This window comes from Parvimonas sp. D9, assembly GCF_035282565.1.
In the GTDB taxonomy this organism is placed as follows: domain Bacteria; phylum Bacillota; class Clostridia; order Tissierellales; family Peptoniphilaceae; genus Parvimonas; species Parvimonas micra.
Genome location: NZ_JAYKBM010000003.1, coordinates 173,015 through 230,685, shown reverse-complemented (window position 1 = coordinate 230,685; position 57,671 = coordinate 173,015). Strand labels below are relative to the sequence as shown.

61 protein-coding genes, 3 tRNA genes, 1 pseudogene and 1 riboswitch (2 of these 66 running past the window's edge) are annotated in these 57,671 nt (G+C 28.8%); of the genes and pseudogenes, 44 read left to right on the top strand and 21 right to left on the bottom strand.

Going from position 1 to position 57,671, the window contains the following annotated elements:
- Positions 1–277, bottom strand: partial view of a phosphoribosylamine--glycine ligase gene (gene purD, locus VJI94_RS04830; RefSeq protein WP_324008540.1) — the 5' portion only. The gene continues 950 nt to the left of window position 1, outside the view; the window shows 277 of its 1,227 coding nt (coding positions 1–277); its start codon is at positions 275–277; its stop codon lies off the left edge, out of view.
- A 277-nt stretch (positions 278–554) separates the two neighbouring features.
- On the opposite strand from purD, the gene VJI94_RS04825 reads away from it, so the two are divergent.
- From VJI94_RS04825 to VJI94_RS04810, 4 genes are all read left to right on the top strand, one after another.
- Positions 555–3,953: an ATP-binding cassette domain-containing protein gene (locus tag VJI94_RS04825; protein ID WP_324008539.1), complete on the top strand. Its 3,399-nt coding sequence runs from the start codon at positions 555–557 to the stop codon at positions 3,951–3,953.
- A gap of 220 nt (positions 3,954–4,173) precedes the next feature.
- Complete coding sequence (locus VJI94_RS04820; RefSeq protein ID WP_004832575.1) at positions 4,174–5,121, top strand: NAD-dependent epimerase/dehydratase family protein; 948 nt, start codon at positions 4,174–4,176, stop codon at positions 5,119–5,121.
- Between the two features lie 21 nt (positions 5,122–5,142).
- Positions 5,143–6,327, top strand: a complete 1,185-nt coding sequence (locus VJI94_RS04815) for a glycine C-acetyltransferase (protein WP_004832576.1) — start codon at positions 5,143–5,145, stop codon at positions 6,325–6,327.
- Between the two features lie 293 nt (positions 6,328–6,620).
- Positions 6,621–8,237: a S1C family serine protease gene (locus VJI94_RS04810; RefSeq protein ID WP_004832577.1), complete on the top strand. Its 1,617-nt coding sequence runs from the start codon at positions 6,621–6,623 to the stop codon at positions 8,235–8,237.
- Positions 8,238–8,347: 110 nt separating this feature from the next.
- Here VJI94_RS04810 and VJI94_RS04805 read toward each other — a convergent pair whose 3' ends face one another.
- Positions 8,348–8,740 (bottom strand): hypothetical protein, encoded by a 393-nt coding sequence (locus VJI94_RS04805; protein WP_150263434.1) that lies wholly within the window; start codon positions 8,738–8,740, stop codon positions 8,348–8,350.
- A gap of 446 nt (positions 8,741–9,186) precedes the next feature.
- Here VJI94_RS04805 and VJI94_RS04800 point away from each other — a divergent pair, with 446 nt between their 5' ends.
- Positions 9,187–10,926 carry a DEAD/DEAH box helicase gene (locus VJI94_RS04800; protein WP_324008538.1) on the top strand — a complete coding sequence of 580 codons (1,740 nt, stop codon included), beginning with the start codon at positions 9,187–9,189 and terminating at the stop codon, positions 10,924–10,926.
- Between the two features lie 13 nt (positions 10,927–10,939).
- On the top strand, positions 10,940–11,644 hold the full coding sequence (locus VJI94_RS04795; protein ID WP_324008537.1) for a TrmH family RNA methyltransferase: 705 nt from the start codon (positions 10,940–10,942) through the stop codon (positions 11,642–11,644).
- A 291-nt stretch (positions 11,645–11,935) separates the two neighbouring features.
- On the opposite strand, the gene VJI94_RS04790 is transcribed toward VJI94_RS04795, so the two are convergent.
- A complete protein-coding gene (locus tag VJI94_RS04790) occupies positions 11,936–12,154 on the bottom strand; it encodes a DUF1858 domain-containing protein (protein ID WP_324008536.1) in 219 nt (72 codons plus the stop codon).
- A gap of 200 nt (positions 12,155–12,354) precedes the next feature.
- A tRNA-Pro gene (locus VJI94_RS04785) sits at positions 12,355–12,431 on the bottom strand.
- Between the two features lie 250 nt (positions 12,432–12,681).
- On the opposite strand from VJI94_RS04785, the gene VJI94_RS04780 reads away from it, so the two are divergent.
- Together VJI94_RS04780 and VJI94_RS04775 are read left to right on the top strand one after the other, a co-directional pair.
- Complete coding sequence (locus VJI94_RS04780; RefSeq protein ID WP_324008535.1) at positions 12,682–13,608, top strand: amidase domain-containing protein; 927 nt, start codon at positions 12,682–12,684, stop codon at positions 13,606–13,608.
- A complete protein-coding gene (locus VJI94_RS04775) occupies positions 13,547–13,762 on the top strand; it encodes a hypothetical protein (RefSeq protein WP_324008534.1) in 216 nt (71 codons plus the stop codon). The genes VJI94_RS04780 and VJI94_RS04775 overlap by 62 nt, the downstream gene beginning before the upstream one ends.
- A 144-nt stretch (positions 13,763–13,906) precedes the next feature.
- Here VJI94_RS04775 and VJI94_RS04770 read toward each other — a convergent pair whose 3' ends face one another.
- From VJI94_RS04770 to pip, 4 genes are all read right to left on the bottom strand, one after another.
- Positions 13,907–14,509, bottom strand: coding sequence for a YdcF family protein (locus VJI94_RS04770; protein ID WP_150263425.1), 603 nt, complete (start codon positions 14,507–14,509; stop codon positions 13,907–13,909).
- A gap of 9 nt (positions 14,510–14,518) precedes the next feature.
- Entirely contained in the window at positions 14,519–15,004 is a 486-nt protein-coding gene (locus VJI94_RS04765; protein WP_324008532.1) for a GAF domain-containing protein, read from the bottom strand.
- Between the two features lie 105 nt (positions 15,005–15,109).
- The gene (locus VJI94_RS04760; protein ID WP_269722598.1) at positions 15,110–15,481 is read right to left on the bottom strand and encodes a DUF6483 family protein; all 372 of its coding nucleotides are present in this window, start codon (positions 15,479–15,481) and stop codon (positions 15,110–15,112) included.
- A gap of 273 nt (positions 15,482–15,754) precedes the next feature.
- Positions 15,755–16,696 carry a prolyl aminopeptidase gene (gene pip, locus VJI94_RS04755; RefSeq protein WP_324008531.1) on the bottom strand — a complete coding sequence of 314 codons (942 nt, stop codon included), beginning with the start codon at positions 16,694–16,696 and terminating at the stop codon, positions 15,755–15,757.
- A 118-nt stretch (positions 16,697–16,814) separates the two neighbouring features.
- Between pip and VJI94_RS04750 the strand changes: the two genes are divergently transcribed.
- The 26 genes and pseudogenes from VJI94_RS04750 to VJI94_RS04625 all read left to right on the top strand — a co-directional run bounded on the left by VJI94_RS04750 (position 16,815) and on the right by VJI94_RS04625 (position 34,724).
- Positions 16,815–17,054, top strand: a complete 240-nt coding sequence (locus VJI94_RS04750; RefSeq protein WP_324008529.1) for a SemiSWEET transporter — start codon at positions 16,815–16,817, stop codon at positions 17,052–17,054.
- 71 nt (positions 17,055–17,125) lie between these two features.
- Entirely contained in the window at positions 17,126–17,314 is a 189-nt protein-coding gene (locus tag VJI94_RS04745) for a type II toxin-antitoxin system HicA family toxin (protein ID WP_324008528.1), read from the top strand.
- 31 nt (positions 17,315–17,345) lie between these two features.
- On the top strand, positions 17,346–17,729 hold the full coding sequence (locus VJI94_RS04740; protein WP_324008527.1) for a HicB family protein: 384 nt from the start codon (positions 17,346–17,348) through the stop codon (positions 17,727–17,729).
- A gap of 166 nt (positions 17,730–17,895) precedes the next feature.
- Positions 17,896–18,783 (top strand): fructose bisphosphate aldolase, encoded by an 888-nt coding sequence (locus VJI94_RS04735; protein ID WP_324008526.1) that lies wholly within the window; start codon positions 17,896–17,898, stop codon positions 18,781–18,783.
- A 119-nt stretch (positions 18,784–18,902) separates the two neighbouring features.
- On the top strand, positions 18,903–19,430 hold the full coding sequence (locus tag VJI94_RS04730) for a hypothetical protein (RefSeq protein ID WP_324008525.1): 528 nt from the start codon (positions 18,903–18,905) through the stop codon (positions 19,428–19,430).
- 66 nt (positions 19,431–19,496) lie between these two features.
- Complete coding sequence (locus VJI94_RS04725; RefSeq protein WP_324008524.1) at positions 19,497–19,751, top strand: AbrB/MazE/SpoVT family DNA-binding domain-containing protein; 255 nt, start codon at positions 19,497–19,499, stop codon at positions 19,749–19,751.
- Positions 19,738–20,871: an alpha/beta hydrolase gene (locus VJI94_RS04720; RefSeq protein ID WP_324008523.1), complete on the top strand. Its 1,134-nt coding sequence runs from the start codon at positions 19,738–19,740 to the stop codon at positions 20,869–20,871. The genes VJI94_RS04725 and VJI94_RS04720 overlap by 14 nt, the downstream gene beginning before the upstream one ends.
- A 31-nt stretch (positions 20,872–20,902) precedes the next feature.
- On the top strand, positions 20,903–21,157 hold the full coding sequence (locus VJI94_RS04715; protein WP_324008522.1) for a hypothetical protein: 255 nt from the start codon (positions 20,903–20,905) through the stop codon (positions 21,155–21,157).
- Positions 21,118–21,513 (top strand): EFR1 family ferrodoxin, encoded by a 396-nt coding sequence (locus VJI94_RS04710; protein ID WP_324008521.1) that lies wholly within the window; start codon positions 21,118–21,120, stop codon positions 21,511–21,513. Before VJI94_RS04715 ends, VJI94_RS04710 begins: the two co-directional genes overlap by 40 nt.
- A gap of 107 nt (positions 21,514–21,620) precedes the next feature.
- Positions 21,621–22,064 carry a GNAT family N-acetyltransferase gene (locus tag VJI94_RS04705; protein ID WP_324008520.1) on the top strand — a complete coding sequence of 148 codons (444 nt, stop codon included), beginning with the start codon at positions 21,621–21,623 and terminating at the stop codon, positions 22,062–22,064.
- Between the two features lie 139 nt (positions 22,065–22,203).
- Positions 22,204–22,479, top strand: coding sequence for a hypothetical protein (locus VJI94_RS04700; protein ID WP_324001361.1), 276 nt, complete (start codon positions 22,204–22,206; stop codon positions 22,477–22,479).
- Between the two features lie 114 nt (positions 22,480–22,593).
- A complete protein-coding gene (locus tag VJI94_RS04695; RefSeq protein ID WP_324008519.1) occupies positions 22,594–22,878 on the top strand; it encodes a hypothetical protein in 285 nt (94 codons plus the stop codon).
- A gap of 239 nt (positions 22,879–23,117) precedes the next feature.
- Positions 23,118–23,552, top strand: coding sequence for a MarR family transcriptional regulator (locus VJI94_RS04690; protein ID WP_324000037.1), 435 nt, complete (start codon positions 23,118–23,120; stop codon positions 23,550–23,552).
- Positions 23,542–24,780 carry an acyl-CoA thioesterase/bile acid-CoA:amino acid N-acyltransferase family protein gene (locus tag VJI94_RS04685; protein WP_324008518.1) on the top strand — a complete coding sequence of 413 codons (1,239 nt, stop codon included), beginning with the start codon at positions 23,542–23,544 and terminating at the stop codon, positions 24,778–24,780. Before VJI94_RS04690 ends, VJI94_RS04685 begins: the two co-directional genes overlap by 11 nt.
- A 139-nt stretch (positions 24,781–24,919) precedes the next feature.
- Positions 24,920–25,330 (top strand): annotated as a pseudogene (locus tag VJI94_RS04680) (DUF6608 family protein).
- 26 nt (positions 25,331–25,356) lie between these two features.
- Entirely contained in the window at positions 25,357–25,848 is a 492-nt protein-coding gene (locus VJI94_RS04675) for a hypothetical protein (protein ID WP_324008516.1), read from the top strand.
- Positions 25,849–25,877: 29 nt separating this feature from the next.
- Complete coding sequence (locus tag VJI94_RS04670; RefSeq protein WP_324001358.1) at positions 25,878–26,264, top strand: hypothetical protein; 387 nt, start codon at positions 25,878–25,880, stop codon at positions 26,262–26,264.
- Positions 26,265–26,286: 22 nt separating this feature from the next.
- Positions 26,287–26,925, top strand: coding sequence for a DJ-1/PfpI family protein (locus tag VJI94_RS04665; RefSeq protein ID WP_324008515.1), 639 nt, complete (start codon positions 26,287–26,289; stop codon positions 26,923–26,925).
- A gap of 591 nt (positions 26,926–27,516) precedes the next feature.
- The gene (locus VJI94_RS04660; RefSeq protein ID WP_324008514.1) at positions 27,517–28,293 is read left to right on the top strand and encodes a leucine-rich repeat domain-containing protein; all 777 of its coding nucleotides are present in this window, start codon (positions 27,517–27,519) and stop codon (positions 28,291–28,293) included.
- Between the two features lie 10 nt (positions 28,294–28,303).
- Positions 28,304–28,906, top strand: a complete 603-nt coding sequence (locus VJI94_RS04655) for an alpha/beta hydrolase (protein WP_324008512.1) — start codon at positions 28,304–28,306, stop codon at positions 28,904–28,906.
- 461 nt (positions 28,907–29,367) lie between these two features.
- A complete protein-coding gene (locus tag VJI94_RS04650; RefSeq protein ID WP_004832653.1) occupies positions 29,368–29,961 on the top strand; it encodes a TetR/AcrR family transcriptional regulator in 594 nt (197 codons plus the stop codon).
- A 4-nt stretch (positions 29,962–29,965) separates the two neighbouring features.
- The gene (locus VJI94_RS04645; protein WP_324008510.1) at positions 29,966–31,303 is read left to right on the top strand and encodes an MATE family efflux transporter; all 1,338 of its coding nucleotides are present in this window, start codon (positions 29,966–29,968) and stop codon (positions 31,301–31,303) included.
- A 452-nt stretch (positions 31,304–31,755) separates the two neighbouring features.
- Positions 31,756–32,013, top strand: coding sequence for a SemiSWEET family transporter (locus VJI94_RS04640; protein WP_324008509.1), 258 nt, complete (start codon positions 31,756–31,758; stop codon positions 32,011–32,013).
- A gap of 16 nt (positions 32,014–32,029) precedes the next feature.
- Entirely contained in the window at positions 32,030–32,662 is a 633-nt protein-coding gene (locus VJI94_RS04635) for a DUF421 domain-containing protein (protein ID WP_324008508.1), read from the top strand.
- A 341-nt stretch (positions 32,663–33,003) separates the two neighbouring features.
- Entirely contained in the window at positions 33,004–33,612 is a 609-nt protein-coding gene (locus VJI94_RS04630; protein ID WP_324008507.1) for a DUF262 domain-containing protein, read from the top strand.
- Positions 33,613–33,773: 161 nt separating this feature from the next.
- Positions 33,774–34,724 carry a hypothetical protein gene (locus VJI94_RS04625; protein WP_324008506.1) on the top strand — a complete coding sequence of 317 codons (951 nt, stop codon included), beginning with the start codon at positions 33,774–33,776 and terminating at the stop codon, positions 34,722–34,724.
- Positions 34,725–34,791: 67 nt separating this feature from the next.
- Here the strand turns inward: VJI94_RS04625 and VJI94_RS04620 are convergent, their stop codons facing one another.
- Positions 34,792–35,484 carry a class I SAM-dependent methyltransferase gene (locus tag VJI94_RS04620; protein WP_324008505.1) on the bottom strand — a complete coding sequence of 231 codons (693 nt, stop codon included), beginning with the start codon at positions 35,482–35,484 and terminating at the stop codon, positions 34,792–34,794.
- Between the two features lie 140 nt (positions 35,485–35,624).
- On the opposite strand from VJI94_RS04620, the gene fsa reads away from it, so the two are divergent.
- The 4 genes from fsa to VJI94_RS04600 are packed head-to-tail and all read left to right on the top strand — an operon-like array spanning position 35,625 to position 39,070.
- Positions 35,625–36,266, top strand: coding sequence for a fructose-6-phosphate aldolase (fsa, locus tag VJI94_RS04615; RefSeq protein WP_324008504.1), 642 nt, complete (start codon positions 35,625–35,627; stop codon positions 36,264–36,266).
- Between the two features lie 12 nt (positions 36,267–36,278).
- Positions 36,279–37,259 (top strand): class II fructose-bisphosphatase, encoded by a 981-nt coding sequence (glpX, locus tag VJI94_RS04610; protein ID WP_004832662.1) that lies wholly within the window; start codon positions 36,279–36,281, stop codon positions 37,257–37,259.
- A gap of 1 nt (position 37,260) precedes the next feature.
- Positions 37,261–38,571 carry a transcription termination factor Rho gene (rho, locus tag VJI94_RS04605; RefSeq protein WP_324008503.1) on the top strand — a complete coding sequence of 437 codons (1,311 nt, stop codon included), beginning with the start codon at positions 37,261–37,263 and terminating at the stop codon, positions 38,569–38,571.
- A gap of 37 nt (positions 38,572–38,608) precedes the next feature.
- Positions 38,609–39,070: a flavodoxin gene (locus VJI94_RS04600; protein ID WP_029950655.1), complete on the top strand. Its 462-nt coding sequence runs from the start codon at positions 38,609–38,611 to the stop codon at positions 39,068–39,070.
- 638 nt (positions 39,071–39,708) lie between these two features.
- On the opposite strand, the gene uraA is transcribed toward VJI94_RS04600, so the two are convergent.
- Both uraA and VJI94_RS04590 read right to left on the bottom strand, forming a co-directional pair.
- Positions 39,709–40,974 (bottom strand): uracil permease, encoded by a 1,266-nt coding sequence (gene uraA / locus VJI94_RS04595; protein WP_324008502.1) that lies wholly within the window; start codon positions 40,972–40,974, stop codon positions 39,709–39,711.
- Between the two features lie 61 nt (positions 40,975–41,035).
- A complete protein-coding gene (locus VJI94_RS04590; RefSeq protein WP_324008501.1) occupies positions 41,036–41,161 on the bottom strand; it encodes a hypothetical protein in 126 nt (41 codons plus the stop codon).
- Positions 41,162–41,426: 265 nt separating this feature from the next.
- Between VJI94_RS04590 and VJI94_RS04585 the strand changes: the two genes are divergently transcribed.
- Both VJI94_RS04585 and yjeM read left to right on the top strand, forming a co-directional pair.
- On the top strand, positions 41,427–43,019 hold the full coding sequence (locus VJI94_RS04585) for an ABC transporter ATP-binding protein (protein ID WP_324008500.1): 1,593 nt from the start codon (positions 41,427–41,429) through the stop codon (positions 43,017–43,019).
- 496 nt (positions 43,020–43,515) lie between these two features.
- Positions 43,516–45,009, top strand: coding sequence for a glutamate/gamma-aminobutyrate family transporter YjeM (gene yjeM, locus VJI94_RS04580; protein WP_118059179.1), 1,494 nt, complete (start codon positions 43,516–43,518; stop codon positions 45,007–45,009).
- 538 nt (positions 45,010–45,547) lie between these two features.
- Here the strand turns inward: yjeM and VJI94_RS04575 are convergent.
- On the bottom strand, positions 45,548–46,009 hold the full coding sequence (locus tag VJI94_RS04575) for an HIT family protein (RefSeq protein ID WP_324008499.1): 462 nt from the start codon (positions 46,007–46,009) through the stop codon (positions 45,548–45,550).
- A 92-nt stretch (positions 46,010–46,101) separates the two neighbouring features.
- On the bottom strand, positions 46,102–46,701 hold the full coding sequence (locus VJI94_RS04570; protein WP_324008498.1) for an ECF transporter S component: 600 nt from the start codon (positions 46,699–46,701) through the stop codon (positions 46,102–46,104).
- A gap of 49 nt (positions 46,702–46,750) precedes the next feature.
- Positions 46,751–46,864: riboswitch (FMN riboswitch) on the bottom strand.
- A 215-nt stretch (positions 46,865–47,079) separates the two neighbouring features.
- Here VJI94_RS04570 and VJI94_RS04565 point away from each other — a divergent pair.
- From VJI94_RS04565 to VJI94_RS04550, 4 genes are all read left to right on the top strand, one after another.
- Positions 47,080–50,703, top strand: a complete 3,624-nt coding sequence (locus VJI94_RS04565) for an N-acetylmuramoyl-L-alanine amidase family protein (protein ID WP_324008497.1) — start codon at positions 47,080–47,082, stop codon at positions 50,701–50,703.
- 367 nt (positions 50,704–51,070) lie between these two features.
- Complete coding sequence (locus VJI94_RS04560) at positions 51,071–51,886, top strand: 2-hydroxyacyl-CoA dehydratase family protein (protein ID WP_118059175.1); 816 nt, start codon at positions 51,071–51,073, stop codon at positions 51,884–51,886.
- A 21-nt stretch (positions 51,887–51,907) separates the two neighbouring features.
- A complete protein-coding gene (locus tag VJI94_RS04555; protein WP_324008496.1) occupies positions 51,908–53,182 on the top strand; it encodes a double-cubane-cluster-containing anaerobic reductase in 1,275 nt (424 codons plus the stop codon).
- Positions 53,182–53,436: a DUF3343 domain-containing protein gene (locus VJI94_RS04550; protein ID WP_324008495.1), complete on the top strand. Its 255-nt coding sequence runs from the start codon at positions 53,182–53,184 to the stop codon at positions 53,434–53,436. The genes VJI94_RS04555 and VJI94_RS04550 overlap by 1 nt, the downstream gene beginning before the upstream one ends.
- Positions 53,437–53,557: 121 nt before the next feature.
- Here the strand turns inward: VJI94_RS04550 and VJI94_RS04545 are convergent, their stop codons facing one another.
- The 8 genes from VJI94_RS04545 to VJI94_RS04510 form a co-directional block, all read right to left on the bottom strand.
- Positions 53,558–54,010: a hypothetical protein gene (locus VJI94_RS04545; protein ID WP_324008494.1), complete on the bottom strand. Its 453-nt coding sequence runs from the start codon at positions 54,008–54,010 to the stop codon at positions 53,558–53,560.
- A 20-nt stretch (positions 54,011–54,030) separates the two neighbouring features.
- Positions 54,031–54,465 (bottom strand): hypothetical protein, encoded by a 435-nt coding sequence (locus tag VJI94_RS04540; RefSeq protein ID WP_324008493.1) that lies wholly within the window; start codon positions 54,463–54,465, stop codon positions 54,031–54,033.
- A gap of 30 nt (positions 54,466–54,495) precedes the next feature.
- Positions 54,496–55,566 carry a PIN/TRAM domain-containing protein gene (locus tag VJI94_RS04535; RefSeq protein ID WP_004832678.1) on the bottom strand — a complete coding sequence of 357 codons (1,071 nt, stop codon included), beginning with the start codon at positions 55,564–55,566 and terminating at the stop codon, positions 54,496–54,498.
- A 9-nt stretch (positions 55,567–55,575) separates the two neighbouring features.
- Positions 55,576–56,055 (bottom strand): CarD family transcriptional regulator, encoded by a 480-nt coding sequence (locus tag VJI94_RS04530; RefSeq protein WP_324008492.1) that lies wholly within the window; start codon positions 56,053–56,055, stop codon positions 55,576–55,578.
- 101 nt (positions 56,056–56,156) lie between these two features.
- Complete coding sequence (locus VJI94_RS04525; RefSeq protein WP_324008491.1) at positions 56,157–57,434, bottom strand: ribonuclease H-like domain-containing protein; 1,278 nt, start codon at positions 57,432–57,434, stop codon at positions 56,157–56,159.
- Positions 57,405–57,488 (bottom strand) — tRNA-Leu (locus VJI94_RS04520). Before VJI94_RS04520 ends, VJI94_RS04525 begins: the two co-directional genes overlap by 30 nt.
- 5 nt (positions 57,489–57,493) lie before the next feature.
- Positions 57,494–57,570 (bottom strand) — tRNA-His (locus VJI94_RS04515).
- Between the two features lie 85 nt (positions 57,571–57,655).
- On the bottom strand, positions 57,656–57,671 hold the 3' end of the coding sequence (locus tag VJI94_RS04510; protein WP_004832680.1) for a Fur family transcriptional regulator. It continues 485 nt past the right edge of the window; the window shows 16 of its 501 coding nt (coding positions 486–501); the start codon falls outside the window, past its right edge — the gene reads right to left on this strand; it ends in the stop codon at positions 57,656–57,658.

The following is a 57,671-nucleotide window of genomic DNA, read 5'->3' as shown; positions in this document are numbered from 1 at the left end:
TCGTAGGCCCGAAAAGCCTTAAATCATTTTTATTGAACTCATCTTTTATTCCAAGTGCCAATACATCGGCAGGACCTACTATAGTTAAGTCGATATTTTCTTTTATTGCAAAGTCTTTAATTTTTTCAATATCATACATATCTATATCTACTCTTGTAGCACCATCCATTTTACAATTTCCCGGCAAAACGTAGATTTTGTCAACCAATTTACTTTTTTTACAGGCTTTTAGCATAGCATGTTCACGTCCGCCTTTTCCAATAATTAATATTTTCATAAAATCACCTCTTTTTTATTAACTTTAAAATTATATATAAAAATTTTTTGATATTAAAATAAAATACAAGTATAATTTAACAAAGTTAAATTATACTTATTATATCACTAGAACAAAGTTTTTTCAATTTTATTTTTTTACATTAATAAGAAATGATAAATTTTTGAACAAATTTTGAGTCGACAGTTGCTAATTTTATTATATTTATTTAATTTTTTAGTTAAAGGGGTATATTGAATTTAAGTGAAAAAATCTATTTTAGTAAAGGAGGACGAGAATGTTACAGCTTAAGAATATCAGTAAGAGTTATAAAACCGGAGACTTGTTTCAAAAAGCATTAGATAATGTATCTCTCAATTTCAGGGATAGTGAATTTGTAGCTATTCTTGGTCCGAGTGGTAGTGGAAAATCTACTCTGTTAAATATAATAGGTGGATTGGATAAATATGAACAAGGCGAACTTATAATTGATGGAATATCAACTAAAAAATATAAAAATGAAGATTGGGACAGTTATAGAAATCATACAATAGGTTTTGTTTTTCAAAGTTATAATTTAATTTCTCATCAGACTGTTTTAGCCAATGTGGAATTAGCTTTAACTATTTCCGGAATATCTAAGGCTGAAAGAGAACAAAAGGCTATAGATGTACTGGATAAGGTTGGGCTTAAAAATCAAATGCATAAAAAGCCTAATCAGTTATCAGGCGGTCAAATGCAAAGAGTTGCTATAGCAAGAGCTCTTGTAAACAATCCGAGCATTGTACTTGCAGATGAACCTACAGGTGCGCTGGATTCGGAAACAAGTGTTCAAGTAATGGAGTTGCTTAAAGAAGTTGCAAAAGATAGGCTTGTAATAATGGTTACTCATAATCCTAAGTTGGCAAATGAATATTCAACTAGAATTGTTGAATTAAATGACGGGCAAATTGTCTCTGATACCAACCCTTTTATATTGGAAAACGAAAGCAGGGGAGTTCACAAAAATTTTGGGAAGTCTTCAATGTCCTATCTTACAAGCATAGCTTTAAGTTTTAATAACTTAAAAACTAAATTCAAAAGAACTCTTATGGTTGCAATTGCAGGTTCAATCGGAATAATTGGAATAGCTTTAATTTTAGGTTTATCCAATGGTGTAAATCAGTTTATCAAGGATACCGAAGAGGAAACTATGATTTCTTATCCGATAGAGATTGACAGAAGTAGCTTTTCAATGGGTAAAATGTTTGAAAATTCAAGTGAAGAAAATAATGATGGAGATATAACAGAAGTTAAAGCTATTCAAAAAATGCTATCTGCAATTAATAAAAATGATTTATCTTCCTTGAAAGAATATTTTGAAAATGATGGAAAAGCGATCAATAATTATGCTAAGACAATAGAATATAAATATGATATTACGCCTATGATTTATACTTTAAATAATGAAAAATATGTTAAAGTAAATCCAAATGAGGCAATGAAGTCAATGGGTTTGTCATCTAATAATTTTCTTTTTTCAAAAAATTCTATGAATGTATTTTATAAATTGCCTAAGAATGCCGACTTATACAAGGATAAATATACTTTAAAATACGGTTCTTGGCCGAGTAACGAAAATGAAGCGATAGTAATAACTAACTCAAAGGGCGCTCTATCTGATTTTATTTTTTATTCACTGGGTCTTCGTGATAATGATGAACTTTCAAAAATGGTAAAAAAATTTGCAAATAGAGAAAAAACTGATGTAGAAGAAGATAATATATCTTGGAAATACGAAGATATTGTAGGGAGAGAATTTAAAGTTTTAAGTAGTTCACAGCTTTATTCTTATGACTCTAAAAATAAAGTTTATATAGAAAATGCTACTGATAGTCCATTTGTTGAAAATCTTTTGAAAAATAATTCAAAAAAATTAAAAATAGTTGGAATAGCTTCGCCAAATAGTGACGAAAGTTCACTCATTTTGAAAACCGGTATTTGGTATACTGATGACTTAGAAACAAATTTAAGAAAAATATCGAAAGAAAGTGAAGTTGTAAAGGCACAAAAAGAAAGTCCAGATACCAATATTTTGACAAATACTCCGTTTGGAGAAAAAATTAAACAGAATTTAGACTTTGCAAAGTTATTTTCAATAGATCAGAAAAAACTATTTGAAGCTTTTAAAATAGATACTTCTAAATTAAATTTTAATGCAAATTCAATGAAAAATATTGATTTTTCAAAATATTTGAATAGTAATTCGGATAGGGATTTTTTTAAAAATTTAGATATTAAGTTTGATTCGGATAAAATAATTGGATTAATCAGTGATATTCTAAAAGGATATTTAGATTATTCTTCTAAAGATCCGTCGACTAATTACAGAGAATTGTCAAACTCAATAAGTGATTATATGAAAACTGATGATGCAAAAAATATTCTAAAGGAATTTTTTGGAAAGATGATTTCTAAAAATTCTGGTTCTTTAATTACAAATGAAAAGATAACTGATATAATGAAATCCATTATGTCAGGTTATCCTGAATTTGCAAAAAAGAATAACTACACGGATCCTAATAAATCTAGTCAATATTTACTGGAATATTTGAAAACTTCTGAAGCGAGAGCAAAAGTTTCAGCTGAAACTAAAAAACTATTAAATTCTTTGGGAGAAAATTTAAAACTGGATAATAAAGATATATCGGAATTAGCAAAGGCTCTGTCAAATGGATATTTGAAATATGCCAAAGAAAATAATAAGCCCGATCCATCTAAATTAAAAGATTCTTTTAATTCTTATCTTGCAACTGCTGAAGCAAAAAATATGATTTCTTCAGGAGTAAAGGATTTAATAAATGGTAGTTTGCAAGAAAATCAAAACTCTTCACAAAGTTTTATAGAAAATTTGATGAAAAACATATCATCTGCAATAGCCGATAATATTAAAGATGTTCTAACATCTTCTATGAAAAATTTGCCACAGGCAATATCAATAGATCCAAGTAAATTCGGCAATGCCTTTTCTATGAATTTGAAAGAAGAAGAAATAAAATCATTTATTATGGCTATGGCTAATAGTAATGAAAGTTCGTATGAGAATAATATGAAATTATTTAACTATGTGGAAGATAATGATATTTCTAAAATCAGTATTTATCCTAAAGATTTTGAAGCTAAAAAATCAATAATTTCTTTACTGGACAGTTATAATGAGATGAGGAAAAATAATTCCGAAGAAGATAAAATGATAACCTATACGGATTTGGTTGGAGCGATACTTTCTTCCGTAACGACAATTATAAATGTAATTAGTTATGTATTGATTGCTTTCGTATCCATATCTCTCATTGTTTCTTCCATTATGATTGGAGTTATAACTTATATAAGTGTGCTCGAAAGAAAGAAAGAGATTGGAATATTAAGATCAATCGGAGCTTCAAAGAAAAACATATCTCAAGTTTTTAATGCGGAAACCGGAATAATCGGCTTATTTGCAGGATTACTTGGAGTTGGAATAACATATTTATTACTAATACCGATAAATATTGTAATAAGAAAAGTTACTGAAATGCCGAACATAACGGCTTATTTATCCGTTCCACAGGCTATAACCTTAATCTTAATCAGCATGATTTTAACTTTAATAGGCGGATTTATTCCATCAAAGAGTGCTGCAAAACAAAATCCGGTTGAAGCTTTAAGAACAGAATAGTAAATTTAGTATAAAAACTAAGGATAATCTCCTTAGTTTTTTTGTGCTTTATAGATACAGCTTATTATCTGTTTATGCTTAATTTAGTTAATTTTTTTGCTTATAGTTTATAAAAATATTAATATTTTTTATATAGGGTGTTGTAAAGTGATTAAAATTGATGTATAATACATTTGGATAGTAAAAAATTTATTTAGCTATTTTGAAAGGAGATTGAATAATGAAAAGGATTTTGATGACAGGAGCACTTGGACAAATTGGTACGGAATTAGCTCTTTATTTGGGGGATATTTATGGAAGAGAAAACATCTTGGCTACAGATTGTTCAGATGCAAATAAAGCAGCTGTTGAAGATATTCGTTTTGAAATGTTAGATGTTACTGATCCAAAAAGAATGTTTGAATTGGCAAAAGAATTTAAGGCTGATACAATAGTAAATTTAGCGGCAATACTTTCTGCAAGAGGAGAAAGCATGCCACAATTAACTTGGAAGGTTAATGTTGACGGAGTTGTAAATACTTTAGAAGTTGCAAGAGAATTAAATGCAAAAGTATTTGTACCTTCATCAATAGCAGCATTTGGAGCAGGAACTCCACTTGACAATACACCACAAGTTACTATTCAAAGACCTAACACTATGTATGGAGTAACAAAAGTTTCAGGAGAACTTTTGTGTGATTACTATTTTAATAAATTTGGAGTTGACGTAAGAGGAGTTCGTTATCCGGGAATTATTTCTTATAAAACACTACCTGGTGCAGGAACTACTGACTATGCAGTTCATATTTATTATGAAGCAATTAAAAACAAAGCTTACACTTCTTATATAGGTAAAGGAACTCAAATGGATATGCTTTATATGCCTGATGCACTTAAAGCAGTTGTTGATTTAATGGAAGCTGATCCTTCAAAACTTAAGGACAGAAATGCTTTCAATATTACAGCTATGAGTTTGACACCTGAAATTTTAGAAGAAAGTATTAAAAAATATATGCCTGAATTTAAACTAAGCTACGATGTAGATCCAATCAGACAAGCTATAGCTGAAAGCTGGCCAAATTCATTGGATGACTCTGCAGCAAGAGAACAATGGGGTTGGAAACCAAGTTTTGATTTAGACAAGATGACAGTTGATATGTTAGAAAATTTGAGAAAAAAATTAAAATAGTGATAGATAGGAGATAAAGATATGAGTATTCATGATTTAAAATTTTTACAAGAAAAAGTTAATAAATTAAAAGAAGATGGAGTTTATCGTGTATTACCTGTATTAAACGGAAAGAATTCATCAACAATTGTTCTTGACGGAAAAGAAATGGTAAACTTATCAGCAAACAACTATTTAGGACTTGCAAATGATCCTGATTTAAAGAAAAGAGCTCAAGAAGCTATTGAAAAATACGGTGTAGGAGCAGGTGCTGTAAGAACTATTATCGGAAATATGGATTTACACGAAGAATTGGAAAAGAAATTGGCAATTTTTAAAAAATCTCCAAGAGCATTCATTTTCCAATCAGGCTATGATTGTAATATAGGAACTATCCAAGCAATTACAGAAAAAGGCGATTTAATTATCTCTGATGAATTAAACCACGCTTCAATTATCGATGGTATTAGAATGACTAAAGCTGATAAAGCAGTTTTCAAACACAGTGATATGGAAGATCTTGAAAGAGTTTTAGTTGAAGCTCAAGGAAAATATAAAACAATCTTAATTATTACTGACGGTGTTTTCTCAATGGACGGAGACCTAGCAAAATTACCTGAAATTGTAAAATTAGCTGAAAAATATAATGCTTTAACTTATGTTGATGATGCTCACGGTTCAGGAGTTATGGGAAGTCACGGAAGAGGAACTGTAGATCATTTCGGATTACATGACAAAGTTGACTTTGTTATAGGAACTCTTTCAAAAGCTATCGGAGTTAAAGGTGGATATGTTGCTTGTAACGAAGTTGCTTACGAATGGTTAAACCACAGAGCAAGACCTGTACTATTCAGTACAACTTTATCTCCAGGAGATACTGCAGCTTGTATCGCATCTGTTGAAAAGTTGATTGAATCAGATGAATTACAAAAGAAACTTTGGGACAATGCTAAATACTTCAAAGAACAATTAGGAAAATTAGGATTTAACACTGGTCATTCAGAAACTCCAATTACTCCGGTAATTATCGGTGATGAAGCTAAAACTATGGAATTTTCTAAAAAATTGAGAGAATACGGAGTATTCGGTTCAGCAATAGTATTCCCAACTGTACCAAGAGGAACAGGAAGAATTCGTTGCATGATTTCTGCAGCTCACAGCAAAGAAGAATTGGATAAAGCTGTAAAAGCATTTGAATTAGCCGGAAAAGATATGGGAATTCTTTAAGATAAGGCTTAAAAAATAGAGAAAATAATAAAAAATATTAAAGAGGAGAAAAAAATCTCCTCTTTTTAAGTTCATTTAAGCTCTTAACGATATAATATTAACAGTTGATAGATAATACATGTATTTTACACTAAAATTCAGAGTATTATATTGTTTAATAAGGAAATTTATTTTTTTGATTATATTTTTTAAAAAAATTTTTAAAAAAGTTTTTTCTTTAAGTTTTTTTTAAGGTTTATGGTTTAAAATATATTCAAGATAGTAAATGATATTTAAAAATGAGGTGATTTATTATGGACGATAAAAGAGATAATATCTTTGAAGAAAATGAAAATAATATTAAGAATGAAGAACATATAGAAGAAACTTCAAAAAATACTGAAGATGAAATGAAAGAAACATCTGACAGAGAGTCTATGAAAGAAACACAAAAATTATTTAATAATGAAAATATAGATGAAATGAAAGAAACAGTTGATGAAGATTTTGGTGGAGATTATGGCGAACACATTGAAGAGCCATACGACCATTCTATTGAACAAGAAATTTATAATGAACCATATATGGAAGATTCAAAAGCAAAAGATAAAGAATTTGAATCTTATGTAGATGGTATTGTTCAAAAAGAATTTGAAAAAAGAAGAAAGGGCAATAGACTTAAATCCGTTTCAAAATTTCTATTGGCAATTGTTTTGGCAAGTTCTATAAGTATAGCGGGAACTAGTGCATATCTAAAGAGTAATAGTGGAAAATCACTTTTAAATCAGTCTTCAACTGACAAAGGTGCGACTACTACAACTATAAATACTTCTGATAAACCGAATGTAGAAAAAGCTGTTGCACAAAAATCAATGCAATCAGTTGTAGGTATAACAACTGTTGGGGTTTCTGAGGATATGTTTTCTACTCAAAAGCAAACAAAGGGACTCGGCTCAGGAGTTATCGTAAGTAAAGAGGGTTATATTTTAACTAACAACCATGTTGTTGACCCTTCAAAGACAAAATCCGTAACAGTAATATTGAGTGACGGAACAAAGAGAAAAGCAAAAGTTTTATGGAGTGACAAAACTTTGGATTTAGCAGTTATCAAGATAGATCCTAAAGGACTTGACTTGAAACCTGTTGAATTTGGAGACAGTTCACAAGTTTCCATTGGCGATAAAGCTATAGCAATCGGTAATCCGCTTGGTATAAATTTAAAATCAACTTTAACTTCTGGATATATTTCAGGAAAAGATAGAGTGATTACACTACAAGACGGTTCTACTATGGAAGGATTATTCCAAACAGATGCGGCAATAAATCCTGGAAATAGTGGTGGTGGATTATTTAATGATAAAGGACAACTTATCGGAATAAATACAGCGAAAGCCGGAAATAGTGACGGAATCGGATTTGCAATTCCTTCTAATCTTGCAAAACCTATTTTGGAACAAATAATTAAAAACGGTAAGTTTGAAAGTGTTTCATTGGGTATAAGAGGTATAGATGTTTCAAGATATAATGTATTGGGACAAGAAAAATTACCTATAGACTCAGGTGTATATATTCATGAAATTTTATCAGGTTCACCTGCAGAATCTGCGGGACTAAAACCTAAAGATATTATTACAAAAGTTGGAGATACTAAAGTTACATCAAACTCAACTTTAAAAGCTGCCCTATTGAATTATAAGATAGGTGATAAGGTTAAGATTGAAGTTTATAGAGATGGAAAGACAACTACAATAGAAGTTACATTCTCACAATTCGATCTAAATAAAGCTGAAAATAAAGCAAATCAAAATCAAAATAATTTTAATCCAAATCGTAACCGTAACCGTAATCGTAATAATGACAATTATGATAGAAACGAAGATGATTTTGATGGAAATAATGATGATAACGACAATAACGACAACAATAATTAATTAGCATATTAGTAGAGATTTTTTTATAAATCCTCCGTAAAAATAAATAAATGCAAAAAAAGTTATGAAACAATTTCATAACTTTTTTTGTTTTTTAATCTATCTAATGCCTATTTGTAAATGCTATCTTTTGATAATTTAAATTCATAATTATCGTCTTCATCAAGTATTGTTTCGTCATCAACAAATAAAAGTTTATATTCCAACTTATCTGCTGTTAGATATTTTTTATCTCCTTTTTTTACTATTTTAGGATTATTAAATGTTGTTGCATTTTCTTTTTTCATTTTATCTTTAGCCTTATTAACATCATCAGGATTGGAATTCGGATTTATTTTACTCGGTTCTCCTGAGTATATCACAACTTTTTCGGTAATAATAATATCTCCGCCGTTTTTACCAACAAATTTTCTTCCGTAATAATTTTTAATTTCATTACTTCCCGTACAAGAAGTTAAAAGTAAAATCATAAAACATAGTAATATTTTACTAACTTTTTTCATATCTTACCTCCTACTAAAAACATAACACTAATCATTAAAGTTAAAATATTTGATAAATCCCCGTTTTTGTACCTACTATAGTTAATGTAAAACATAATATCCTCCCAAAAAATTTTACATCATTAAGGTGAACCGATTTCTTACTACTATAATATCACAAAAAAAAATAAAGTCAAGATATATATAAATTATTTTATTAAAATATTGTTAGTTTAAATTTTTATCCTCTACTTATCCACAATTTTTGTGGATAATTCTAATAAATTGTGGATTTTACTTGAAAATAGATATCTTTTTATGGTATAATATACACTTGAGCAATCAAGGAGTAAATATACTCCTAAATTTTTTGCTCGTAATATGTCGTGATGTTTAATGTGTAGTTTGTTTTTGTCTTTTTCTTTCGGAACTAACGTTAAGGTTCACGAAAAAAGAAAGGAAAAAATATGATAGAAAATTTTAATGATTTTAATTTGTCGAAGGAAGTTTTAAAAGCCGTTGTTGAAATGGGCTTTGAAGAACCTTCTCCAATTCAAAAACAAGCAATTCCGACTATGTTAAACAACGAAGATATAATCGGTCAAGCACAAACTGGAACAGGAAAGACAGCATCTTTCGGTATTCCAATAGTAGAAAAAGTAAATAAAGATAGCAAGACAACTCAGGCTATGGTACTTTGTCCAACAAGAGAATTGTCAATTCAAGTTGCGGAAGAAATTTCAAAACTTGCAAAGTATAAGGGAGTAACAGTTGTTCCAATCTATGGAGGTCAACCTATAGAAAGGCAAATCCGTTCTTTAAAAATGGGAGTTCAAGTTGTTGTAGGAACTCCTGGACGTGTTATTGACCATATTAAGAGAAAAACTTTAAAAACTGAAAATATTAAAACTTTTGTATTGGACGAAGCTGATGAAATGTTTGATATGGGCTTTAGAGAAGATATTGAAAAAATTATAGGCTTTTTGCCTTATGAAAGACAAACAACTTTCTTCTCTGCTACAATGGATCATGAAATGATGGACTTTGCTGCAAGATACCAAAGCGAACCAAGACTTATAAAAGTTGTACCAAAGGAATTGACAGTTCCAAAGGTAACTCAATACTATTTTGCACTTAAGCATAATATGAAACTTGAAATTCTATCCCGTATTTTAGATGTTCAAAATCCAAAACTTACAGTAGTTTTTTGTAATACTAAAAAAATGGTTGATGACTTAACTGCAGGACTTCAATCTCGTGGATATTTTGCGGATGGACTTCATGGAGATTTAAAACAAATCCAAAGAGATGGGGTAATGAATAAATTTAGAAATTCCACAATAGATATCTTGGTTGCGACAGATGTAGCGGCTCGTGGTATAGACGTTGATGATGTAGATTTAGTTATAAACTACGATATGCCTCAAGATGTGGAATACTATGTTCACAGAATAGGTAGAACTGCAAGAGCGGGCAGAGAAGGAACTGCAATAAGTTTTGTTTCACCAAGAGAAATGAATACTTTATCTCAAATTCAAAAATACACAAAGACTAAAATAGAAAAAAGAGATATGCCAACTCTTAAAGACTTGATTAAAAGACATGAAGAAAGATTTATGGAAGACATCAAGGAAGAAATTAATAAAAATGAACATACAAAAGAGTTAAATCTAATAAATATTCTAATGAGTGAAGACTATTCACCGATTGATATTGCAGCTTGTCTTTTAAAACATTATAATGAAAATAATAAGCTTAACAATCATGAAGAGCTTATGGATGTAGATATTAAGAAGAACAAGAAAAAGGGAAATGACAAGACTTCCATTTCAAACAAGGGTGGAAAGTCAAATGTTACTGAAAAGAATTCCGGAAGAATTTATATTAACATTGGTTCAAGAAAGGGAGTTTCTCAAAGACATATAGTTTCTGCACTTTGTAATGATGCGAATATAAGCGCAAGAGATATTGGAGATATCGAAATTTTTGAAAAGTTCAGTTTTGTAAATATTCATAAAAACGCACTTAAAGATGCAGTAAATAACCTAAACAATGCTCATATTAAGGGCTTTAAGGTTTTAGTTGAACTTGCGAACCAAAAGGAAGACTCTTCAAAATTTTCTGCAAAATCTAAAGATAAGAAAAATAAAAAGGATAAAAAAGATAAAAAGTGCGAAAAGTCTAAACGTGATAAAAAGAGAAGATAATTTAAGGTAAATTATGGAATTTTGTAAATATAAAAAAGATTTGAATTTTTCATACACAATGGGAGCTTTTCCGACTATTGAGCTTTTGCAGTCAAAGAATTACAAGACTATAGCAGTTTTGGTTCATTCAAAATATGACGACAAAGCAGGGCTTGAAAAAATTTGTGATGAAAAAGGAATTAATTTAATTTATAATGATAAAATTGTAAATAAACTTCAAAGCAAGGAAAATACATTTGTAATAGGAGTTTTTGAAAAAAACTTTGCAAAGATAAAAAAAGACAATCACATACTATTATGTGAGCCGAGAGATAAGGGAAATTTAGGTACAATTTTACGAACAGCATTGGGATTCGGTTTTAAAAATATTGCAATAATCGACGGTTGTGATGTTTTTGATCCTAAAACAGTTAGAGCCTCAATGGGAGCAATCTTTAAGATGAATATAGAAATCTTTAAAAATTTTGAAGACTATAAAAAAACTTTTGAAGAAAATAATATCTACTCTTTCATTTTAAACAAAGATTCAGTTTCTTTAAAAAATGTGGAGATTAAAAAGCCTTTTACATTGATGTTCGGAAATGAATCACATGGACTTGAAAACTTTGACTTAGAGGGAACAACTCCTGTATTCATAGAACAGAGCGAAGACATAGATAGTTTCAATTTACCAATTGCAAGTTCAATAGCAATGTATAAATTTACGGAAAAAGAATAAAAATAAAGGTCTAGTTTGCAAATTAATTGTGGACTAGACCTTTTTTGTAAATTTTAATTTTAAATTTATTTACTATTAACGTTAAGCTATTAAATAACGATTATTCATCAAACGCCATCTCGACTGGAGCAGAGCGAAACGAATCTAGCCCTAACTTTGTTTACTTGTAAACAAAAGTAAATGTATCGCGGATACATCAAATGAAAAATACTATAACCCAAATTATTTTTAATAAGCAAAAAGCAGGGGATTTCCCTGCTTTTTCGTCTTAGTTTGGGGGTATGTGATTGTTTAAGCATTAATAAAGTTTTCTAACTTTTCTTTTAATTCGTCAAATTCAAATCCACCTTTAATAGCAACCATTTCAAGAGTTGCAATGTCTTTCATCATTGCAAATAATTCCGGGTTATCAAGATTTGAATATTCAGGACTTAAAGTTTTTAAGAAGTCTTTAACTTCCGGATATTGTTCGATTAATTCACCAATTTTTGTACTTTTTTCTAATTTCATTGTATTTCTCCTTTTCTCTAATCAATTTAATTTACTTTATGTATTATTTATGTTAATAATATTATAGCCTTATTTGTATTGAAAATCTGTTGCATTTGAAACAAAAGAAAAATTTCTTTAATTTTTTTTGGATTCTTGAAAAAATATGTAAATATAAATTTTTACATAAAAAAATTCCTATGAGTAAAACTCATAGGAATTGGTCGGGGTGAGAAGATTCGAACTCCCGGCCCCATGGTCCCAAACCACGTGCGCTACCAAACTGCGCTACACCCCGATACGATTACCTACATATTATATAACTTTTATTATATTTTGTCAACACTTTTTTTGAAGTTTTTTCAATTGGCTAACTTATTCTTACAATTTATAATTGTTGTATATTGTTGCAAATTATATTTATATTACAAAAAAATATTTTAATTTAGTTTAATATCACTTGACAACGTCAAAAAATATATGGTACAATCAAATCGAGGGGAGATGTTGTTATATGTAATTGTTCATTTAATATTAGGAGGATTATTATGAAATTAAAAAAATTTTTATTAGTAAGTTTTTTTTCATTGTCTGTTTTGTGGACTTTCAATTCGCATGCTTCTGAACTTGACGAGAATGTTCGTAATAGAACAAGTGAAGTAAGCGAGAAAGAAAAGTTGTTTTCAGAAGAACTAGATTTTGCAAAAAAAGCGGTGGTTAAGTTTTATAAAAATAAAGATCTTGGAGAAAATAATGAATTGGATTCATATTTTTCAAAAGATGTGCTTAAGTTAATTAACTATAAAGTTATGTATAATAATTACAAAGATAAGGAGTTGAATATATCCTATTCTAAATATAATGTTGTTGTTAAGCCTGTTGAAATTGAGAAATGGATAAAAAAAGGAAATTCTTTTAGTTTTAATTTACAGGTGATTACTAAATTTTATTATCCACAATCAGATGTGGAAAGTGAGAATTCTGTTGTGCTTGAATTTACTGTTACTAAAGATAGAGATGGTAAATTAATAATAACAAGATGTTATCAAGGTCTCTATTCTGAGGTTGATGAATTAAAATATTATGATTTATTATCTAAAAATGCAGATGTTGATAAATGGCTAAGTAGTAATTTTGAAGAATCAAAGGAATATATAGAAAAATCAAAAAATGATAGAGAAGAAGATTATAGACAATACAAATCAGAAAAAGGTTGTAAAGATGAATCTGTTGAAAGATACTCTTCTTTTGATAGGCAATATATAACTGATTGGGCAAGAAATAATTTTTATAAAAGATATCCCTCAAGTAGTAGTTCGTACGTTCCCTATTGTGATTTTTCAACAATCAGCGATAGTTATGATTGTACGAATTTTGTATCACATGCTCTTTTAGCAGGGGGATTTTCAATGAATGACTATGGGTATTCTGGAATACAAGGTAGTAACCAATGGTATTTTAGAAATATATTATAATGGCTCAGGTTGGGGACATAGTGTAGTTGTTACAAAATTTAAAAATGGAAATGTATTAGTTACTGGAAGAACCGCACCCAACTGGTATAATAATAATGTAGATGCTAGGAGAATGGGAAATTATCAAAGATTATTGCATTTGGAAAATAGATAATACAATAAGAGTTATACCTTTTAACGATGCTTTGTATAGGGTAAAGCTTTGAGAAAATTGTTGTTTCGAAATAGAAAAAATCGGGAAGATATCATAAAATATTCTTCCCAATTTTAGTTTATAAACTTTTTTAAAATAGTAAATTTATTTATTTCTTTGATGTAAATTTTTTATATCTTGTTCTGTTGGTTTATCAAACAGAAAAGTTTTTACAACTGCAAAAGTTTCTCTTGCGTATGATGGAACAACTGCACCTGTTGGAGTTTTTGCAGGAACTGTCTTTGCTAAAATTCCAAATCTGTAAAGAATAAGTTTTGCTCTAAATAAATGATAGCCTGATGAGATTACCATAATTTCAGAAGGCTTTTTATCAAGTTTTTCTAATGCGAATTTTATATTCTCATAGGTATTTTTGCTATTTGTTTCAGCGATAAGTCTTTCTTTTGAAATTCCTTTTTCTATTAAATATCTTTGCATATATTCGGCTTGTGAAAGTTCATTATTATTTTCTTTTCCTCCACATAAAATAGCTTTTGCGTTTTTGTGTTTATTTAAGTATTCAACTGTAGTATCCAGTCTATTAATCAAAGTTTTTGAAAGTTTTCCATTGTTTGCTTTAGCTCCAAGTACTAATACATAATTTTCAAAAGTATCTATATCATTTTTTTTAGAATGATAAATTAATGATTGAATTAAGACAACTACACATAAGCATAAGAATATAATAAATTTAAAAAGTTTTTTCATAGTTACCTCCTATATGTGAGTTTCCAGTTGTTTAACAAATGCCTCCAGATAAGTCTCTTCTTCTTTTGAAAATCTATTAAAAATAGGGGAGTCTATATCTAAAACTCCAAAAATTTTATCATTTCTAAAGATTGGAATAACAATCTCTGAATTGCTCTTGCCGTCACAGGCAATATGCCCTTTGAAATTATGAACATTTTCAATATTCAAAGTCTTTTTAAGACTTGCACTCGTTCCACAAACCCCTTCTCCGTTTTGTATTCTAACACAGGCAGGAAGTCCTTGAAAAGGTCCAAGAACTAGAGTATTTGTCTTTTCATCTAAAAGATAAAAGCCGACCCAATTTATTTTTTCTAAAAAGAAGTTTAAAAGAGCAGCTGCATTTGATAAATTAGCTATTGTATTTTCTTCGTTATTGCATAATTCATATAAATCTTTTATTAAATAGGAGTATTGTTCTCCTAAATTTCCTTCGTATTTTACTGGATTAAACATAATACCTCCTTTATTAATATAATATTAACATAAAATTTTGTTAAATTCCAGTTTTCTGATAAATTTATTTGAACAAAAAAGCCGACTGCAAAAGTCAGCTTCTTGTTAAATTAAATCTGATAAATTATTCATATTAAATTCGTTTAATAAGTCTTTTATTCCCGTTTTTATTTCATCTCTTTCAAAATCATGTTCATTTAAAAATTTTGAGTCTTTTTCATTTAGATATGAATAAAAAAGGAGACTAATTAACAAGCTGTCTTGAGTTTTGTGTTTCAACATTTCAAATAGAGAATCTTCCGCTTCATTTATATTTCCAATGTCGATTTTTGATTTTAAATCTTTTAAAACTTCCTTACTTTCTTCTAATTTTAATAGTTTTTCAGGTGAAGAATTTTTATCAATTTTAAAGACAAACTCTAAAATCATGCTTATCCATTCTTCAATTTTTCTCATTATATAATCATTTTTTAACATATTATCTCCTAATTAATTACTTCAAGATGGTATAACTGGAAGTAAGTATTTACCGGCTTTTCAATTTATGGGAAAAATTTCAATATTCAATATATAGAGAAATTGATATTAAATTTCCAATAATCATTACGTGATATTATATCAGTTAAAGATTAAATGAAATTAAAAAAATTATATTTATAAAATGGTAAGTTTTTCTTTAGTTTCTTTAAAAATAGATTGAAAATCCAAGTAAAAATAAAGTTATAAGTATACTATTTGCTTTTTTAGAATTTAAAAAAGTTTTTTAAATTCCTCTTGTGCTAAAATGAGTTCGTGAGTCATTGCAGGATCGAAAGAAGTATGACCAGAAATAGGGAAAATCAATTTTGAATTATTTAGTTTTTCGTTTAATAGATAAGCCCCAACAGGTCTGCAATCTACATCATATCTGCCATGAATAATTATTGTAGGAATATCTTTTATTTTTTCAACATTATTTAAAATGTAATTTTCTTCAAAGAAACAATGATTTACAAAGTAATGGCATTCCATAATTGCCATTGAAATATCTTCATCAGTGATTTCTTCTGAAATAACTCTCGGTTCAAGAGCAACAACAGAATTTTCAAACGCACTGAAAGATTTTCCGTATTTTTTCTTTGTTTCATAATCATCTGAAGTTAAGTATTTGTAATAACTTTGAACATAATCTTTTCTTTCTTCTTCATTAAAAGGAGATTTAAAGATTTCAAATGCCTCAGGGAAGAACATTCCAGCTCCACCTTGATACAACCACTTAACATCTTCATCTCTTCCCAAGAAAATTCCTCTTAAAATTAAACCTACAACACTTTGTGGATAATTTTCTGCATAGTATAAGGAAAGAGTAGTCCCCCAAGAACCGCCATAAACAAGCCATTTATCAATCTTTAAATGTTCTCTTATCTTTTCCATATCCTTTGCAAGATTTTGTGTATTATTGTCTTTTAATTCCAAAAATGGTTTGCTTTTACCGCAACCTCTTTGGTCAATTGTTACTATTCTATAAAAAGAAGGATCTAAAAATCTTTTAGATTTGTCTCCACAACCGCAACCTGGTCCGCCGTGAACAAATACTACGGGAGCTCCATTTGGATTTCCTGATTGTTCGTAATAAACTTCGTGAACATCATCAACCTTTAGATGTCCAAAGTCAAATGATTCAAATTCGGGAAAAAGTGTTTTAAATTCCATATTAACCTCCAAAAATACTAATTATTTAGTCTATACTATAATAAATAAAATCTTTTGTCAAGTTGTAATTTATGTTCAAAATGTGGTAAAATTTTAAAATGAAATATTAGGAGGTTTTATGATAGGAATAGTAGCTGCTTGCCTTACAACTTTTGCATTTGCACCGCAAGTAATAAAGATAATAAAAGATAAAAATACACAATCTCTTTCACTAATTATGTGCATTATGCAAACAACTGGAATTTTTCTTTGGTTAGTTCATGGTATGATGATAAAAGACTTCGCACTAATTTTTGCCAATAGCATTTCTTTTGTTCTAGTTTTAATTATACTTTTACATAAAATTAAATATAAATAGATTTATAAGTAAAAATTTGACTTACGTAATCATACGTGTTATAATATGTTACGTAAGGAGGTAGAGTGCACATGCCACTTACTGGGAAAGAAATGCTCAAGCTTCTAAAGAGAAATGGTTGGAAAGAATTAAGGCAGGAAGGTTCGCACCATATTTTAGAAAAAGATGGTGTAATGATTGTTGTGCCGGTTCATGGGAACCAAGATTTAGGTAAGGGTTTTGAGCAGAGAATCTTAAAAGATATAGGACTAAAAAAATAGTCCTGTATCTAAAATTTTAAGGAGTGATTTTATGTTTGTTGTATATCCATTTGTATTTAAAAAAGAAAGTCCACAAGGTTACTTTATTGGGAGTGTCGATATAAAAGAAGCTTATACAGGAATAAATACTGATGATATTTCTTTTGGTATTTCAATGGCAGAAGAAGTGTTAGGTCTTGTTTTGTCTGAATATGTGGAAAGAGGAATTGAGTTACCTAAAGCTACTCCAATAAAAAATGTAAAGACAAAGAATGAGGAATTTGTTACATTAATAAAGATAGATTTAGAAAAATTTCTAAAAGATACATCTTTAGTAAAAAAGACTTTATCAATACCTAAATGGGCAAATGATAAAGGAACAAGATTGGGAATAAATTTTTCAAAAGTTTTAACTGAGAGTATATTAAAAATGTAAATAATTTGTTTAAAGGCAATTATCAAGATGATAGTTGCTTTTTTTATAGCAATTAAGTAAGAAAAATATTATAAAATAAATGATTTCTAAGTTTGTTAAATTACCTTAAATATGATAAAATATAGCTAGAGTAAAATTTACTTAATAATTTTTAAGGAGCGAAGATATGGATTTACAAAAATTTAACAGAATCAAAAACGATGAAGGTTTTATAGCGGCTTTGGATCAAAGTGGTGGAAGTACACCAAAAGCACTTAGATTATATGGTGTAAATGAAGATGCTTATTCAAATGAAGCTGAAATGTTCGATTTAATTCACGAAATGCGTACAAGAATTGTTACTTCAAAGGCTTTTACTAAAGAACGTATATTAGGAGCAATTTTGTTTGAAATGACAATGGAAAGAAAAGTTAACGGTAAATTCACTCCGGATTATTTATGGAATGAAAAAGGCATTGTTTCATTTTTAAAGGTTGACAAAGGTCTAGCTGAAGAAAAAAATGGTGTTCAACTTATGAAAGAAATTCCAAACTTAGCTGAAACTGTAAAAAAAGGCGTTGAATATGGAATTTTCGGAACAAAAATGCGATCAGTAATTAAAAAAGCAAACGAAGAAGCTATCAAAGAAGTAGTAGCACAACAATTTGACTTTGCAAAACAAATTATCGCAGGTGGACTTGTTCCAATTGTTGAACCTGAAGTTGATATAAATTCAGCAGAAAAGGAAAAATGTGAAGAAATTTTAAAAAGAGAAATATTAAAAGAACTTAATAAATTAGAAGAAGGACAAGAAGTAATGTTAAAACTTACATTACCGACTGTTGCTGATTTCTATAAAGAATTAGTTGACCATAATAGAGTTGTTAGAGTTGTTGCTCTTTCAGGCGGATACTCAAGAGAAGAATCAAATGAACTTCTTTCTAAAAATCACGGAGTTATAGCAAGTTTCTCAAGAGCTTTAACTGAAGGACTTAATGTAAATCAAACTCAGGAAGAATTCGACAAAATGTTAGACAGCTCAATTCAAAGTATATTTGAAGCATCAAGAAAATAATTTATAATCTACAGCCGAGAAATCGGCTGTTTTTTGTGGAATTAATTGAAATATTGGCTTATATAATGTAAAATATAGATTAACAAATGTTTTATACTATATAAGGAAGAGGTTTTAAAATGAGAAAAATAAATTTTAGATATAACAAAAATACTCCAACTTTGCTATATATTATGGTTATTATAGGAATAGTGATAGGAATTCTTCTTTGTTATGAGTTTCTTATTTATTTAGGATTTGCAAGTACAAATGAGCCACAATATTTTAAAGACCATCCAAATCATGCAGTATATTTGATTTTCGGATTAATTCCGATTTCTATGTTAGTACCTTTTTGGATTGTCTTTAAATTTTGGAGTAGAGAAGATGAAGATGCGGAGCTTGAGCTATATGATGATTATGCAATTTTAAAAATGAAAAATGAAAAAATCAAAATCCAAAAAGGAGAATTGGAGATAAAATTTCCACAACCACAGGCAATTTTATATACGACATATATATTAAAATTACCTGAACAAAAAATCGTCTTAGTAGGTTCTTTAAAAGAAAAAGAAAAATCAAAGCTATCTTTAAACATTGCAATAAAAGAGCTATCTGCTTATAAAAAGAGAAAATATTTAAAGAAGATAAATTTATTTAAACAGTAGAAATTAAAATCTACTGTTTTTTTGTAATTAAATTTGCTTTTTAAATTTTAAAGTAGTATAATAAGTATGAATAAACATACTTATTATACGGAGGCAGATATGAAAAGTAAAAAAGATGGAAAACTACATGCATGGACTGCGAAGGTAGGAACTAAGGGACAGATTGTTATTCCAAAAGAGGCAAGAAAAATTTTCTCCATAGAAACTGGGGATAATTTGTTAATTCTTGGGGATGAAAGAAGAGGGTTAGCCATTATGAATGGAGATGTTGCAACAAAAGTTTTGATGAATATTCAAGGTGATTTAAGTGAAGAAGATTAAGATATTAAAATTTATAGTGATATTAGTTTTAGTTGTAGTTGTTTTTATTGTAATATATGCAATTTATAATCTAAATTATGACTATTCAGGTGAAAAGTTCAGGAAGAACAAGGCTTCAAGTTTAGGCTTGGAAGAAAAACAATTTAATCTAAAAAATGGAAATGTAATAAATTATGTTGAAGGTCCAAATAATGGTCCGGCTATTTTATTATTACATGGACAAATGGTAGATTGGAAAGATTATCGTACTGTATTTCCTGAATTAGTAAAAAAGTATCATGTATTTGCACTTGATTATTATGGACATGGAAAGTCAAGTAAAAATCCTGATTTATATAATATTGAAAGCATAGGAAATGATATTGCATCATTTATTCAAGAAAAAATTGGAGAAAAAACAATTATTTCGGGGCATTCTTCAGGAGCGCTTATTACTGCATATATCGGTGCTAAATTTCCACAAAATGTAAAGGCAATTATTTTGGAAGACGGACCATTTTTTGCAACAGAAAAAGGACGTGCAGAAAACACATTTTCTTATAAAACTTTCGAAAATATTCATAATTATTTAACTGAAAAACCTAATACTACTTATTTTGAATATTATCTAAAAAATGATCCGATGCGAAAACTGTTTAATGATGGCGGAAAAGATAATTGGGATAAAATTGTGGCTAAACCTGCAATGAAAAGATTTCAAAAGGATAATACTAAAATACCAATTATTTGGTATTATCCACCAAAGTTAGGAGTTAATACCTTACTTCAATTAACATCTAATTTACAAGATAAAACAGGTGATTATGACTTAAGATTTGGAGATACATTCTATGATTTCAGTTTCTTTAAGGGAATAAAACAAGAGGAATTGTTAAAAGAAATTACTGTTCCAACTTGTATATTACATGTAAAACCACCAAAAAATACAGCACCTTCTTATTATAATGAAGAGGGGCTTCTGATTTCTGCAATGGATGAAAAAGATGCAAAGCGTGTTAAAGAATTGATTAAAGGTAGTACTTTAATTGAGGGATTTGATTCTATGCACGACATTCACGAAGATCAACCAAAAGAATATTTGGAAAAAGTGGAAGAATTTTTAGATAATATAGAAAAGTAGAATTGATAGATTGGATTTAAAGTAGGAATATATGATAGGCATTTATCTAAGTGGGACTGGAAATACTAAACATTGTGTTGAAAAACTTGTATATTTGATAGATGATAAATCAAAATGTCTTCCTTTGGAAAATCCACAGATTATAGATTTATTAAAGGAAGAAGATGTAATTTTTTTAGGCTATCCAACTCAATTTTCTAATGCGCCTTTTATGGTGCGAGATTTTATTGTGAAAAACAGTTCCCTGTGGAAAGGGAAAAATCTATTGAAGAAAACAGACAAATAGTAAAAAATGCGGATAATCGACTAGAAGAAGTTGCAGAACAGATTAAGCAGGGAAGATATCCAAGAGAAGGACTATCTTTCATTGCACATATGAAGGGACTTTTTGGGCAAAGGCTATGGTTTTATCGAAAAACTATGGGATATACCGATAAATTAAAAATAAATGATGATTGTAATGGTTGTGGTTTATGTAATAGGGTTTGTCCGTTGAAAAACATTTGCATAAAAGATAAAAAAGCTGTTCCTGAAAACAAATGCACAATGTGTTATAGATGTATAAGTCTATGTCCAAAAAAGGCAATTACTTTGCTTGGAGATAAGGTAATTGAACAGTCTAGATTTGAAAAATATATATAATTAAAATTACAAAAAACAAAAAAATACAATATGATTGCTTCAAGTATGTATTATCTTTTGATTATGAATATAAAGGATTAAATAAGTTGAAATTGTAGGATAAAATTATGAAGATATTGGAAATTAGAAAAAACAAAAAGCAGTATATGGAGCTTCTGATTCTTGCTGATGAACAAGAAGATATGATTGACAAATATATTGATAGAGGAATTATGTTTGTTTTAGAGGATAATGGTGTTAAATCTGAATGTGTAGTTACTGATGAGGGAAATGGAGTTCTTGAAATAAAAAATATTGCTACAAACCCTAACTTTCAAAGAATGGGTTACGGAAAAATTCTAATTGATTTTGTTGTTACTAAATATAAAAATCAATTTTCTACATTACAAGTTGGCACGGGAGATAGTCCTAAAACTATTGATTTTTATTTGAAATGTGGATTTTCTCGCTCCCATACTATCAAAAAATTTTTTACGGAAAATTATAATCACCCAATATATGAAGACGATATCCAATTGGTTGATATGATTTATTTGCGTAGAGATTTATAAATTTGATTTTGTTTAAGCTAAAATACAGCAGTTTAACAGTAAGTCAATATGATTTACTGTTTTTTTTATATTTGAATTATCAATAAATATGATGTAAAATATAAATTAGCAAATGAAAGTGGAATTTAAGGAGGCAAATATGTGGTTAATAATTGGTATTGGAGCGATAATTTTTGCAATATTGAATATTGTATTTTCATTTAATAATAAAAATTCAAAATGGTTTGGGTTTATAAGTTTATCACTAACAGCTTTGACTGTATGTGCATTTTATTCTGAAGCATCAAGCTATGTCCTTAAAGAAGATTGGAGTGCACTTATGGACGTTATTCCAACAGTTAGTAGGATATTATGGTTTTGCGTTTTTATGTCAATTTTAATAAATGCAATTCCACTTTTTAGAGATAAGAAATAGAAAAATGATTTAAACAGTAAGTCAATAGGATTTACTGTTTTTTGTATTTGAAATATCAATAAATATAAGGTAAAATATAGAATAGTAAGGAAAATAGAATTTAAGGAGGTAGTTATGTGGTTAATAATTGGTATTGGAGCGATAAATTTTGCCTTAATAGGTCGTGTTAAGGAATATAAAGGTGAAAATTTCATAGTTTTTAAAAGGATAAGTTTGTTGATAACTGCATTATGCTCTATAAATTTTATTTATTCCGCTATAATTTATAATTCTTATTTTACTGGAGGAAATTGGAGAATGTTTTTAGAGACAATGCCTGGAGATTCTAAAAATGTATTAATTTGCATTGGCCTTTCTATTTATGTAAATTTTGTTCCGATTTCTATTTTTAAAAAATAGAAAATAACAAAATAAATTTGAATTTATAGAGGATCTTTTTGTATAAAATTCGAGAATCCTCTTTTTTTATAATACAATCTAAAGTAAGAAAGTAATATAATATAGTAGGTAAAAATCATAAAATACTTGGATGATTAGAGAAAATAGTATGAAAATAAGAATATAATATTAATATGTAGTTGACATTTTTTGAAAATTATGTTATTTTGTTAAGTAGGTTAACAAAAGGAGATGATAAAATGAATTATGAAAAATTTTTATATGATTTTCAAAATTTCATAAGGTTATATCATAGTTTAGAATACAAACAACATAAAATTTTTGACTTAAATTTATCAGAAGTACATTTATTAAAAATGGCTGAACATAATCCTAATTATACACTTGTTGAATATGCTGAAAAATTAAATATAAGCCGAAGTGCAATTTCGCAAGTAGTTAATATATTGGAAAAAAAAGAATGTGTCAAAAAAAATAAGATTAATAAGAAAAGTATTGTGCTTGAGCTAACCACAAAGGGACAAATAGTATGTGCTAAACACGATGAAGAGCATAAAAAAATCGAAAAAAATTTGAAGATAATTTTTAGTAAATATGATGATTATTTTTTTGAACAATTAAGTGAGTTAATGTCTGATATTGTAATTGTTTGGGAGGGATATGATGAGCTGTAAAATAATAATCGAAGATAGTAATAAAATTATGGATTCAAAGATTAATATATGTATTCAAGGACTAAAAAGATTTGAAGAAGTTAAAATTATTTTAGAAACAAGTTGTTTTTACAATATCAATGCTCCTATGAGTTGGTCAGAAAATACGCTTTGGAGGGCTGAGGCTGTTTTTCTCAGTGATTCAAATGGTACTGTATCTCTTAAAAATTCACCGTCTAAAGGTGGAGATTATATAGGTTTTAGAAATATGGGGTTATTTGAATCTCTCAAAGCTGTATCAATTACTAATAAAAAACGTATTAGAGACTTAAAAAAATTACCTTTAAATGATGTTGTTACTTATCAAATTTCAATTATGTCGGATGAAAAATTACTTGCTAAAACAACCTTTAATAGATTTTATAAAGATTTTAATATAGATTATTATGATATAATCAGAAAAAATTGGCAAGGAAGATTGTTTTATGAAAATGATAATAATAAAAAGCCAGCTATTATAGTATTATCAGGTAGTGATGGAGGAATTGAAAAAGCACAAAACATTGCGATGTTATTAGCTAATCATGGCTTTACAACATTAGCTATAAGTTATTTTGGGATGAATAACCAAAATTCAAATTTAGATAGAATACCACTTGAAAATATTGATGAGGCATTAAAGTATCTACAAAAGCTATCTTTTGTTGATTCTTCCAAAATTGGAATTTATGGTAGGTCAAAGGGTGCTGAGTATGGATTAATGTTTCTATCTAAATACAATGCTATTAGATGTGCAGTTTTAAATTCTCCAAGTGACAGAGTTTATGAAGGATTAAAAGGAAAAAGAAATTCTAAGCATTCTTCTTGGACATATGGTGGTGAAGAAATAGAATATAAACCATTTAAGATAAAGGATTTTATTATGAATATGTTAATAAAAAAATCAAGTACTGATAATTCTGGAGTTATAGATATAAAAAACATCACTTGCCCTCTTCTATTAATTACATCTACAAAAGATGAAATATGGGATTCTTATAGAGCTTCAATCAACATTATGAAAAATATAAGATCTAGCGAAAAGAATATTGTATTAACTACAGAGTTAGGACATATGAATACAATTCCATATCTTCCAAATCTCCGTTATAAAAAGAATAAAACAGATGATATATATTATGAAACAGTTATATCATGGGAAAATACAATATCTTGGTTTGTTAAATATTTAAAAAAAGAAGAAGTATAGTTTTAATATAAAATTGATGTTATAAAATATATATGATATAATTGACATAATTTTACTAGTAAAAGGAGAAAACTGCATCATGGTTGTTAAAGTTCTTTAATTCTTATGAAAATAAATTTAAATTTATGGAGGCAGAATTATGAAATCTATATGGAATAAATGGTTAAAACAGGCTATTTTTCTTTACTCGGGGCTATATACCATTGCGACTATTTTTAATAGTGTGCTGTATCTTTTGAATGGAAAGTATGAAGACCCAAATGGAAATTGACATGAAATTGATAGAGCGATTATCGTATTTATCATAGTTCTTGCATATATATTGATTAAAAATTTGAAACTTAAAAATTATTGTCTAAAGGCTATCATAATCTACATTCCAACTCTTTTATTAGTGTTTGGATATATTTGGCTAACTGGACTTAGAGAACCTTTGGCAAAATCTGCTTATAGAGATATCTTTATAAATTACACAATAGGATATCTTGGGGCTTCGCTAATTGGTTGCGGAAAAACTTTTTTCAAGCCAAAGAATACAGAAAATAAATAAAATTCATTTAAAAGGGGGATATAATATTGGCTAGTTGGAGTGGTATTAGGAAAAAACTTGAAAAAGAATATCTTGCTGAAAGCCTGCAAGGACATATTCAATATTTTGCTACAACTTATAGCAAAAGTCCGGACCATGAGGGACGAGCAGCAATAAGATATGACGGAAAAGAAATCATCAAAGGTTGTTTTTGGAATAACTGGTTTAAAGCTGATTTATTTCCTCGAGATGAAAAATACGAAGAAAGAATTAAAGTAGAAAATGCATTTATTGACGATACAGCTTTAAAATTGGGAGTATTTGACCAACGTTGTTTTTACAAAGCTTTTGCAGAATTTGACAATCAAAGTATAGAAATGAGCCTAAAAAGTGAAAATTTACTCGTAAGAATTTTCGCAATTTTAGATAGACGAGTTGGAAAAAGAAAGTTAATTCAAATGAAAGAAACAATAGAAAATGAACCTGATACATTTCAGGAGTTCTATGCAATTCGTATGAGTGCTGAAGGACTGAATTAAGTTTAAATAAATTTGGAGGAGAAGAGATTATGTTACTATTGGGAGTAAAAAAAGAAAATGATTGGCTTTTAGCTGAATATAATTTGACATATAAAGTTGGCTGGGAGAATATTTGTAGGGCAGTTAGTTTAGTATATGAATATTATGAGAATGTAGAAATTTTAGTTGATAATAATAAAGTGAATATCAATTCAAAAGAAGAAATTTTACAATTAGACGAAGCGAGAACAATGACAATTCGAGGGGTATCAAAAATTGTTCAAGTTCCGTTAATGATAACATTCTTTAATCAATTACAAACTGTAAGAGTTTCTGTCGCCTGTGCAACAGATGAGTTCAAAGAGGCAGACTATAAGAAATTCAATATGTCATTAGGGCAATACATGGATAGCATTGAATTGGCTATGTATAATTAAAAAGTAGAAAGGGTGATAGGAAATGAAAAAGAGAATTGCATTATTGGTTTATCCTGATTTTAGTTTGCAAGAAGTTGCAAATCTAATGTATATATTTCGTTGGTATTTTGATACTTTTACTGATGTTATATATACAGAATTAAGCCCTGTTAGGAGTGAAGAAGGAATTTTGATAAATCCGGTGAAAACTTGTTCTGAGTTTTGTAAAGATGATTATGATTGTTTGATTCTTTCGGGATGTAGTGACTTAAGACAACCCATACGAAATAAAAAAATCAAAGAATTTTTAGAAAGCTTTGTAAATGATGATAGTTTTATCATTGGTGCAATTTGTTCCAGTCCGATATTCCTAGCACAAGCAGGTTTGTTGAAAGGTAAAAAATATACAGATTCTTTATTTGTTGAAATGAGAGAATCATTTGCCTTTATTGAAGAAAATAATTTTTTACCACAATCAGTAGTTGAAGATCGAAATATTATAACAGCTGTTGGAAATGCATTTAATGAATTTACAGTACATGTTGCAAGAAAACTTGGTTATGATTGTCCGGATAAAATATTAAGTGGTTATACTGACTCAAATGACATTAATGACTATATACATCATCTTCCTGAAGATGAAATATTAGAATTTAAAGAAGAATTTAAAGAATTCTTTTAAACAGTAAGTCGTAAGATTTACTGTTTTTTGCTGTATAGAGTTTGAATTTTATTTATTACTAACGTTAAGCCCTTAATAAAGGCTTATTAATTAAAAGTCTTTAGAATAATTTCATTGAAGTTATATAAATGTTATATCGTTTATAAGTCCTTTACAGGACTTACTATTATTTGTAAACAAATAATAGTAGTGAGATCTCTCCGCTCCATTCGTTTCACTCATTTCGGTCGAGATGACGTGTTAGGGGCGTTGTTTTGCTTGATATCGTCACGTGAATTATATTATTTTTTATGCAATTTTTAAATTCATTTTTTAATAATATTTGAAGTTTATTTACTTTTAACGTTAAACCCTTAATCGAAGATTTTTCCTTATACGTCATCTCGACTGGAGCAGAGCGGAATGGAGAGATCTCATACTTTTGCTTTAGCAAAAGTAAATGTATCGAAGATACATAAAATATGTAAATCCCCTAAAGCCCACAAGCATATCAACTTAAATTGAATGAAATATATACTTATGATATAATCATAATAAAGTATTTGCAATGAAAATTTAGATATAATCTTCTTAAATAGAAAGGAGTAAAAAATGGTTTTAAATGAAAAACAATTAATATACGGTTATGATTATTACTTCAAAAATGAAAATAGACCTAAAAGTATTGTTGAGGTTTCTGAATATAATGGAGAAAGTGCAATTATAATAAATTGTACTCAATTGGATGATAGTTCTAATTCAAAGTATAAAACTGCAAAGGCAAGAAAAAATGTTGTAAATGAATGGTGTGATTTTTTAATTAAAAATCCAACGGCTTTTACAGAACTTACATTTTGTACAAGAATGCCACAAGAGTTGTTTAATGCGGTTTGTTCACAACAAAATCTTAAAAAATTATATATTAAATGGGGAGTTTATCCAGATATTTCAAAGATTTCAAATCTTGTAAATCTTGAATTCCTTCATTTAGGTTCAGGTTCAAGTGTGGGAAGTATTGAACCAATTTCGAAATTAGAAAATTTAGTAGCTTTAACAGTTGAAAATTTTCAAAAAATTGACGATTATAGTCCACTTACAAAGTTAAAAAAATTGGAAAGTCTTACAATTGAGGGAGATGCCTTTGCCCCAAAGAATATTCATATAGATTCTATTGATTTTTTGAAAGATATGAAGCAATTAAGATTTTTTAGATTTTTTACAAGTATTGTAAAAAGTAAAGATTACACTCCACTTTTAAGTCTTGAAAATATAGAACATTTATCTATTAAGCCGTTTAAAGAAGTTAATAAATTATATGATGAGATAATTAAATTACCTAAATTAAAATATGGAACAATTGTATTTAATCCCGAATTTTATAAAAAATAGAGGTGTTATAATGAAAAATGCAGTTATATACATACATGGGAAATGCGGGAATTCTGTTGAAGCAGAACATTATAAAAAATTTTTTAGTGATGAATATAAAATTATTGGCTTTGATTACAAATCTGAATTTCCTTGGGATGCCAAGATAGAATTTTCAAAGTTTTTTGATTCCATAGTCTCTGAATATGATGATATTTACTTAATAGCAAATAGTTTGGGAGCTTATTATTCTATGATTGCATTATCGGATAAGAAAATTAAAAAAGCTATGTTTATTTCACCAGTTGTAGATATGGAAAAAATAATTTTAAATATGATGAAAATATCTAATGTTTCAGAGGAAGAATTATATAATAAAAAAGAAATTGCAACATCCTTTGGTGAAACTTTGTCTTGGGAATATCTTAGCTATGTTAGGAATAATCCAATAGAATGGAATGTACCAACAGATATTCTCTATGCAGAAAATGACTTTCTAACTTCTTTGGAGACTATGACGAATTTTGCAAATAAAACTAATTCTAATCTTACTATTATGAAAAATGGAGAGCATTATTTTCACACTGAAGAACAAATGAATTTTTTGGATAAATGGTTTAGTAAATTTATATAGTATTAGCTTAAGTTTGGTCGAATTTGAGAGGATTAAGTCAGAAGTTGTGTATAATAAATTTACAAAAATGCTACTAAGATATTAATTAGTAGGTTTTTGTTTTAAAATAATATAAAGTAAATGCTGAATATATTGAATAGAATATGTTATTATAATATGGTTTAACAAAATTTAAACAAAATTAATGTTATGTTAATACGAAATTATAAATTTAAAGATATGAATGTTTTGAAAATGAAGAGAGATAGAATTTTAGAAAAACTAAGAAACTCTTAAATGGAAAAATCTAAAAATTGGACGAGAAGACTATTTATCAGAAGTAGATAAGTAGTCTTTTTTGTGTGAACAAAAAGTTATTATTTATTTGTTTATTATGATTTTTGTAATATTAAGGTATTGACAATTAAGTTAGTTAGTGTTAATCTATTATTACCGATAGTTATGTCGGTAAGGAGGACAAAATGACTAGAGAACGACTAACATCAAGAGAAAGAAAATTGAAAATACAAAATATTGCATTAGATGTTTTTACAAGAAAAGGATATAAAAACACAAGTATGTATGATTTAGTACAAGCTACTGGACTGTCCACAGGAGGTTTGTACCACTATTATAAAAGTACAACTGAAATTCTATATGATTTGATGTTAAGAGGTTGTAAATATCGAGAAGACATTATTGAAAAAAAGATATGTGAAATTTCTAAGCCTTTAAGTGTAGAGTTATTAGCTGAAATTACTGTTGATAGGGCACTTTCTACTAATATATTTATTCCAATATATGTTATGTTTTTGCAGTCAATGAAGGAAGATGAAGACTTACAGGAACTTTATAAAAAATTACAGGACAGTTATATCAAAAATTTTAAACGAATGCTGGATGAATATGACTATGGAGAAATTTGTGAAGAGTCTTTGAAATTACTCAATGATTTACTTAATACTATTATCTTGAGTTGTGAGACATTGGGAATTAGGGAACATTTAGTTTCACAACGTCAAGTTCTTGAGAAAATGATAATTGATGTTTTAATGATAAATAGAGAAGAGGTGTAATTAGATGAATAAAGATAGTAAAGAGCTCTTAACAGCTAAACCGTTACAAATATTAATTAAACTTTCATTGCCGGCAATATTAGGGATGATTGTTATCGGCTTATATCCGCTAATGGATGGGATTTTTGCCGGCCAGATACTTGGAGAGAAAGCTATGACCGCTGTAGGAATTGCCACTCCGTTCACATATATCAATACGGGTATAGCAACTTTAATTGGGGTAGGTTCAGCGTCACTATTATCCAGAGCCATTGGAGAAGGAAATCAAAAAATAATAGATAAAGTTATGGGAAATCTTTGTTTTTGGATTCTAACATTGTCAACAATTGTTACTGTTTTAGGGATCTTATTTTGCCAACAATTACTTAGTATATTTGGTGCAAAAGGAGAACTTTTAAATCTTTCTACTCGCTATTTACGAATTATTTTTATAGGGTCTATTTTTGTAAATTTCGCGCAGGCAGCAAATATGGTTATGCGTGGCGAGGGGTTGATGAAACGAGCAATGCTTATTATGGGAATTGGTGCAGGTGTAAATATATTGTTGGATCCGATTCTTATGATACTATTTAGAGAGCGTGGTATTGAAGGTGCTGCTGTCGCTACGATAACAGCACAATTTGTTCAGGCAATTTTTACTCTTTGGTATTTTAAGAAAAAAAGTAAAGTTGTAAAAATTGGGATAATTAGAAAAGAAGGGGATATAACCGTAGATATGTTTTCCGTAGGTGTTTCTGCTATGCTTATGCAGGTGTTAACTATTATTCAGCAGAGTTTTCTTTATAGTCAAGCTTTTCGTTATGGTGGAGAAACATCCGCAGCTATTATGGCGGCTATCTTAAGAATACAGGCTTTTTCATTCATTCCACTTTGGGGAATGAGTCAAGGATTACAACCTGCTATTGGTGCCAATTTTGGAGCAGAGCAGTATGACAGGGTCAAAAAAATATTCAATGTTTTCGCTATCAGTTCTATTATATTAGCTGCTTGTTTTTGGATACCTTCAGAAATTTTTGCTAAACCAATTCTTGGATTATTTGGATTATCCGATGAAACACTATTTTTAGCTATTCCGAATTTCCGCATAATGTACAGTATTTTTATTGCTTATGGGGTAATGATTATGACTATAACATTTTTTCAAGCGATTGGAGATGGTAAAACAGCCGGTATTTTAGTTATGTTAAGACAGATAATTTTGTTTATTCCAGCTGTAATTTTATTACCTCGTATGATTGGAGCACAGAGCCTTTGGTACGTTTTGCCAATAATTGATGGAATCGTTGTGTTACTGGGAATTCAGAGATATTTTATGGCAGTAAAAAAAATGGAGAAAAAATAGATTATATAGAAAAACGGTAAATTGTGAATGATTTACTGTTTTTTATTGTGAAACAACAAGGTTCCCGGGAACCCACCCGATGCGAAGCATCGTGGAAGAGTGGGGTTCTTATTGATGAAAATAAAAGATAATATATTATGTAATTGAAAAAATTAGTCGAAAAATTGAAAAAGCCCAAAAAAAGATAAAAAACTAATTCGAGTATTACTATTATGAAGAATGGAGAGCATTATTTTCATACCGAAGAACAAATGTATTTTTCGGATAATTGGTTTAGTAAATTTATAAAAAATGAGTAAAATAATTTCACTAAAATAGTTGTTATAAATAAAAAAAGTAGTATAATTAAAATTGCATTTAACCTATCAAAAAGAGATTTTAATTTCATCATATTTTACAATAATATGATTTAGTTTAAAATAATAGGATTATATTAGAAAGAAGGAAAATTTATGAATCAAAAAACACTTAAAATTTTAGGATGGATAGCAACTTGTACTGCAATGTTAATGTATATATCCTATTTTCCACAAATTATTAATAACTTACATGGAAATAAAAGTGGTTTTTTACAACCTATGGTTGCAGCAATTAACTGTACTTTGTGGGTTAGCTACGGATTTATCCAAAAGAAAAAAGATTTGCCGATTATTGTTGCAAATATACCGGGTGTAATTTTTGGAGCAATAGCTGCTTTAACAGCTTTATAAAAATTTAGGGGGAATAATGAATCCATTTCTTTTAGTAGCTATAAAATTATTAATTGGATTTTTAGCTTTAATAACTATAATAAATATTTCTGGAAAAGGAAACTTAGCACCAAATTCGGCAAGTGATCAAGTTCAAAACTATGTACTTGGGGGAATAATTGGTGGTATAATCTACAATAATAGTATTAAAATACTTGACTTTATCGGTATTCTATGTATCTGGTGTGCTCTTGTATTAGGTTTAAAATGGCTTAAACAACATGTTGTAAAAGTAAAACAAGTTATAGATGGAAAAGCATTGATAATTATTGATGAAGGTGAAATTAATATAGAAAATTGTAGAAAAGTAGGTTTATCCGCTCATGATGTATCTTTTAAACTTAGAACGAATAATGTTTATTCAATGAAAGATGTAAAAAGAGCCATTGTTGAACAAAATGGTCAACTTATAATTATTCATTATGGAGAAGAAAATCCAAAGTTCCCACTGATAACAGACGGACATTTACAAACTGATATTTTAGAAACAATAGGAAAAGACGAAGATTGGTTGATTGAAGAAATTAAAAAACAAGGATTAGAAAAATATAGTGATGTATTTTTGGGAGAATATGTAGATGGAAAGTTAATTCTAGCTCCTTATAATTAACAGTTACAGAAGTAAAATAGATAGCGGCGGTGCTATCTTTTTTTGTTGATAACAAGGGAATAATAAATTTTAACCGTATGCAATTTGGCTCGTATAGAAAAAATTTAAGATATATGATACAATTATGATAAATAAATCTTTAAGGGAGGGAGATTCAATTGTGACAAGAATAACTAAAAATCAAATTTCGTCAAATGTATTTGTAATTCAATTACATATATAAGAGATTAAAATTACTGTGTATTCCAAAATTATAGAAAAATATAAATTTATGAATAAATAGTATTTTAATAGTACAAAATATAATGTTTAAAATATTTGAATGATAGGAGTTAAATAAAATGAGTTTTAAACCTTATGATCTAAGTGTTAATGATATTTTTTCGGGGAATAGAAGATATAAAATACCGAATTATCAGAGAGAATTTTCTTGGGAGAATGAAAATTTTGATGATTTTTATAATGATTTGATTAAATCTAGTAAATTGTCATTAGAAAATACTGATATAAATATAGAAAATAAATATTTTTTTGGAACAATTTTATTGCTTGGTGTTAAAGAATCACCCGATTATAATATTCCCTATGAGGTCATTGACGGGCAACAAAGATTAACTACAATGACGTTGTTTTTTGCGGCGATCCAAGATATTATTAGGAATATTTCTACTGAATATAAAACTGATTTTGATGAGAGATTATTTTGTAAAGTTACTAAGTCTGGACAATATATCGAATTAGAAAGATTGGTTAATAATTCATTAATCCCAGTTTTACCTGTAACAATTCTAAATTTAAATAATTTAAAGAATAATGGGGCAAAACCAAATCCAGATTCTTATGAAAAAAATTGGTTATTAAATGCATTTGAATATATAAAAAAGTTGTTAAGTAAAGAAAGTTTTTCAGTTAGTTTAAATATTGATATAAAGAGTATATTAGAAATTTAAATTACAGAGGAAAACCTTTAAGTCAAGTAGATTTAATTAAAAATGAAATATTTTCAATTGTAGAAGATTCTTCTAAGTATGCATCTAAAACTTGGAAAGAAATTGAAGATAATGTTTATGAATCTGGAGAAAATATTTTTCATAGATTTTTATATCATTACATGTATGGAAGATATTCTAAGATTATTAAAAATAATATAACGGAGAGGTTTCTCTCTAATGTAAGAGCAGACAAAGACTCTTATGTAAACTTTTTAGAAGAGTTAAAAACTGCATCAGAATACTATAAAATTATTTTAAAGCCAGAGGATAGTGATAATATTTTTGGAATGCAAAACTACTTTAAAAATGAAAATAATATGTCCATAAAGAGAAATTTAGAATTTTTTAAATATATAGACGTTTCGCAATGTAGAATACTGTTAATTACACTTTTTGAGTGTAGAAAAAAAGATATTATTGAAAATAAATTTTTTAAAGAATTTATTGAACTAATTGCACAACATCAATGTCTACATGTTTTAGTTAGTTCTTCTCCAAATAAATTAACTTCTATTTATGCTAAGGCATCCAAAGATCTGGTTAGTCTTAGTAAAAAAAAGAAATCAGAATACAAAAAAGGAAGTAAAGAAATTTATAATACATTAAAAAAAGAGTTAATAGCAAAATTACCAGATAAAAATTTAGTAATAGATTCAAAATTGAATTATTCAGGCAAACCTATATCTGAAATGAAAGTAAAAGAAAGAAAAGAACATGTTTTGATTAAATTTATTCTCCAAAGGCTATCTGTATTAGAGCAAGATGAAGATACTAATAGAGCAAATGATGGATTAAAATTTATTTATGATTCTACGATAGAGCATATTATTGATAAAGATTCTAAGGGAGAAAGTTTATATTCACTTGGAAATTTATTGTTATTAGAGAGAGATGTTCATCAAGATATTAAAATACTAGAACAAAAAAAAGAAATGTATGAAATCTCAAAAATTACTAAAACTAAGAAATTTTTTAAAGAGTATGTTACATTTGATGATAAAAAAATTCCGGAGAGAGAAAAGAAAATTTTAGAGAGTTACTATAATTTAGTAAGTGAAATAAAACAGTAAAACATGTAAAAAAGTTTTTTATATCAAAAAAACCTACTCGCAAATCACGAGTAGGTTTGTTTTTTCTCTATTTACTTACTACAAATACTACAGACGGGGAGTTTTCTTCGTCGAATTTATCTTTTTTGAAGTTTCCGTAGATTTCGTATTTTAGTCCGAGTCTGTTTACGAATGAAATTAGGTCATCAACTAGTAGCGGAACTAGGAGTTGTGTGTTTTCGAATTTTTCGTTTTCTGTTGTAAGGACTGTGTTGAAACGGATTTTGCTGTTTTCTCTGTAGTAGTTTCTTGTAAATTTTACTTTTGTTCCAAGAGTTGGTAAGGCTCCTAGGAATAGGTCGTTTTTAAGAATGAAAGGTTTGAAGTTTACCCAGCTTAAGACTAGTTTTCCGTTTTCTTTTAGTAGGTCCATAGTTTTTAGGATGAAGCTACATATTTGATTTATGTCTTCCAAATGTACAATTGTTGTTCCAATGCAATAGCAGACGTCGAATTTTTCTTCAAAGTCTAATTCTAACATATTTTTTTCATATACTTTGAGTCCTTTTTTTCTTGCTTCTTCTACCATGCTTTCTTCTAAGTCGATGCAAGTTACATTTTTCCCCAAGTTTTCTAAGTTTTTTGCAACGAGTCCTGTTGCACAGCCTATGTCTAAATAGTCTTTTCCATCTGAAATATTATTTAAAAAATTTAATTGTGCTTCATTTGTTGGAAAAATATCTTCATAGTATTTACATATTTCTTTATAAAATTTATTCATAGAAACCTCCATTCTAAAAAATATAATGTTATAATTGATTATACCCAAATTTTTTAAAACAACTTTTTGTTTATTAGCATTTTGCATTGTTTTGTGGTAAAATATATTCGAATAGATTAATTATATTTAGGAGGCAATTGATGAAATTTTTTATTGACACAGCGAATGTTGATGAGATAAGAGAGATTAGTAAATGGGGCATTCTTGACGGAGTTACTACTAATCCGTCTTTGATAGCGAAAGAGGGAAGAGATTTTGTTGAAGTTATTACTGAAATAACTTCAATCGTTGACGGTCCTATTTCAGCGGAGGTTATCAGTCTTGAAGCGGAAGGAATGGTAAAAGAAGCTAGAGAACTTTGTAAGATAAATAAAAATATTGTAATAAAAATTCCTATGACTGAAGAGGGATTAAAGGCTGTTAATGTTTTGAGTAAAGATGGAATAAAGACAAATGTTACTTTAATTTTCTCAGCAACTCAAGCACTTCTTGCAGCAAAGGCAGGAGCAACTTATGTAAGTCCATTTTTAGGAAGACTTGATGATATTAGCTCTGAAGGAATGATTTTAATTGAAGATATTTTCGAAGTTTTCAGTAATTATGCGATTTCAACTGAAATCATTGCTGCTTCTGTAAGAACTCCAATGCATGTTCTTCAAATTGCAAAGAGTGGAGCAGATATTGCTACAGTACCTTATAAGGTGTTCAAACAAATGTTAAAACATCCACTAACTGATATAGGAATTGAAAAGTTTTTAAAAGATTGGGAAAGTGTAAAATAATAGGAGGAAGCTATGGATAGAAATTTAACTTTAAATTTAGTAAGAGTTACAGAAGCTGCGGCAATTCGTTCTTCATATTTTTTAGGAAAAGGCGATAAAAATGGTGCAGACGGAGCTGCTGTTGAAGCAATGAGATCAATGTTCAATGAACTTCCAATGGAAGGAACTGTTGTTATCGGTGAAGGAGAAATGGACGAAGCTCCTATGCTATATATAGGCGAAGTTGTAGGAAATGGGCAAGAGGGAGTTGCTAAAGTTGATATTGCAGTTGACCCCGTTGACGGAACTTCTCTTGTAGCAAATGGACTGCCGAATGCAATTGCGGTTGCTGCTTGTGCACCTGCAGGTTGTTTATTACATGCTCCTGATATGTATATGGATAAGATTGCAGCTGGCCCTTTGGCTGTTGATTGCATACATATTGATTTACCTATTGAAATGAATATAAGAAGACTTGCGAGAGCTTTGGGAAAAGAAGTTGGAGAAGTTACAGTTAGTATTTTAAATAGAGAAAGACATCAAGATATTATAGATAGAGTTAGAAAACTTGGTGCAAGAATAAAACTTTTTGAAGCGGGAGATATTGCTCAAGCCATTGCGACTTGTATTGATAATAGTGGTTGTGATTTAATGGTTGGAATCGGTGGAGCCCCTGAAGGTGTTTTGGCCGCAGCGGCAATTAAAGCATTGGGTGGAGTATTCCAAGGAAGACTTGTTCCTGCTGATGAAGAAGAATTTAGAAGATGTGAAGCTATGGGACTTGAAGATCCACTAAAAGTTTTAGAAATGAATGACTTAGTAAAGGGCGATGAAGTTTTATTTGCTGCAACAGGGGTAACTGATGGCGAACTTATTAATGGAGTTAGACATATTGGTAATGATAGAGTTAAAACTTACTCTGTTGTAATGAGAGCTGAAACAGGAACAATTAGAAATATTGAAGCAACTCATAGAATTTCTAAAAAACCTGAATATGCAAAGATAAAGAGATAGTATGAATATAGAACTTTTAAAAGGAAAATATCTTGATGAATTAAAAACTATTGCAAAGTCTTATGGAATTGCAAATGTTTCAAAGTATAAAAAAAATGAATTGATATCAGAAATTTTAAAGGCGGATAATGGCTTTGAAAGTGAAGAATCTGAAAAGGTAACGATAAACGAGCCTGTTGAAAATGAAAATGACTCAAAGACTAATACAAAAACTGTTTGTGGACTTATTGATATTACTGCAGACGGTTATGGTTTTTTGCGTTCAAATGGATATGACTCAGGAGAAGAAGACATTTATGTCTCACCAACTCAGATAAGAAGATTTAGGCTTAAAAAGGGAGATAAAATTTTAGGTTTAACTAGAGAAAGTAAAGAAAGTGAAAAATTTTCTCCACTTATCTATATAAATGAAATAAATGATATTAAGGTTTCAGAATTAAAAACTAGAAAAGATTTTGACGATTTAATTCCGATTTATCCGAATGAAAAATATACTTTAGAAACTGAAAAGAACGAAGTTTCAACTAGAATAATTGACTTTTTAGTACCTATTGGAAAGGGACAGAGAGCTTTGATAGTCGCTCCTCCAAAGGCTGGAAAGACAAGCTTGCTTCGTTCGATTTTAAAAGGCATAGAAATCAATAATCCAAAGAGCAAGATTTTTGTTTTACTTATTGGGGAAAGACCTGAAGAAGTTACGGAAATGAAGAGATTTACAAAAGCTGAAGTAATTGCTTCAACTTTTGATGAATTACCTCAAAATCATATAAGACTTGCAGAATTTGTACTTGAAAGAGCAAAAAGACTTGTAGAACTTGGAGAAGATGTAGTTATTTTGGTTGACAGCATAACAAGACTTTCAAGAGCCTATAATGTAAATACACCGTCCTCCGGAAAAACTCTTACGGGAGGACTTGATCCTTTTGCATTGCATAAGCCTAAAAGATTTTTTGGCTCAGCGAGAAATGTTGAAAATGGCGGAAGTTTAACTATAATTGCGACAACTCTTGTAGATACGGGAAGTAAAATGGACGATATGATTTATGAAGAATTTAAGGGAACGGGAAATATGGAAATTCATTTGAGTAGAAAACTTTCAGAACTCAGAATTTTCCCTGCCATAGATATTTATAAATCAGGTACGAGAAAAGACGATTTACTTTTGACAGAAGAAGAAATTCAATCTGCAAATTTAATTCGTAGAAAACTTTCAAATACAAATACTAATGAAATTATGGAAAATTTAGTAAAAAACATAAAGAAAACTGGAAACAACAAAGAATTCTTCAAGGCTATCTTAAAAAATAATTAAAAATTTAGTTTCAATTTGAAACTTGAAGGAGATTTTGATGAAAATTTTAGTTGTGTATTATTCCTATTCGGGAATAACTAGAAGATTAGCGGAAGATATTGCTTTAATCACAGACGGAGATTTATTGGAATTAAAACCACTAAGACCTTATTCTTTTTCATATAATACGGCAGTAAAAGAAGCTAGAATTGAGATTGATAAGGGATACTGTCCACCTTTGGCAGAAGAAATAGGAAATATTGATGATGTAGATGTAGTTTTTATAGGCTCACCTAATTGGCTTAAGACTTTTGCACCACCAGTTCTTACTTTTTTACGTAATGCAAATTTGGATGGCAAAACAATTATTCCTTTCTGCACTCATGGTGGTGGGGGATTTGGAATGATGATTGATGATATCAAAAAAGAATGTAAAAATTCCATAGTAAAAGATGGATTAGCATTAAGTGGATTTTACGATTTTGATGAATTACAAAAATGGCTAGAAAATAATTTATAGAATTATGGATTTTATAGAAAAACTCAACTTTGCGAAAGGTTGAGTTTTTACTTTTGGTATAGTATATTAGTAGATTTTTTGATGTATCTACGATACATTTACTTTTGTTAACACAAAAGTATGAGATTTCTCCATTTCGCTTCGCTACAGTCGAAATGACGTATAAGAGAAATTCATCGATTTATAGCTTAACGTGAGTAGTAAATAAACTTCTAACTATATTTTAATCTGAATAAAAAAGAAATATTTCACGTCTTAGTACCTAGCAAAGTAAATCCCACAACACGTCATCTCGAGCGTAGTCGAGAGATCTCAACTATTATTTGTTTGCAAATAATAGTAAGTCCAAGGACTTATATAAAAAACAAAACAGTCATAATTATAACAAAATTATCCAAAAGATTTTTAGTTGATAAATTTTTTATCTTATATATCTACGATACATTTAGTTTTGCTTGTAAACAAGCAAAACTATGAGATCTCTCCACTTCATTCGTTTCACTCATTTCGGTCGAGATGACGTGTTGGACAATGTCGACTAGTTTGGTGCTATGACGTGAAACTTTTTGCTATTCTAATTTTTTATAGAATTAAAAAACTCAACTTTGAAAAAAGCTGAGTTTTTGTTTTTATCCTATTTATTTATGATTTGAAAGTCCGAATTTGTTTAAAAAATGGAATATTAAACTTAATACTACAGCAACCATACTTGCAAGAACCATTCCTTTTAATTGCATTCCAAAGAAATTTATTGAAATTCCACTAAGTCCTGTTACGAATACAATTGAAGTCAAAATCAAATTTTGGCTATTTGAATAGTCAACTTTTGAGTCAACTAAAAGTCTTATTCCAGAAGTACCAATCATTCCGTAAAGTAAGAATGTTATTCCACCAATTACATTTCCTGGTATGCTTTGAATTAACATACTTAATGGTGCTATAAATGCCATACAGATTGAGATTATTGCAGCCCCTGCAATTACATAAACTGAATAAACTTTAGTAACTGCCATAACACCAATGTTTTCTCCGTAAGTTGTTGTTGGAACTCCACCCACAAGAGCGGATAACATAGTTGAGAAGTTATCGGCAAAGATACTTCTGTGTAAGCCCGGATCTTCTAAAAGATTTTGACCTATTATATTACTTGTTACAACTTGGTGACTTATATGTTCTGAAGTTATTACGAGTAATGCAGGAAGCATTATTAAACTTGCTTTGAAGTCGAAAATTGGGAATTGAAATTGTGGTATTGTAAATAATGTTGAAGATGTAACTGTAGAAAAGTCAATCATTCCAAAAGCTAATGCTGCAATATATCCACAGATGATAGCAATAAGAATTGGAATTGTTCCTAAAAATTTTCTAAATACAACTGAGCCTAAAATTGCAACTGAAAGAGTGATTAAAAATACATAAACATCAGCATTAGTTGAAGTTTCAGTCAATATATTTGCACCTATTTTTCCGCCTCTTATTGTATTTCCTGCAAGTTCAAGGCCGATAAGAGATACAACTGCACCCATTGCTGCAGGTGGAAGTACAATATTTATCCAATCTGTTCTGAATTTATAGATTAAATAAGCCAAGATACAGCCTAAAAATCCTGTTGTAGCAAAAGCACCGAGTGCATATCTATAACCCATAGTGTTTATAATAACAGTACCTACTCCCAAAAAGGCAAAACTTGAACCTAAATAGGCGGGTGCCTTTCCTTTTGTTATAAAAATAAACAACAATGTACCTATACCATTCATCAAAAGAACAATACCGGGGTTTACATTAAATAAAATTGGAACTAAAACTGAAGCTCCAAACATAGCAAAAGTATGTTGTAAACTCAAAGGTATAAGCATTGTAACAGGAACTTTGTCCCTTACGCCAATAAATTCTTTATTATTCATAAATCCTCCTTTGACTTAAGTCTTAAAAATATAAAAAAATGAAATAACAACAGTTATTTCATTAATAATTAAATATAATATTTTTAAAGACAGCAAGTCCGTTATTAAAATCAAAAAAGAGAGTCGTCAAAACAAAATCAAAATAATTAAATATATTTTCTTTAGAAAACTTAATCAAATTTGTCATAACATACCTCCTTAAATTTATCTTTACAATTATACAGCATAAAACACAAAAAGTAAAGTCTTAAATTTCATAAATTTATTAAAAATTAAAGATTTCATTTTGACTTTTAGTATGATATAATTAAGTTTACCATAAACATTTTAAAAAGAGAACTTAATTTCATCATACTTAACCTCTAAAAAGTTATAAAAATGAAAAGTATGATATAATTAAGTTGTGTAAAAAAGTGAATTATATTATTAAAATAATTATTTAGGAGTAAGAAGTGGAAGATTATTTATCTAAAGTTAAAAAATATATTATTCTTCAAGTAGTATTGGATTTTATTGGAGTTATTTGTTTAGCATTAACTCCATTGATTCAAAAGTGGTTATTTGATTATGGATTACAAAGCACGTCAAGTCAAATAATTTTAGCAATTCTATTATATGCTTTATTACTTGGAATTTATTCATTAATGCAATATTTTTGTATTTTAGTAGCATTTAAATCAGGAATTTCATTTGAAACAAGACTTAAAAAGAATTTTTTTGATAAAATTTTTAATATGAATAGTAAAGTTTTTCAAGAGAAGCCCATAGGGGAATATATTTCTATTCAATCAAATGATATTACTGCATTAGAACAAGATTATTTACAACCTATTGTAGATGTAATTCGTTCGGTAAATATGATGTTGATTTATGGAGTTATTATCTTTATGAATATCAACTACAAAATTGGTATGGTTGTAGTTTTATCTTCTATTTTTGCAATTTTAATTCCAAAGATATTCGGAAAAATGTTGGATAATAGCAGAAGTAAATACCAAAGGTATCTTGGAAAATATACTTCAACTATTTCTGATTTGCTTGAAGGTTTTGGCTTAATAAATTCTAAAACAATTGAAAATATAAAAAATAGACATAATGAAATTCTACATAAAACTGCGGATAAAAGATATGAATTTGGAAAGAAAAAAGCACTGGTACTTGGATTAAGTGATTTAATGACAAAAATGGTTAGGGCTTTTACTTTTGCGATTGTAGGATATTTATTCTATAAAAAAGAGATAACTGTAGGTGTTGCAATAGCAACACTAAGCTATTCTTCTGCATTCATCGACCCTATTGATAGCTTGCTATATGATATTACGGCTATCCGTTCAGTTAATTCTACAAAACAAAATATCCTTTCGTTTTTAAATCAAAAATCAGAAACAGAAAACAAAAAAGAATTGGAAAATTTTAAAAATGAGCTGATTTTTGATAATGTAAAATTCACAGTTGATAAACTACAACTAGAAGATATAAACTTAAAAATAGAAAAAGGGAAAAAATATGCAATTGTTGGCAAATCAGGAGCTGGAAAATCAACATTTTTAAATTTATTACTTGGAATACATAAGCCAAATAACGGGGAAGTAAGTATTGACGGAGAAAATTTAACAGAGCTTAATTTATCAAATACATTGCTTTATATGAGTCAACATGAGCATATTTATCGTGCATCTGTAAAAGAAAATGTAACTGTTTTTGATTCATATTCTTATGATTATATTCCGGATAATGCTAATGAAGTTGCAATAATCAAGGATATTCTTGGTAGAAATACTGCTGACTGTTCAAATTTTAGTGGTGGAGAAAAAAGAGTCCTCGCATTTCTTCGTATATTGTGTAGAAAAGGAGAGATACTGGTTTTAGACGAACCTTTTACAGGTGTTGATACTGAAAGTGTCTTAAAATTAGAGGATATTTTATTGAAATCAGATCAAACAGTTTTGATTGTAACACATAATACATCTACTGAGCATCTTAAAAAATTTGATAATATAATTAAGGTGATAGATGGAAAAGTATTTATTGAAGATGTAAATTAAAAATATTTTTAAAGAAACGGCTAATGAATGAAACAGCCGTTTTTTATGTTTAAATTATGTAAAATGATTTAACATACATGCTTTTCTGTAAAATTTTAATTATAAAAAATATATTATATTTAAGTTTATCATAAGAATAAAGATTTAAAAAGAGAAATGTATAATTTTTGAGGAAATATTATATAAAAATTCGAAATTATGTTTTTAATAAAGTTGTATTTAATTATTATATTAAATTTACTTATGAATATTTTTCTCGTTAATTTTTTTTGTTGCATATCAAATCTGCTTAAAAGTATTAAATAGTTCTTGTGATATAATATTTTTCGACATTAATCGACTTTTTGAAAAAGATAATATTTTTACTTTTTTGTAATTTATATCTGATTTTTAAAATTCTTTATCAAAAAAATATAAATTTTATTTATATTATATTGACATACCCATTTTTTTGTGATAAAATTCAAAATGAAAAAATAAATATTGGAGGGATATTATGTCTAAAAAGAAATTGAGTTTAAGAGCACTTGTTTTGATGGTGTTCACTTCTGTTTTTGGTTTCACTAACGTTACAAGATCATATTATCTTATGGGATACGCAGCTATTCCTTGGTTTATTATTTCTTGTGTAACTTTCTTCTTACCATTTGCATTTATGATTGCAGAATATGGTTCAGCTTTTAAAGATTCTGAAGGCGGAATTTATTCTTGGATGGAAAAAAGTTCAGGCGGTAAGTATGCATTTATGGTAACGTTTATGTGGTATGCATCCTATATAGTATGGATGGTAAATGTTGGTTCAGGTATTTGGATTGTTTTATCAAATGCGATTTTTGGGGTTGATAAAACACAAAGTTGGTCTTTGTTCGGACTTGACTCCGTAAAAACACTAGGTATTCTTGCTATTTTATGGATTATTATTTTAACATTTATATCCAGTAAAGGTGTAGATAAAATTAAAAAATTCACATCTTTCGGAGGTAGTGCCGTAGCATTAATTAATGTATTTTTATTTGTTGGCGGAATTTTAATGTTGCTTCTAAACAAAGGTGGAGTTGGAGATCCTATAACTGTTAATGCTTTGGCTCATTCACCAAACCCTGCTTATGCCGGTGGTTTACAAGTATTATCATTCATAGTATATGCTATATTTGCTTATGGTGGTTTGGAAGTAGTAGGTGGTCTTGTTGACCAAACTGAAAATCCTGAAAAGAACTTTCCAAAAGGTATAATTATTTCAGCTGTTGTTGTATCTTTGGGATATTCATTAGGTATTTTAATTTTCGGTACATTTACTAAATGGTCATTTGCATTTACACAATTTTCAGCACAAAAAATAACTTTGGGTAATGTATCATATATTGCTATGAACCATATGGGTTATCAATTAGGTCTTGCTTTTGGTCTTGCAGAATCTGCTGCAAGAAATGTTGGACTTTGGGTTTCACGTTATATGGGAATATCAATGTTCCTTGCGTTAACAGGAGCATTCTTTACTCTTATTTATTCTCCATTAAAACAATTAATTGGTGGAACTCCTAAAGAATTATGGCCAAAATCATGGACTGAACAAAAGAACGGTGTTTATACTAAACCTATGATGTACCAAGCAATTTGTGTAATTGTAATAATTGCGATAGTATCATTCGGTGGAAAGAGTGCACAACAATTTTTCCAAATTTTAGTTTCAATGACTAATGTTTCTATGACTTTACCTTATTTCTTCATCGCTTATTCATTCTTAGCATTTAGAAGAAATGAAAGCATAGAAAGACCTTTTGTAAGATTTAAAACATATTCAACAGTTAAAGTTGCAGTTGCAGTTACTTGCTTTATAGTTGGTTTTGCAAACTTATTTACAGTTATTGAACCTGCCATTTCATCAGGAGACTGGTTAACAACAATAATGTCAATTGCAGGTCCATTAATATTTACTTTAATAGCATTATATCTTTACAGAAGAATGGAAAAATCAAAAAGAATAAATTAATAGAATGTTTAATAAAAACAACAAATCTTTATGATATGATACTCCATAAGTAGAAAACTACTTATGGAGTTTTTTTTTATGGTAAAATTGCCGCATACTCTTTAATTTTAAGCATCAAAAAAGGAAGTATGTGCTATTAAGCTTTTACTCCCTCTTAGTGGTTTTGTTTAATCGTTTTAGTGTGACAAACGGTAGGTATTTATATTAATTACCACTATTTGTACCAGTTATGTATAATTTATCGTCAAGACTATAGACTACATCTCCGTCAAGGCATTCAAGAAAGTATTTCCATTCATCATCCGTGACCGTTTCTTCTGCATATGCATAATGCAAGAGAGAAAAGTAGAAATCTGTAACCGGCATGTCATCCGATACATATACTTCTGTTGGATTTATTTCTCTATCAATATGTTAATTAAATCCTGACACTTAAGTCTAGATTCATAACCAACCCTATAATTTATTTAAGTTCTTCATAAAACAGATCTGTGACTCCTGTTGATAGTTGTTCTGAACGATAACCTAAAATATATTATTAAATAAATATTTTATTTAACTCAGTTAGCAACTTGTATTTAAGATCACTTAATTCAGTAGTTGAGGGGCGATTATAATCACTATACATTAATTCCATTGGATACCACCAAACCGGACCCTTTCCTTGATTTCCGTAGTTTTCTATATCACCAGCTACCCTTGGAAACAGATGCCAATGTAAATGAGAATCTCCGTTACCAAGTAGTTCATAGTTAATTTTTTCAGCATTAAAAGCTTTGTATACAGCCTCCCCTACCAATGACATTTCTTCTAAGAATTTTAATTTAAAATTATTTTCTAATTCAAAAAGTTCAGTCTTATGTTGCTTACACAAAAAAATTGTATATCCTTTAAAATGTTGATTGTCACCTAATACAACATAACCGGTTTCTAATTCTTTTACAAAATATTGATTTTCCCCTTTTTTAATCATTTCTATTCTTTCACATATGAAGCACATACTATTTACCTCTACAAATTCTAATTTGTCAATTTCTAATTTTTAACATTATATCACTTTTTCCATATTTTGATTTTTTGTTTTTAATTCTTTTATTTTCTTTTTAAAATTGGTGAAATTCTTTTGTATAATAAAGATGTTACTATTGAAGTAACAGCAGTTTTAACTAAGTTAAAAGGTAATACTGAGAATAGCATTAATGTAAAATAACTTTTTACAAGCGGATTTATCTTTGCAACCATTCCTACAAAAGCATTTAAGTCAATTTTTAAAAGTTTTGCATAAAGTGGAAATATTATAAAATAATTGCTCAAAGTTGCAACTATGGACATAGAAATACTGCCTATTACAAGTCCTAGTAAAGCTGATTTTTTGCTTTTATTATGTTTGTATATAAAAGCTGTTGTCAAAACGAAAGCTGATGAAACTATTAAGTTTGAAAGCTCTCCGACATAAAAAGTTTTTGTTCCGTTAATAACAATATTAAGTAAAATTTTTATAAATACAATTAAAAAACCTGCTAACGGTCCCATTGCAAATCCACCGATTAATGCAGGTAATTCTGCGATATCCATTTCCATAAATGTAGGTGCAAAAGGTAGTGGAACTTTAATAAACATTAAAAGTACAGATATTGATGCAAGAATTGCAATTTTTGTAATTTCTGAAATACCAAATTTTTTTTTGTTCATAATAACCTCCTAAATTTTAGCAAAAAAAAATGCCATCTTTAGGGCATAAATATTTCTTCTCTCATCCAGACTTTAACTGTCGGTATTGGAATTTCACCAATTCAGCATAATGCTCGCAGACTTTACTGCCGGTGAGGAAACGACCCTCGCCCTGAAGACAAGTTGAGTATATCACAAATAATAAGCAATGTCAATATAAGGATTTTAATTTTGAAAATATTGGCTAAATTTATAAATTATAGTAAATTTTAATAAGACTTTCTAATGAATAATGATTATTCATTAAAATTATTTATATATTGATAAAATATTTGCAAAAAAATTTTTTATGATATATAATTTAGGGGCATAATAATATTTTTAAGGAGGTAGCATTGAATGAAAATGCTTAAAAAAATCTTTGCATTTGTACTTTTGTTTTCAATAACATTTAGTTCCATCGGAATTAATACTTATGCAAAAGATACAAGTGCTTTAACTGAAGTTGAATATTCATATATTCCTTCTCCTACTGAGGATGGAAAGAGAGTTTTTACACTTAAGGGTTCTGATTTAGAAGAAAAAGACATTAAGGCAAAGATAGTACTTAAAGGAAGTACAGAACGTTTAACAGATGTTGAGAATTCAATTACTTTTTCTGAAGAAACAAAAGAAAGTTCAAGTAGAAAAATAGTTACTTTAACTTTTCCAAAAAATGAAAAAGAAAGTAAAACTTATGAAGTTTCTTTTAGTGTTAGAGGAAGTGAAGAATCATTTGTAGAGGAATTCAAAAAAATTGTAAAAATTAGAAAGAGTTCATCAGGTGGTGGAGTTGTAGTTCCTCCGGTAAATCCGGAACAACCTAATCCTGTTGAAGAAAATGCAATTTTAAATGCAACGGCAGATAAAGAAAATTTACCGACAGAAGGTGGAGAAGTTAATTTAACTATATATACTAAAAAAGTTAATAATCAACATATTTCTCCTGAAAATGTAAAACTTCAAATATCATTAGATGGTGTTGTAACGGAATTAGGAAAAAATGCTGTAGTAACAGGGGATAAGGCTAAAAAGACAATTACTTTGAATTTTCCTAAAAATACTACTTCTAAAGAACAAGTTTATACTATAAAATTTAATGCAAAAGGCTCTGAAACAGATTTTCAAGCTGAACCGACAGTTACTATTAAAGTTGCTCCTTCTGAACAAAATAATGATGAAAATGCAATTGTCAGAGTAACACCTGACAATCAAAATTTATCGGCAGAGGGTGGAAAAGCAAATTTAGAATTAATTACTAAAAGAGTTAATGATAATCATATCCCTGCTAAAGATGTAAAGGTTCAAGTACTATTAAATAATGTACCAACTGATTTAGGAAAAAGTGCTGTAGTAACAGGGGACAAGGCTAAAAAGACTATTTCAATTGATTTTCCTAAAAATAATACAACAAGCGAACAAGTTTATACTTTAAAATTCAATACAAACGGCTCTGAAACAGTATTTCAAGATAATCCGACAGTAACTGTTGCAGTTGCTCCGGGATCTGAAGAAAATAATATGGTAATAAACGAATTTAAAGTAAAAACTCCTAATATGCCAAAGGCAGGCGGAGTTAATACTATTACTGTAAAAGGTGAAAATTTAGAGTCTGAAAAACTTAAACTTGAAATTTTTAAGGTTGAAAACGGTGTTGAAAATAAAATTAATATGGATTACACTTTCAACGGAACAAGTAAAGTTCAAAGCGCTTCTTTAAATTTCCCTGAAGCAAATTCAAATAAGGAAGAAGTTTATAAGATTAGATTAAATGATAAAGAAGTTACCGTTACTGTAGGTGGCGAAGAAAGTGGAGATATTATAGATTTATTACCAAGTAATGTATATCTTGACAATAGTAAGACAAAAATAACTGTAAAATTTGATGAGAGAGTTTTTGAAGTTAAAAATAATGAAACTTTAAAAGCCGGTATTTCTTATAAAAAATCTACAACAGATAATTTTGAAAAGTTAAAAGAGGAAGATAAGGTTGAAGTTGTTGGAGATAAAATTGTCATAACTTTGGCTAATAAAATAGATATTAAAACCGGTGCGACAATTAGATTTGAAGAAAGAATAATAAAAGACGGGGAAAATAGAGAAAATAGAGCTTTTGAACAATTTATAAAAGATGCTTTTCCAACAGTAAATGAAGCTAATTTTGTTGAAGGAGAAATTTTAACTAAATTAGGCGGAAATTCAAAAGTTAAATTAGTTGGTGAAAATTTAAGCAAAGCTGTTAAGGTTAAAATTTTAAAAAACAATAAAGATAAAACTTCAAATTCTGAAATAACAGAATCATCTAATGTAAAAGTGGAAGTTGTAAATAATACTGAACAAATTATAACTTTTAAATTGCCGGAAAATAAAACTAAAAGAGCTGAAACTTATTCAGTTATGGTATCTTTAGACGATGGAAAAACATATTCTTCAGCAATTGGAGTAAATATATTACAAAACAGGGCAAAAAGATTGGTTGCAACGGTTTTAGCTACTGATAAAATAACTGATAAACCGATTTTAAGTTTTATGTCAATTCAATCTTATGGAACTTCAGGTGGCGGTACTGAACAACCTGATGTAACTCATACTTATACTCCGGTAGGTCAAGAAAGTAAAAAAACTTGGGTTACTATGTTCGGAGCTAATTTCAATAAGGCTTTGACAAAGATAAAAATTGTAGATGAAAACGGAATAGAATGGTATCCATTACAAAATGAAGGTACATCCGACAGTATGGACAACTTTATAATGGTTAGTTCAGACGGAACAGGAATCTATGGAAATGGAAATACACAAATGTTTGAACTTATTTGTCCTAGAAATGTTACAAATCCTAAAAATCCAAATGGAGATGTTACTTTTAAATTTTTAGTTGCTGTTGACGGAGAAAATTATGACGAGGAAGTTTTTGTAAGAGCGACTGTTGTAAATGACAAAGTAGGGAAAAAAGAAAAACTTACTTTAGATGAAGTTTCTGAAATAAAAGTAAAACATGAAACAGAAGATGGCAAAGTGGCTTTCAAGGGAGCTACAGTTAAAGGATATAGATGGTCTAAACTTAGATCTTTCAATGTAAGACCTATTGAAAGCAGTAAAGATTTTGAAGCTGTAAAATATAAGATAGTTAGAGCCGACGGAAGTGTTGAAGAAAAAGAAATCGGAAATATCCATGAAGAAAAAGTTAAAGATATTAAGGAAGTAACTTTTATCTACAAGAGTAATATTAAACTTGATGAATTGAACAAAACAATAGCAGATGCAAAATCAGCAAAGGGAACGGATAAATATAAATATGCTGCAGAAGAAATTAAAAATGAATTTGATAAAGCATTAGAAAATGCGATTAAAGCAGTTGAAAATCCGGTAAGTCAAGGAAATGTAGATAGATTAGCAAAGGATTTAAAAGAAAATACAGAAAAATTAGACGGTGTAAAACCTGAATACTCTGATAAAGAAATTACACTTACTGATAAAGAAACTAAAATTTCTGTTACAGGCAAAAACTTGTTAGGAAAAGAACTTGTGGTTGAAAAATTAAATCCTAAAGATTTTACAACTCTTAAAGATAAAAATATTTCACTGTTCGATATTTATTTTAGAGATTCAAAGACAAAGAAGAAGATAGGATTGCCTGTTGGACAATATACAGTTGTAATGCCTAAAGAAAAAGGAAAAGTTGTAGAAAAAGTTTATTATGTAGACGATAGCGGAAAAGTTGAAGAAAAAACTTTTACTCAAAATGATAAGGCTGTAACATTTGTTACAACTCATTTTTCAAAATATGCAGTAAAATATAAATTGGAAAACAAACTCGAAAATAACAATAACAACAATAACAATAATAATAGTGTAATAGCTGATAATAACAAGAAAAGCGGTAGAAAATCGAAATTAGCTAAAACAGGAATTGCACAAATGTCATTGTTGCCTACTGTTCTTTTAGGAATTGTGTCAGTTGCGCTTTCTAAAAAGAGAAGATAGGTATTAACAGAGCATAAAGAACTTCAATAATTTTATTGGAGTTCTTTTTTAATAATCAATAGAATTTTAAGATTTTATTATAAATTTTTGTTATGAATAAAGGCTTTCAATTAATATTTCTAATTTTACTACACAAAATATATGTGATATAATACAAGTATAACGATATAAAGTAATGTATTTGACTGAATAAAATGATGATAAATTGTTTAGTTTTATTTTTATGGTGTAGGAGGTGAATTTTTTAGAATTGTCAAATACATGGTTAAAAAGTTATTTTATCATAGAATTTCTTGAAAAATATCTAAAGTTATAAAATATATAATGTATAAATTTGAGGAGATATGATTAAATATCAAAAAAGATTATGGAAAATTTGAGAGAAGAAATTTTAGAGCTTAGGCGAAATGCTTTTGTAGAGACGATAATGGGTTTAGATAGTGAAAAATACATAATAGGATACTTGGGGAGAACCGTTCCGAAAGAAATATTTTACGGTTTTGACTTGGTGCCTCTACCTTTGGACGGAGTAGATAAATACATATTGGAATATTCGAATGAAAAAGATTTGTGTAGCATAATTGATTCAACTCTTACTTATGCTATGACTAAAAAATGCCCCTTACTTTATAATGCAAAATTGGTTGTTGTAGATAATTCTTGTCCTTTACTTTTAAAAGTATTGAAAGATAATTTAAAGGACAAAATTTTTTTCTACGATGGTAATCTTGAAAATTTAAAAAACAGAGTAGAGGAAGTCTATAATCGAGATTTTTCTGAAACAAATTTCTTAAAAGCCGTTGAATTATCTAAAAATATTTCTTCAAAATTGGAAAAACTTTCTAAAACTGATATTGAATCCAGATTTTTATATGAAGTTGAATTTTATACTCAATTTATTTTTTCTTTGGAAGAAAAAAATAATATGATTGATAGAGTGCTGTCTAATTTTAAAGATGTAAATAAAAAAAGACAAAAGATATACGTTCCAAGAGCAATTCAAATTTTGGACGATATTGATGAAAAATATAAAGATTATCAAATCATAGAAAATTTTTGTCTTGGAGAAATTTTTAAGACTTATAAAAGTAGTGGTTATGAGTTTTTGAAAGAAAAGTATAATAATAAGAAAACAAAAAAATTAGATATTTTGTATCAAGATTGTCCCTATGATAATAAATAGAATTTTATAGGAGGCAATAAAATGGCTGATTACAGAAAAATGTGGAAAGATTTGAATATGGATGTCGATACTCATGATATTTTATGTGAAGTTTTACCTGTCGCATTCGGAGATGTTTTTTTAAGTCAAGAAAATAGACCTGAGAGTATGGACTATTTCAATATGGTAGTTGCAGAAATTCACGGAATTAGACCTGCAGAACTTATTGAATTTCAAAAGAAGGGTGGAAAAGTTGTAGGCTCTTTTTGTATCCATGTTCCTGACGAAGTTGTAGTTGCAGCGGGAGCTATTGCAACAGGTTTGTGTAGCGGATCTCAATTTTGGGTTCCGGGTGGAGAAAAAGTACTTCCAACATCTACTTGCCCGTTGATAAAGGCATCTTTGGGTGCAAGATTTGATAGAACTTGTCCATTCTTTAGAATTGCTGATCTTTTTGTTGGAGAAACAACTTGTGACGGTAAGAAAAAGGCATGGGAAATTTTAGCAAAAGATGCTCCAATGTATATAATGGATATTCCACAAATGAAGAGAGAAAAAGATTTTGTAAAATGGAAAGAAGAAATAAAAGGCTATATGGCTGAATTGGAAAAATTGACAGGAAATAAAATTACAGAAGAAAGCTTAAAAAATGCGATTGTAACCTTGAATAATAAGAGAAAGGCTTTAAAAAGATTAAATAGTTTTAGAAAACTTGACAATGTACCTATTTCAGGAAGAGATGTACTTCTTATCACACAAATAGCATTTTATGATGACCCTGTAAGATTTACAGCACAAGTAAATAGACTTTGTGATGAACTTGAAGAAAGAGCAAAGAATAATGTAAGTGTATTTAAAAAAGATGCAAAAAGAATATTGTTGACTGGTACTCCACTTTCAATCCCAAATTGGAAGATTCATCAAATAGTTGAAAATATAGGTGGAATGATTGTTTGTGAAGAAATGTGTACAGGTAATAGATATTCTGAACATTTAGTAGATGAAAACGGAAAAACAATTGATGAAATGGTTGAAAATCTAACTCGTAGATATTTGGGAAATATAAATTGCGCATGTTTTACTCCAAATACTGAAAGAGTTGATGATATAATCAGATTGGTTAAAGAATATAATATTGATGGTGTCATTGATATAAACCTAAAGTTCTGTACACTTTATGATACGGAGGGAACAATAGTTGAAAAGGCTTTAAAAGAAGCTATAATTCCTGTTCTTGGAATCGAAACTGACTATACGGACTCAGACAGTGAACAATTAAAAACAAGAATTGGTGCATTTATCGAGATGTTAAGCTAATGCTATATTATATTTTTTTTAAAGATACAAAAAACGGTCAGGAACTTTATAAATTAATGAAACAAAATGGAATAAAATGTACAATAGCACCAACTCCGAAAACTGAAGATCACTGTTGCGGAATAAGTATTTTGTTTGATAATTTTGAAGATAAAGCATTAATTGAAAAGTTGATTTTAGAAAATGGTATAGAGATTTTAAAATTTTATGAAAAAGAGAAAGATATAAATCCTAATCGAATGAGATTTTGCTAGAAAGAAAAACCCTTCTTGTATTTAGTACAAGTTTAGGGTTTTTCTTTTTCTATGAAATTTTCATATATTTTTGCACAAAAAAACTCCAACGGAAATTATTGAAGTTTTCTCTTTGTTCAAATTATCTTTCAACACTTAATTTAAAAGTTTCTTCCTCTTTATCGAAAGCTAAAGAATAAGTTTTTCCCTTTTCAACTTCAAGTGAAAGTTTTGTAGGACCCCAAGTTGTAGTTACATTTTTATGCAATATTCCCGGTCTTGTATAACTGTAAGTAAGTTCAACATCAACAGTTCCCGGTAAAGCATAAATTACAGACTTAGTTCCTTCATAAGCAATACTTGGATAAGCATTTGGACTTAAAATTCTTCCTACAAGAGATTTTGAAGTGATTGGGCTAAAACTTGTAGATAAATAAATTTTAACCGCATCAGGATGATCTGAAAGCCATTTATCATATCCTTGTTTTCTTTTTTTTGACCAAATTACAATTCCAACAACATAAATAATTAAAACGGCGGGAATTATATAAGCCATAACTCCCATATTTTTAATCATCTGTGAAATATTATTCATAGTATCCTCCTAATATAAAATTATTTTGCTTTTAACGTAATTGATTCCGCTTCATCTCCGATTACACGGATATCTTCAATAAGTTTCTCGAATTGCTTGTATCCAAGTAATGACAAATCAAAACTTTTAGTATTTTCGTTTGAGTCTATAACATACAAAGTTAATATGTCGTTATTTTTTATTTTAGCTTTGATTGCACATTCATCCAATTCGTATTCATAAACTTTTTTACCATTTACTATTGTAAGGGTATCATCTGTAACCTTAACATACAATTTCCTGTCTTTAAGTGTCATAGCCAGTGAGAAAACAAATACAACAGCCACAACTATAGCATTTATATAGTCTTTAACAAAAAAGTGCAAAATAAAAGCTAAAAAAGCACAGGCGACAATTAACAGCACCAGCTCTTTTACAACTTGAAAAGATGTTGATTTGTAAATTCTTTCATTCATAAAATCCTCCATTCAAATTACATAATGTATTTATTTTAAATTCTTTCTTGTAAATATCATTTTTCCTGCAGGAGTTTGTAATATACTCGTTACAGTTGTTTCTATTGTTTGACCGATATAATCTTTTCCATCTTCAACCACAATCATGGTTCCGTCAGAAAGATATCCAAGACCTTGTTCGGGTTCCTTACCACGATTAATGACTTCAACAATAAGTTTTTCGCCTTGAATTACAACAGGTTTCACCGCAAGTGCAAGCTCATTTATATTCAGTATTGAAATTTTTTGAAGAGATGCAACTTTGTTTAAATTGTAGTCATTTGTAATAAGTTTTCCGTGATAATCTTCTGTCAATTTTAAAAGTTTATGGTCAACTTCTTTGATATTTTTGTAATCCTTATCTACAATTTTTATTTCAATATTTTTTTCATTTTGAAGTAAATCTAAAATATCCAGTCCGCGTCTTCCTCTTTGTCTTCTGTTTGGGTCTTCGGAATCCGCAATGTATTGTAATTCCTTAACCATAAACATAGCAATAATAATTGGACCTTCCAAAAATCCGGTTTTGATTATATCGTAAATTCTTCCATCAATTATAACAGAGGTATCTAAAATTTTAGGATATACATGTCCTTTTTTAAAGGACTTTTCTCTCGAAAAAAGTTTAAATTTCAATATCTCTTCTTTTTTATCCACAGCTATTTTGATTCCTATAAATCCAAGCGCACAATATATAAAAATAGTAATTGTTGCACTTAATAAATTTCCAATTACAGGAAATTTTATATTGGAAATCGGTAATGAAATTAAAAAAGCTATAATCAATCCAACTATAAGTCCGATAATTGCGGTAACAATATCAGAAGTCGGAGTTTTTTGAGCTTTTTTTATCATATTTTCAAAATTAACTGTAAGTTTCTTTAAAATCACCGGAAATAATAAATAAAAAATAATACCAAAAATAATTGCAAAAATGGAATAAATCGAAATCACAGCAAATTTGCTTAACTCTAACTCTACAACTTGACCGAATCCATAGGCTAGTAGAATACCTAAAAGCCCACCAAAAACAAAGGTCAAGTATCTTAAACCTTTAAACATATTCCCCTCCTAATGTTCTATAGAATACTCTATGATTTTATTAATTTTGTTTTTTGAAAAACCGCTAACCATAACAAATTCTGAAACTAAAATTCGTTTTGCAAGATTTAACATAAACAGTTCCTTTAAAGAAAGTTTACCTTTTTCATTCCTGATAGCCAACCCTTTAAGAACATAGGCTATATTAAAAATATCTGAAGACTTAAGTCTTTTTGTATTTTCCTTATATCTTTGTACCCAATTATTCGGCATAGGGAATTCTTCATTGTTAAGGTAATTGTAAACCTCATCAAGAGTATCTTCATTGACAAGTTTTCTAAATTCAAATTTATCAATGTCGTCTTCTTTAATGAAGATATGTAAATTTTGTTCAAAAGGAAGCTCAATAACATAAAATCGTTCGCAATAATCGCCCAAATCTTTGTCTTCTATGCTTTTAATCAATCCTGCTCCATGCATAGGATAAAATATTTTTTCACCAACATCCATAGCAATCTCCTAATTTTTATCAACAACTACATAACTACCTCCAGTATTATTATACACTAAAAGTCAAAAAAATTAAAGCGTTTTCTGTTACTTTATCTCAATTAAATTAAATTTAGTAAAAGAAGCAAATTTTCTTTTATTATTTTATTATTTTTTGTTATGAGAATAAAATTTTCAGTCAAATTTTGAGATTCTCTAAAAATTTTATTTTCATATTTTGATTTAAAAACTTTAGCTTTTATATTATTTTCAATTAGTCCATCTTCCAATTCCAATGAAATTTTGATTTCATCTTTATTGCTCGTTATACTGTAATTATTTTGATGAAAGTTTATATCTATATTTTTGGGATTGGAAATTCTTGTTATCAGATAGTTTTTTTGAATATAGATTGTTTTTAAAATTCCTGTAAATTTTTTGTTATTAATGGTCAAAATTTTATTTAAAATACTTTCCTTATATTCATAAATATAGCTTAGAACTTGCAGATCAATATAGTTATGGTAAATAAGTTTTGACAACATCTCCTTATCCTTAAGCTCTTGATACATCTTGAAAATTTTAGGCATTTCCTGTTGATTAACATGGTCATGAACATCAAAACCAAGTCTTTTTCCCAAATTTATAGCCTTTAGGCTAGGTTCATCAAGAAAAAAATTGAGCTTTTGAAGTTGCCTGTAAATATCAATATTTTCAAAATCAACTTTCGAAATATTATATTTTTCCATTTTTTTTCTGATAAAAGGAAAATCAAATCTGTCTCCATTATATGAAATTACTTTTTTTGTATTTAAAAGCTCATTTACCTTTAAAATCAATTCTTTTTCTTCTGATTCATCTTCAATATAATATTGAGAATAAATTAAGTTTTTACCTTTTTTTTCACAAATTCCAAACATATACATAAAGTCTTTTGTTCTGTTAAGTCCGGTTGTTTCTATATCAAATAAAATATAATCTTTAAAATTAGAGTCGGTTTTTTCAATGTTTACAACTTTTTTCATAATAACCTCTTTTTTAAATTTAAAAATAAGAACCCCACCCTTCCACGACGCTTCGCATCGGGAGGGTACCCGGGAACCTTGTTGTTTCGTAATAAGAACCCCATCCTTCCACGATGCTTCGCATCGGGAGGGTACCCGGGAACCTTGTTGCTTCGCAATAAGAACTCCATCCTTCCACGATGCTTCGCATCGGGAGGGTACCCGGGAACCTTGTTGCTTCGCAATAAGAACTCCACCCTTCCACGACGCTTCGCATCGGGAGGGTACTCGGGAACCTTGTTGTTTCACAATAAAAAAAGTAGAGCCTAAAAACTCTACTTTTTTAACTACTACCCATAGTAACAATGGTGCAGGAAAGAGGACTTGAACCCCCACGTCAATGACACTAGATCCTAAGTCTAGCGCGTCTGCCAGTTCCGCCATTCCTGCATATATGGGGTGGATGATGGGATTCGAACCCATGACCTTCAGAGCCACAATCTGACGCCCTAACCAGCTAGGCCACACCCACCAAACTTTTCATTCAAATTGAATGCTTGTATATTATATCAATTTATAAAATATTTGTCAATACTTTTTAAAAAAATTTCAAATATTTATATACAATGTTCA

Excerpts from the sequence above, each read along its gene's own strand:
- VJI94_RS04795 (WP_324008537.1), top strand. The coding sequence starts at position 10,940 with ATGGAATTTTGTAAATATAAAAAAGATTTGAATTTTTCATACACAATG.
- VJI94_RS04575 (WP_324008499.1), bottom strand. The coding sequence starts at position 46,009 with ATGTGCTTCATATGTGAAAGAATAGAAATGATTAAAAAAGGGGAAAAT.
- rho (WP_324008503.1), top strand. The coding sequence starts at position 37,261 with ATGAATATAGAACTTTTAAAAGGAAAATATCTTGATGAATTAAAAACT.
- VJI94_RS04800 (WP_324008538.1), top strand. The coding sequence starts at position 9,187 with ATGATAGAAAATTTTAATGATTTTAATTTGTCGAAGGAAGTTTTAAAA.
- VJI94_RS04775 (WP_324008534.1), top strand. The coding sequence starts at position 13,547 with ATGACTATGGGTATTCTGGAATACAAGGTAGTAACCAATGGTATTTTA.
- VJI94_RS04655 (WP_324008512.1), top strand. The coding sequence starts at position 28,304 with ATGAAAAATGCAGTTATATACATACATGGGAAATGCGGGAATTCTGTT.
- glpX (WP_004832662.1), top strand. The coding sequence starts at position 36,279 with ATGGATAGAAATTTAACTTTAAATTTAGTAAGAGTTACAGAAGCTGCG.
- VJI94_RS04650 (WP_004832653.1), top strand. The coding sequence starts at position 29,368 with ATGACTAGAGAACGACTAACATCAAGAGAAAGAAAATTGAAAATACAA.
- VJI94_RS04670 (WP_324001358.1), top strand. The coding sequence starts at position 25,878 with ATGTTACTATTGGGAGTAAAAAAAGAAAATGATTGGCTTTTAGCTGAA.
- VJI94_RS04530 (WP_324008492.1), bottom strand. The coding sequence starts at position 56,055 with ATGGATGTTGGTGAAAAAATATTTTATCCTATGCATGGAGCAGGATTG.
- VJI94_RS04790 (WP_324008536.1), bottom strand. The coding sequence starts at position 12,154 with ATGAAATTAGAAAAAAGTACAAAAATTGGTGAATTAATCGAACAATAT.
- VJI94_RS04705 (WP_324008520.1), top strand. The coding sequence starts at position 21,621 with ATGAAGATATTGGAAATTAGAAAAAACAAAAAGCAGTATATGGAGCTT.
- VJI94_RS04805 (WP_150263434.1), bottom strand. The coding sequence starts at position 8,740 with ATGAAAAAAGTTAGTAAAATATTACTATGTTTTATGATTTTACTTTTA.
- VJI94_RS04810 (WP_004832577.1), top strand. The coding sequence starts at position 6,621 with ATGGACGATAAAAGAGATAATATCTTTGAAGAAAATGAAAATAATATT.
- VJI94_RS04685 (WP_324008518.1), top strand. The coding sequence starts at position 23,542 with ATGAGCTGTAAAATAATAATCGAAGATAGTAATAAAATTATGGATTCA.
- fsa (WP_324008504.1), top strand. The coding sequence starts at position 35,625 with ATGAAATTTTTTATTGACACAGCGAATGTTGATGAGATAAGAGAGATT.
- VJI94_RS04815 (WP_004832576.1), top strand. The coding sequence starts at position 5,143 with ATGAGTATTCATGATTTAAAATTTTTACAAGAAAAAGTTAATAAATTA.
- VJI94_RS04730 (WP_324008525.1), top strand. The coding sequence starts at position 18,903 with ATGAGAAAAATAAATTTTAGATATAACAAAAATACTCCAACTTTGCTA.
- VJI94_RS04640 (WP_324008509.1), top strand. The coding sequence starts at position 31,756 with ATGAATCAAAAAACACTTAAAATTTTAGGATGGATAGCAACTTGTACT.
- VJI94_RS04760 (WP_269722598.1), bottom strand. The coding sequence starts at position 15,481 with ATGTTAAAAAATGATTATATAATGAGAAAAATTGAAGAATGGATAAGC.
- VJI94_RS04555 (WP_324008496.1), top strand. The coding sequence starts at position 51,908 with ATGGCTGATTACAGAAAAATGTGGAAAGATTTGAATATGGATGTCGAT.
- VJI94_RS04545 (WP_324008494.1), bottom strand. The coding sequence starts at position 54,010 with ATGAATAATATTTCACAGATGATTAAAAATATGGGAGTTATGGCTTAT.
- VJI94_RS04635 (WP_324008508.1), top strand. The coding sequence starts at position 32,030 with ATGAATCCATTTCTTTTAGTAGCTATAAAATTATTAATTGGATTTTTA.
- VJI94_RS04690 (WP_324000037.1), top strand. The coding sequence starts at position 23,118 with ATGAATTATGAAAAATTTTTATATGATTTTCAAAATTTCATAAGGTTA.
- VJI94_RS04695 (WP_324008519.1), top strand. The coding sequence starts at position 22,594 with ATGTGGTTAATAATTGGTATTGGAGCGATAAATTTTGCCTTAATAGGT.
- VJI94_RS04560 (WP_118059175.1), top strand. The coding sequence starts at position 51,071 with ATGGAAAATTTGAGAGAAGAAATTTTAGAGCTTAGGCGAAATGCTTTT.
- VJI94_RS04570 (WP_324008498.1), bottom strand. The coding sequence starts at position 46,701 with ATGAACAAAAAAAAATTTGGTATTTCAGAAATTACAAAAATTGCAATT.
- VJI94_RS04740 (WP_324008527.1), top strand. The coding sequence starts at position 17,346 with ATGTTTGTTGTATATCCATTTGTATTTAAAAAAGAAAGTCCACAAGGT.
- VJI94_RS04630 (WP_324008507.1), top strand. The coding sequence starts at position 33,004 with ATGAGTTTTAAACCTTATGATCTAAGTGTTAATGATATTTTTTCGGGG.
- VJI94_RS04660 (WP_324008514.1), top strand. The coding sequence starts at position 27,517 with ATGGTTTTAAATGAAAAACAATTAATATACGGTTATGATTATTACTTC.
- VJI94_RS04620 (WP_324008505.1), bottom strand. The coding sequence starts at position 35,484 with ATGAATAAATTTTATAAAGAAATATGTAAATACTATGAAGATATTTTT.
- VJI94_RS04625 (WP_324008506.1), top strand. The coding sequence starts at position 33,774 with ATGTATGGAAGATATTCTAAGATTATTAAAAATAATATAACGGAGAGG.
- VJI94_RS04565 (WP_324008497.1), top strand. The coding sequence starts at position 47,080 with ATGAAAATGCTTAAAAAAATCTTTGCATTTGTACTTTTGTTTTCAATA.
- VJI94_RS04770 (WP_150263425.1), bottom strand. The coding sequence starts at position 14,509 with ATGAAAAAACTTTTTAAATTTATTATATTCTTATGCTTATGTGTAGTT.
- VJI94_RS04535 (WP_004832678.1), bottom strand. The coding sequence starts at position 55,566 with ATGTTTAAAGGTTTAAGATACTTGACCTTTGTTTTTGGTGGGCTTTTA.
- uraA (WP_324008502.1), bottom strand. The coding sequence starts at position 40,974 with ATGAATAATAAAGAATTTATTGGCGTAAGGGACAAAGTTCCTGTTACA.
- VJI94_RS04645 (WP_324008510.1), top strand. The coding sequence starts at position 29,966 with ATGAATAAAGATAGTAAAGAGCTCTTAACAGCTAAACCGTTACAAATA.
- VJI94_RS04735 (WP_324008526.1), top strand. The coding sequence starts at position 17,896 with ATGGATTTACAAAAATTTAACAGAATCAAAAACGATGAAGGTTTTATA.
- VJI94_RS04600 (WP_029950655.1), top strand. The coding sequence starts at position 38,609 with ATGAAAATTTTAGTTGTGTATTATTCCTATTCGGGAATAACTAGAAGA.
- VJI94_RS04725 (WP_324008524.1), top strand. The coding sequence starts at position 19,497 with ATGAATAAACATACTTATTATACGGAGGCAGATATGAAAAGTAAAAAA.
- VJI94_RS04820 (WP_004832575.1), top strand. The coding sequence starts at position 4,174 with ATGAAAAGGATTTTGATGACAGGAGCACTTGGACAAATTGGTACGGAA.
- VJI94_RS04540 (WP_324008493.1), bottom strand. The coding sequence starts at position 54,465 with ATGAATGAAAGAATTTACAAATCAACATCTTTTCAAGTTGTAAAAGAG.
- pip (WP_324008531.1), bottom strand. The coding sequence starts at position 16,696 with ATGGAATTTAAAACACTTTTTCCCGAATTTGAATCATTTGACTTTGGA.
- VJI94_RS04715 (WP_324008522.1), top strand. The coding sequence starts at position 20,903 with ATGATAGGCATTTATCTAAGTGGGACTGGAAATACTAAACATTGTGTT.
- yjeM (WP_118059179.1), top strand. The coding sequence starts at position 43,516 with ATGTCTAAAAAGAAATTGAGTTTAAGAGCACTTGTTTTGATGGTGTTC.
- VJI94_RS04750 (WP_324008529.1), top strand. The coding sequence starts at position 16,815 with ATGATAGGAATAGTAGCTGCTTGCCTTACAACTTTTGCATTTGCACCG.
- VJI94_RS04665 (WP_324008515.1), top strand. The coding sequence starts at position 26,287 with ATGAAAAAGAGAATTGCATTATTGGTTTATCCTGATTTTAGTTTGCAA.
- VJI94_RS04745 (WP_324008528.1), top strand. The coding sequence starts at position 17,126 with ATGCCACTTACTGGGAAAGAAATGCTCAAGCTTCTAAAGAGAAATGGT.
- VJI94_RS04780 (WP_324008535.1), top strand. The coding sequence starts at position 12,682 with ATGAAATTAAAAAAATTTTTATTAGTAAGTTTTTTTTCATTGTCTGTT.
- VJI94_RS04700 (WP_324001361.1), top strand. The coding sequence starts at position 22,204 with ATGTGGTTAATAATTGGTATTGGAGCGATAATTTTTGCAATATTGAAT.
- VJI94_RS04550 (WP_324008495.1), top strand. The coding sequence starts at position 53,182 with ATGCTATATTATATTTTTTTTAAAGATACAAAAAACGGTCAGGAACTT.
- VJI94_RS04765 (WP_324008532.1), bottom strand. The coding sequence starts at position 15,004 with ATGTTTAATCCAGTAAAATACGAAGGAAATTTAGGAGAACAATACTCC.
- VJI94_RS04590 (WP_324008501.1), bottom strand. The coding sequence starts at position 41,161 with ATGACAAATTTGATTAAGTTTTCTAAAGAAAATATATTTAATTATTTT.
- VJI94_RS04825 (WP_324008539.1), top strand. The coding sequence starts at position 555 with ATGTTACAGCTTAAGAATATCAGTAAGAGTTATAAAACCGGAGACTTG.